This is a genomic window from Deinococcus grandis (genome assembly GCF_001485435.1).
Lineage (GTDB): Bacteria > Deinococcota > Deinococci > Deinococcales > Deinococcaceae > Deinococcus > Deinococcus grandis.
Genome location: NZ_BCMS01000001.1, coordinates 1 through 47,500, shown reverse-complemented (window position 1 = coordinate 47,500; position 47,500 = coordinate 1). Strand labels below are relative to the sequence as shown.

The following is a 47,500-nucleotide window of genomic DNA, read 5'->3' as shown; positions in this document are numbered from 1 at the left end:
CGTTACGCAGCACCGGCAGCAGCGCGTACAGCGTCATGGCGGTCAGGGCCGGGGCCACGCCGATCCCGCTGACCCCGGCCTCGCGCAGGGCAGGCACGGCGTTCGCCAGGGCCGACAGCGGCGCGATCAGCAGGCCCAGCAGGGCGAGGCTGGGCAGGGTCTGCACGGCGTTCGCCACGCCCAGCACGGCGTCCGCGACCCGCGCGTGACCCGCCGCCCACACCGCCAGCGGCACCCCGATCAGCACCGACAGGCCCAGCGCGCTCCCCACCAGCCGCAGGTGCTGCGCCAGCTCCTGCACCCAGCGCGGCCCCTCGCTCCGGCCCTCGACGAGCACCGACCAGTCCGCCAGGTGCCCGCCCAGCAGCAGCGCCAGCGCGGGCGGCAGCCACAGCCACGCCACCCAGCGGCGCTCCGGCAGGGCCAGCCCCGCCGCGTAGGTCGCCACGCCCGCCCCCAGCAGGTACAGCCACACGCCGCTGGCCGCACTCGCCCGCGCGAAGTCCGCCTGATCGGTCAGCGCCGCGGCCGTGCGCCCGCCCAGCAGCCACACGCCCAGCAGCAGCGCCAGCGTGGCGGGCAGCCACACCAGCCCGCGCCGCACCTGACCCGTCAGTGCAGGCAGCAGCGCCAGCACGGCCGCCAGCGCCACCCACGCGGGCGGCAGCCGCAGGTATTCCCCGGGCGCCAGTCGGTTCGGGCGCAGCAGCACCCACGGCAGCCACGCCCCCGCCAGCATCGGCAGGGCCGCCAGCCACAGCACCAGCCGCACGTCCCGCCGCGCAGCAGCAGGGGCAGGAGCCTGCGCCCCTGCCCCGCCGTCACGCCGCGCCGTCCTCACCACCGGGCCCAGCGCGGCGGCCGCATCACTTGATCAGCCCCTTGCCCTTCAGGTACTCGCGCGCCACGTCCTGCGCCGTGCGGCCCTCCAGCGCCACCTTAGCGTTCAGGCCCTGCAGGGTGCTCTGGCTGAGCGTGGCGAACGTCTTGTTCAGGATGGCCTCGACCTGAGGGTTCGCCTTCAGGGTCGCCGTGCGGATGATCGGCGCGGGCTGGTACACCGCCTGCGCGCCCTTGGGATCCTTCAGCGCGACCAGCTTCAGGGCCGCCAGCGTGCCGTCGGTGCCGTAGGCCATGGCGGCGTTCACGCCGTTCGTGCCGCTGGCCGCCGCCTGCTGCGTCTGGGGCGGCGTCGCCCCGGCCAGCACCAGCTTCTGCTCGGCCTTCAGCTTGAAGCCGTACGTCTCCTCGAAGGCGGGCATGGTGTCCGGGCGGTTGAAGAACTCCGGGCTGCCCGCCATCTTCAGCTTCCCGCCGCCATTGACGTACCTGGCGAGGTCCGCGACGCTACTCAGCTTGGCGCTCTGGGCCAGCGCCTGCGGCACCGCGATCACCCAGGTGTTGTTCACGTTCGCGGGCCTGAGCCACGTCACGCCGTTCTTGCTGTCGAGCTGCCGCGCCAGGCCGTAGATCGTGCCGGGGTTCCCGGCCTGCTTGGCGCTGATCTTCGCCTTGGGGAAGAGGTACACGGCGTTCCCGGTGTACTCGGGGTACACGTCGATCTCGCCGGCCAGGATCGCCTTGCGGTTCACGCCGGTATCACCCAGGTTCGTCTTGTCGGTCACGTCCAGCCCGGCGTTCCGCAGGGTCAGGACGATCATCTGCCCCAGGATCTGCGCCTCGGGGTCGAGCTTGCTGCCCACCACGATGGCCTTCGCGGACGCCGAACCCAGCGCACCCGCCGTCAGGAGGGCCGCGCCCAGCAGGGCCACGCGATTCAGTTGACGATGTCTCATGGGTGCAACGTACCCGCCCGCCCCTGGCCCCCCGGTGGGGCAGGTCACAAAACCGCCCCGCACCGGCAGGGCGTAAAGGTTTCTTAAACCAGCCCGGGGGCGCCCCTCAGCGCTGCTGCGACTCGTCCAGCCCCACCCCGAACCCCTGGTCCAGCAGCGAGTCGTTGTACGTGCGGAACGCCAGCATCGTCTGCGTGCGCGTGATGCCCTCGACCTTGCGCAGGTGCCCGGTCACCACGTCGTCCAGATCCTCGTAGCGCGTCAGTTTCAGGATCGCCACGATGTCCCACTCGCCCGTCACCGAGTACACCTCGCGGACACTCGGGACGCCCGCCAGCGCCTCGGCCGTCTCCTGCACGCGCTGCCGCTCGGCCTGCACCATCACGATCGCTGTCACCATGCCCGCCATTGTGCGCCGCGCGCCCGCTGCGGCACAACAGAAAGGCCGCGCCCCTTCCCGTGGTGGGAGGGGCGCGGCCGACAGCGCGAGGGTTACAGCACCAGCAGGATCGGCTGTTCCAGCGTCCCGGCCACCTGCGCCAGGAACTGCGCCGCGCGCGCCGCGTCCACGTCGCCGTTCAGCGTCAGGGCCGCGCGGCCCTCCTGCACGCGACCCACGCTGAGCGTCGTCGTGTGCGGGAAGTGCAGGTCGTCCAGATCCATCGCCCCGGCGTCCACCACCAGCAGGTCCGGCGTGCCGGTGAACGCCCCGGCGTCCAGCGCGTCGCGCAGGCTGCCACTGCCCGCGGCCAGGGCGCCGCCGTCGGCGTGGACCGCCACGCTGCCCAGCCCCAGGGTGTCCGCGTGACGCTGCGCCGCGCGCGCCACCAGCAGCGCCAGCGGCAGGTCACGCGAGAGCGCCGCCGTCACCTGACCACGCAGGTCATGCAGGGCCGCCACGTCCGCGTCGCGGCGCAGGTACGCGCCGAACCACACGCCGTTTGACGGCATCGCCGCTGCGGGCGCCGCTACCGCGGCCACAGGAGCGACCTCGGGCTCGCTGACGGCAGGCGTCTCGACCTCGGGCTGCGTGTCCTGCGGTGCCGTGACGTCCGCCTGGGCCGCGACCGGCTCGGGTTCGGCCACAACAGGTTCGGATGCAACGGGTTCGGCAGAGACCGGTTCGGCGGCAGGGAGTTCCGCGGCAACGGGGTCAGCGGTGAGGGGTTCAGCCGCTTCCGGTTCGGCCTCGACAGCTGCGGCCGCCACGTCCGGCGTCCCGGTGCCCATATCGTCCGTGCCCGTATCTTCAGTGCTCGTATCTTCAGCGCTCGTGTCCTCGGCGCGCTCCTCTGCGCTCTCCTGGGCCTGCGCGGCGACCGGTTCGGGCTCGGCGACCGGCGCTTCGGCGGGCGTCCCGGTGGGCAGGGCGGGTTCAGTGGCCTCGTCGGCCGGCTGCGCCCAGGCCGCGTCGGCAGCCTGACGGCCATCCGTCCAGGCGGCGGCGGGCGCCTCCACCTCGGGCATGTCGGGCGTGGCGGGCGCCTGGTTGACCGGGGCAGGAGTGGCCGGGGTGGGGGTGGGCTCGGGCTCGGGCGCCGGGGCGGGCGCGTCGGCCGGCTTCTGGTACAGGCGCGAGAGCAGGCTGCCCAGACCGGCGGCCAGGCCACCGGCCGCCGCCGGAGCGGCCACCGCCGCGGCCGGCATCTCGGGCTGGACCGACGCCGCGACCGGCTGTTCGGCCGCCGCAACGGGCTCTGGCTCGACCGGTTCGGGCTCGGGCATCTCGGCCATGAGGGGCGCGGGCGCCTCGAAGCTCGGGGCGGGCGTCACCTCGGGGGCGGGCATGCTGAAGGCAGGCGCGGCCACCTCGGGCGTGTGGACGGGGGCCACGTGGGCGGGTTCCTCGTCCTCCAGTTCGAACTCCAGCGCGTCCTCCTCGAGACTCTCGCTGCTGGGGCTCTCGCTGCTGCTCACTTCGGCCTGGGCGGGCGCCGCCGCGCGGGTCTGCTCCACGAACGCGGTCAGGTCGGTGTCCACCCCGGCGCGGCTGAGCATGTCCGCGCTCATGCCCGCGCGGCCCAGCATGTCGGCCGTGGGGACTTCCTCGCCGTTCCAGTCGGGCGGGGGCAGATCGACGGGCGTGTCGGGCGGATCTTCCTCACCGCTCATGACGCGCGACAGGTAGTTCAGGATGTCCTGTTCGACAATCTGACCCCCGGCGCCCGAACCCTGCATTTTCTGCCAGTCAATCCCGTTCGCTTCTGCCAGAATCTTGGCGAGCGGAGCAATCCGATCCATTCATTTCCCCCTTTGTGCGCCACATTGTAAGCGACTTCCTGATGGTGTGACGCGGGTTTTTCCCCACTGCCGGGCCCGGCAGGAGGCATGCGAACGCAACCACGCGCATGCAGGCATGCTTCAGCCTGCCGCGGCGCGTCTGACAGCGTTCTTTCAGGGGGGGCACCTGCCCCGCGCGGCGGGTGCTACGCTGCGGGGCGACCCGCGCCCGGGAGCAGGGAGGCGCACAGGAGGCGCCCGCCGCCCCGGGCGCCACAACAGGAGTGATATGCAGATACTTGAGGAGATGCAGTCGCGCGGCCACGAGGCCCTGACGCTGCTTCATCACGCGCCCAGCGGCCTGCGCGCCGCCCTGGCCGTGCATTCCACCGTGCTGGGCCCCGCCATTGCCGGCGTGCGCCTGCGCGAACAGGACGAGGAACTCGCCATCCGCGGCGCGCTGGCCCTGTCCGAGAGCCTGACCCTGAAAGCCGCGCTGGCCGGCCTGAACTACGGCGGGGGCGCCTGCGTCCTGATGACCCCCGAGTGTGGCATGGACGACCCGCACGCCAGAGAGGCGCTGTTCCGCGCGCTGGGGCGGCAGGTGCGGCCCATGGAGGCCCGCGTGGTCCTCACCGAGGACATCGGCGTGAGCCCCGCCGACATCGCCTTCGTGGCGCAGGAGACCCGCTCCACGCTGGGCATGCACACCGACACCAGCGCCGTCACCGGGTACGGCGTGTACCGCGGCATGAAGGCCGCCGCGCGCTTCGCGCTGGGCAGCGAAAGCATGCGTGGCGTGCGCGTCGCCATCCTGGGCGTCGGCGCCGTGGGGCGCGCCCTGGCCGCGCACCTGCACCGCGAGGGCGCCCGCCTGACGGTCGCCGACGACCGCCCGGAACGCGCCGAGGCGCTCGCCGAGGACCTCGACGGGGTGACCGTCGTGGGCTGCGACCAGATCCTCGACGTGCCCTGCGACATCCTCGCCCCGTGCGGGTACGGGCACTCGATCCGCAGCGTGGACGTCCCCCGCCTGCAGTGCCGCCTGATCGCGGGCGGCGAACACCACCCCCTGACCCGCCGCGGCGAGGACGCCGTGAAGGAAGCGGGCATCGTGTACATGCCGGACTTCGCGATCAACTCGGCGGGCCTGATCGCCGCCGCGACCGACCTCGACATGAACCAGGCGGCCGAACGCGTCTACCAGACCGTCGGGCGCATCACGGCCGCCGCCGAGCAGTACGGCAAGGCCCCCCACGTCGTCGCGCGGAAGATGGCCGAGCGGCGCATCGCCCTGATCGGCAGCCTCGGCGGGGCCGGCACCTGGAGGCAGGCATGAGTCTTCCCTTCGTGATCGGCGTGGCCGGCGGCTCCGGCAGCGGCAAGACCACCGTCACCCGCCGCGTCGTGGACACCGTCGGGCAGGGCGGCGTGGCGGTCCTGAACCAGGACAACTACTACCGCAACCAGGACGACATCCCCTTCGAGGCTCGCCTGAAGACGAACTACGACCACCCGGCCGCGTTCGACTGGACGCTGCTGCGGGAGCACATCGACGCGCTGCTCTCGGGCGTGCCCATCGACATGCCCGAGTACGACTTCACGCGCCACACCCGCGCCCCGCACACCACCACCGTGCTGCCCGCCCCGGTCGTGGTCCTGGAGGGCTTCTTCGCGCTGTACGACGAGGCGCTGCGCGAGCGGATGCACCTGAAGGTCTTCGTGGACGCCGACGCGGACGTGCGCTTCATCCGCCGCCTGCTGCGCGACACGCAGGAACGCGGCCGCACGCCCGAGAGCGTCATCGAGCAGTACCTGGAGTACGTGCGCCCCATGCACCTGAGCTTCGTGGAACCCACCAAACGCTACGCGGACGTGATCATCCCGCACGGCGGCATGAACGAACCCGCGCTGGACATGCTCGCCGCGCGCATCCGCACCACCATCTGACCCGCCCCTCCTGCGCCCCCCGCTGCCCGCCAGCGGCGGGGCGCACTTTCGGGGGATGACGCCCACCCCGGCCGCGCGTCACGCTGAGCGGCAGCCGCGCCCGCGCGACCAGACCCTGACCTTAGGATGTGCCCTGTGACCCAGCCCGCCCACCCCACCCCGCCTGCCCCGCCCACCGGGCCGGGCCTGACCGTCCCGCCCGCCTCCCGGCACCGCCTGACGCCGCTGCTGCTGGGCCTGATCCTCCTGAGCGCCATTCCCGCGCTGATCCTCGCCGTTCAGCGCGTCCAGCACGAGCAGGCGCAGAAGACGGCCGCGCTCGTCATGGACTACCCGGCGGTCGTCACGCAGGCCCGCCGCTTCGGCCGTGACCCGCTGGACCTCCTGGCCGAGTACCAGCGCCAGGGGATCAACGGCGTCGGCATCTACGAGGACGTCATCGGGAACCTCGCGCAGCGCGGCGAGGTGTACCTGAAAAGCGGCGCCGACCTGCGCGCCGAGACCGGCGACGCCGCCGTCAGTCCCCGCAACTTCTACCTGCGCTCCCTGAAACCCGGCGTGGCCGAGGCCCTCCCGGCGCGCTACACCATCCCCACCCGCACCGTGCAGGTGGACGGGCAGACCTGGACCGAGTGGCCCACCGACCCCACCTTCCTGCCGGTCGGGCCGGACGAGGCCCTGATCGGGACCCTGAAGGCGCGCGGCTTCATGCTCGTGTACCGCCCCTACGCGGACGACGCCGTGCGCGAGCCCGGCGCGGACTGGCCCGACGTGCCCTTCGTGATCTTCAACGGCGAGGAAGTCATCGGCGCGCGCACCCCCGAACTCCTGGCGAAGATCAACGAGCGCCTGGGCGACCGCGTGCCCGCCCTGATCGAGGCCACCCCGCAGCGCGGCCTGGACACCCTGATCGCCACGCACGGCGCGGTGCGCACCTTCAGCGTGAACCCCGCCTGGCAGCAGCGGCTGGACCCCATCACGCTGGCCAGCAAGTACAACCTCGCCGCGCGTGAACGCAGCATGCGCCTGCTGTATGTCCGCCCCTACCCGACGATCAACGAGACCAGCGACCTGCTGAGCCGCACGAGCGACCTGCTCAGGAAATCCGGCGTGACGGTCACGCAGCCCGTCATCGAACCCTTCCGCGAGAACACCCTGCTGCGCACCCTGAGCCTGATCGGGCCCGTCGCGGCGCTGCTGCTGCTGGGCCTGAGCTACCCCCTGGTGCGCCTGGGCCTGCTGATCGCCGCCGCGAGCGGCGCCCTGGCCCTGGTCATGAACAGGTTCGACCCCTACGCCGGGGTGGCCCTGATCGCCGCCGTGACCTTTCCCGCGCTGGGCCTCGTGCTGCGCCGCGCCCGCGTCAGCGACTGGTTCGTCGCCACCGGCCTGAGCCTGACCGGCGTGCTGTTCGTCTCCGCGCTGGGCGCCACGAAGGACAGCGTGCTGGGCCTGGACCCCTTCCGCGGCGTGGGCCTGACCCTGCTGCTCCCGCTGCTGCTGGTCGCCGCGAGCTTCCTGCCCCGCCAGGACCTGCGCAAGACCATCCAGGACGTCTACAACGCCCCGATCAAGCTGGGCGACATCCTGATCATGGTCATCGCCGCCGGGGTGTTCGCGCTGGTGTTCCTGCGCCGCGGCAACGCCACCGGCGCCAGCGTCAGCGACACCGAGGCGAAGATCCGCCAGGACCTGCAGGACACCCTGGTCCGCCCCCGCTTCAAGGAGATGGCCGGGCACCCCCTGGGCCTCGTGGGCCTGAGCGGCGTCCTCCCCGGGTACTTCGGCGCGCTGCTGATCCTGGGCGGCGTCGTCGGGCAGTCCAGCATCCTGAACACCTTCAGCCACTTCCACACGCCGCTGCTGATCAGCGCCCAGCGCTGCTTCCTGGGCCTGGGCGTGGGACTCATCGCCGGTCTGATCGCCATTCAGGTCGTGCGCGCCGCGCTGCACCTGTGGCGCACGCACGGCAAGGCCCCCGCCGAGGTGCAGGCATGAAGGTCACCGTCAGCGGCTACTACGGCTTCGGCAACACCGGCGACGAGGCCATCGCGCTGGCCATCACCCGCGAACTGCGCAAGTACGGCGCGGCGCCCCTGCTGCTCTCCAACACCCCCGAGGACACCGCCCGCACCTACGACTGCGACAGCGAGGCCCGCATGCAGCCCGCCGCACTCCTCGGCGCGCTGCTGCGCTCGCAGGTCGTGCTGTCCGGCGGGGGCGGGCTGCTGCAGGACCGGACCAGCGCCCGCAACCTCACGTACTACCTGGGTGTCATCCGCCTGGCGAAACTGCTGCGCCGCCGCGTGGTCGTGTTCAACCAGAGCATCGGCCCCCTGACCCCCGAGGGCGGCCGCCGCGTCGCCCGCGCCCTGCGGGGCGTGCCGGTCATCGTGCGTGACCGCGGCAGCCTCGACACGCTGGAAGCCCTGGGCATCCGCGCCGAACTGGGCGGTGACCCCGCCCTGCTGCTGGCCCCCACGCCCGGCCTGACCCGCGACCCCCGCCGCGTGATCGTCGCGCCACGCGGCGACGTGATCGACGCCACCGAGGCCCTGAAGGACGTCGTGCGCCGCCTGCGCGCCGAGGAGCGCCACGTCACCGCCCTGAGCTTCATGCCCGACCACGACGATCAGGCCGCCCACAGCCTCGGCGCGGACGAGGTGCTCAGCACCCGCGACCCGCAGGTCGCCCTGGACGCCATCGCGCAGAGCGGGTACGTGATCGGGGTGCGCCTGCACGCCGTGATCCTGGCCGCCGCCAGCAGCACGCCCTTCAGCGGCGTCGCGTACGACCCCAAGGTGCAGGGCTTCTGCGACGACGCGGGCGCCCCCGCCCACCCCACCCGCCTGGACGCCGCGCAGCTGACCGACGAGGTCCTCACGCGCCGCCTGCCCGACTGGACGGCCATCGAGGACATGCGCCTGCGCGCCGCGCAGAGCTTCAGCCGCGCCCTGAACCGCTGACCCCCACACACGAGAAGGGCCCCCGGCGTTGCTCTCCGGGGGCCCTTCCCGTGCGCGCTCACAGCGGTTTCCAGTTTCATTGAGGGGCCAAAGGCACGCCCCTCAACTCCACCTCCAACCGCTGTCCTTCTCAGGTGCTCGCTCCGCTCGATTCATCGGGATTGAGAAAGACCTTCAATCCCTCTGAATTCTGCTGTCAGGCGCCGGTGGCGATCACGTTGCAGGTGCAGCGCGCCATGCTCGTCACGCGGCCCCGCCCGTCGCGAATCTCGATACTCCAGACGAGCACCGTCCGGCCCCGGTACGCCAGCGTCCCCTCGCCCGTCACCCAGCCGTCCGTCACGCCGCGCACGTGCGTGCCGCTCAGGTCCACGCCCACCGCCACCTGCCGCGCCGGGTCCAGGTTCATCCACGAGCCCACACTGGCCAGTTCCTCCGCCAGCGCCAGGTTCGCCCCGCCATGCAGCCGCCCCGCGGGCTGCCGGTTGCCGTCCACCGGCATGCGCGCGACGACCCGGTCGCGGGACACGGCCGTGAACTCGATGCCCAGCCGCGCGCCCAGCGTGCCGGACAGGGCGTTCATGCGCCCCGCCAGTTCCTCCGGGCTCAGGGTATCCAGTTCGTGCGCGGTCGGGAACTTCAGGTCCGGGTGCAGCGTCATGCCCACATGCTAGCGCCCCCGCCACCGGCGGGTACCCGCCCGGCCACGCCCCGAACCTCCCGTGGCCGGGTCATACGGACTCCGGTTGAAAGGTTTGCACAATCTTTCAACCCGAGCGGACGCGAGAAGGAGTGAAGCGGATTCCGGACGTGGAGTTGGCAGATCGGTGATCTTCCGATCTGTGAACGAAACAGACGGAATCCGTATCAGGACAGCGCGCAGCGGTACGTGACGTTCTCCCAGCTGAACTTCAACCCGAACAGCTTCCAGGTGCCCAGCAGCGCCGCGAACGTCACGCGGCCCACCGGCTGTCCCTGCGCCACGTACCGCCGGTAGTGCGGCGCGATCTGCGGCAGCGTGCGCCCGGCCTCCAGCACCGCCGCGCCCGCCTCGTTCGTGGCGAGCTGCGTGACCTGCCACCGCAGCGGCCCCGCCTCCTCCAGCGTCAGCGCCGCCGCGAGTTCCGGCCGGTCCGGCGCGAGACACGCCACGCGCTGCACCGTCACCGGCCGCCCATCCGCGGCGCGCACCTGCTGCACATGCGTCAGGGCCGGGAAATCCCCCGCCACCGCCAGCGACCCCAGCCCGATCAGCGCCCACACCCGCAGGTGACCCATACACCAGGGTACGCCCACACCGGACCACCCGCGCGACACATCCCCCTGACCGGGTGCGCGCTACCCTGACCCGCATGACTCCGCAGCGCCCCCGCGTGCTCGTCGCGAACGACGACGGCATCTTCAGCCCCGGCATCAAGGCCCTCGCGCAGGCCATGAGCACCTTCGCGGACGTGATCGTCAGCGCCCCCGACGTGGAGCAGAGCGCCGTCGGGCACGGCATCACCATCCGCCGCCCACTGCGCTTCAAGCACACCGCCAGCGCGGGCTTCGGCGACATCCCCGCCTACCGCGTGGACGGCACGCCCGCCGACTGCGTCGTGCTGGGCCTCCACCTGACCGGGAAGCCCGACCTGGTCGTCAGCGGCATCAACCTCGGCCCGAACCTCGGCGACGACCTGACCCACAGCGGCACCGTCGCCGCCGCCATCGAAGGTATGAGCTTCGGCGTGCCCGCCATCGCCTTCAGTCAGCGCGCCACGCCCGCCGGGGAGTACGACTTCGCGCCCGGCGCCGCGTACGCCGCCCGCCTCGCCCGGACCGTCCTGGCACGCGGCCTGCCCCCACGCACGCTGCTGAACGTCAACTTCCCCGCCCACACCCCCACGGGCGTGCGCGTCACCCGCGTCGGCGAGCACCGCTGGGAGGACCGCCTGATCACCCGCCACGACCCCGAAGGCCGCGAGTACCACTGGGTGTCCGGCACGAGCACCGCCCCCGACGCGCACGACCCCGCCACCGACTACGGCGCCGTCGAGGCCGGCCTGATCAGCGTCACGCCCGTCCGCATCGACCTGACCGCCCGCGACCTGATGACCGACCTGGAAGCGGCGCTGCCCGGCCTGTAATCACGGCGCGGCCAGGACGCCCGGCAGGCGCGCGAACGTCGCCTCGTGCGCCGCGCGCGCCTGCCCCACCGCGAACCCCAGCGTCACCCGGGGCGCGGTCACGGTCGTCACCTCGGTCAACCGCGACCCGCCGCCCGGCCGGTCCGCCACCTGCCAGTGCACGGTCAGGCGCGTGCCCAGCGCCGCGCGCACCTCCGACCACACCTTCCCGTTCCCTGCCGTCAGGCGCGCCGGATACCGCAGCGGCACGCGCCACGGCCCCAGCGGCAGCGTGTCCGTGACCACCCAGTCCGTCCACGGGCGGCCCCGCCCGTCCACGCCCGACCCCACCGGCTGCGCCGACACCATCAGCGCGTGCAGCCCCACATGCCGCCGCAGATCCAGCAGGAACGCCAGCACCTCCGCCCCCGGCACGGGCAGGTCCACACTCAGCTCGAACGAACGGGACGGCACGTCCGCTACCGGCTCGCCTGCACCTGGAACACCCAGGCGCGCACGCCGTCGGGCAGCGGCACGGGCGGCACCTCGTCCGCCCAGCGGCTCGCCACCAGCGTCAACTCCAGCTGGGCGGGGGAGAGAAGCAGCTCCGCCCCCAGGAATCCCGGGTACTCGGGCAGGGCGTTCAGGAAGGCGTGCAGGGCCGCGCGGGCCGCCTCCCCCTTCCCCTCGGCGTACTGCACCTGCATCAGGTCTGCCCGGGCATCAGTACAGGCTCAGCGGGTCGCGCGGATCCCAGCGGAGGTACGTGCCGAAGTGCAGGTGCGTGCCCGTGCTGCGGCCCGTGTTCCCCACCCGCCCGACCGGCTGCCCCTGCACGACCAGCTCCCCGGGTTTCACGAGCGTGGCGCTCAGGTGCGCGTACCGGGTGATCCAGCCGTCCGGGTGTTCCAGCACGACCGTCCAGCCCCAGCCCCGCTCGAAGTCCGCGCGGGATTCCAGCACCCGGCCCGAACGCGCCGCGCGGACCGGCGTGCCGTGCGGCGCGACGATATCCACCCCGTAGTGCATCTCGGGACCCTCGTCCAGCACGCGCTCGCCGTAATCGCTGCTGATCGCGTGGTAGCCGGGCAGCGGCCACGCCCAGCGGCCCGGTCGGCTGCCGGTCACCCGGACGGTCACCGCGCGCGAGGCCGTCGCGGTGCGCGGCGGAATGATCAGTTTCGCCCCGGCCCACATGGCCTTCCCGCCCCGGTACTGCGGGTTGGCGTTCACGAGCTGCGTGACGCTCAGCCCGAAACGGCGCGCGATCACCGTGAGGTTCTCGCCGTCCCGGACGGTGTACGTGCCCGCCTTCACGGGCGCAGCGGCCCGCGGGGCGGAGGAGATGGGCACCGTCAGCACCCACCCGGCCTGCACGGCGTCCGCGGTCTTCAGGCGTGGATTCGCGGCCCGCAGGCTCGCCACGCTGACCCCCGTCCGCACGGCGATCCCGCTCAGGGTGTCCCCGGCCCGCACGGTGTACGTCCCGGCCTTCACGGGCGCAGCAGCGGCACGGGGGGCAGAGGAGGTGGGGACCGTCAGCACCCACCCGGCCTGCACGGCGTCCGAGGACTTCAGGCGTGGATTCGCGGCCCGCAGGGCCGCCACGCTGACCCCCGTCCGCACGGCGATCCCGCTCAGGGTGTCCCCGGCCTTCACGCGGTACGACCCGGCGCCCGCCACGCCCGTCAGTCCTGCCGTCAGCACCGCGCCCAGCAGCGCCGCCCGGCCCCAGCTCGCCCCGCCCCGCATCCGCACGCCCATTGCCGCGCAGCATACCCGCCCGCCCCCGCCCGGGCCGTGAGAAAGCCTGCGCTACCCTGTGGGGGCATGACCGAGCCTGCCGACCCGCGACCGGACTACCAGCCGCCCGCCGGGCACCGCCGCCTCCACCTGACCGCCGCGTGGGACGGCGCGCCCTTCGCCGGGTGGCAGTCCCAGCCGGGCGTGCCGAGCGTGCAGGACACCCTCCACGCCGCGTTCGCGGCGCTGGGCGCGGCGGCGTTCCGCCCGGTCGCGGCAGGCCGCACCGACGCCGGGGTGCACGCCGAGGCCATGCCCGCCCACGTGGACGTCCCCGACACCTTCCGGGTGCCCACCGCGAAACTCGCCCGCGCGCTGAACGCTCACCTGCCCCCCACGGTGGCCGTCCTGCACGCCGCCGAGGCACCCGCCGGGTTCCACGCGCGCTTCTCCTGCACCGAACGGCAGTACGTGTACCGCCTGCTGGCCCACCCGCAACGGCACCCGCTGTGGCACGGGCGCGCCCTGCACGTCCCCCACCCGCTGGACGCGGCCGCCATGAACGCCGCCGCCGCCGCGCTGACCGGCACGCACGACTTCGCCGCGTTCGCCACGCAGGAGGACCGCCAGACGGTGCGCGAACTGCGAGTGCTGTGCGTGCAGCCCGGCCCCTTGATCTGGGAGATCCACGTGCACGGCGAGAGCTTCCTGCGGCACATGGTGCGCGGACTGGTCGGCACCCTGCTGCTGGCCGGACAGGGCCGCCTGAGTCCCGATCAGGCCGCCGAGATCCTGCACTCGCGGCAGCGGTCCCAGGCGGGCGCGAACGTCCCCGCGCACGGGCTGTCCTTCACTGGGGCGCGCTATGACCGCTTTGAGGCCAGCACCACGTAGCGTTCCTCGCGGTAGGGGAGGCCGTCCGGCCCGGCGTGCGCGTCCCATTCGGGCACCCGCTCCGGCTCGGTCATCCACTCGCAGCGCGTCACCCAGTCCTGCCGCGTGGGCACGCGCGCCCGCACGCTGACCCGCCACTCGCCCCGCACCTCCCAGCCCACCGCCGCCAGCCGATCGGGTACCTGCGGGACGTCCAGGCGCGGCCCGACGTACAGGAACTCCGCGCCCGGCGCCGCGAGTTCCGGCAGGCGCAGGATCACCGACGTCGGCCCCCGGCGCGACACGATCAGGTCGAACGGACCACGCAGTCCGGAGGGCACCTCGCCCTTCGCGGTCCACTCGTGAACGTCCGCGTGCGGGGCGTTCCCGCGGGCCTGCGCCACCAGTTCCGGCACCGCGTCGAACGCCGCCCAGCGCCCCACCCTTGACGCGAATCGCGCCGCGTCCGGTCCGTGCCCGCACCCGGCCTCCAGTACCCTGACCGCTGGCACCCGCACACCCGGCCCCAGCCGTTCCATGAGCAGCGCGTCGAAGGTCAACTCCGGGTCCGGGCCTTCCAGCACCCGCGCCCACGGGTGACGGTACCCGCCCAGCTCCCGCGCCAGACGCGCGTACCACTCCCGGGAATGCGGCTTCAGCGGTTCGGTGGTCATCCGCCCAGCGTGACACGGATTCCGTCTGTTTCGTTCACAACCCGGAACCACACCGGGTTGCCAACTCCACGCCCGGAACCCGTTTCGCTCCTGCTCGCTCCGCTCGGGTTGAAAGATTTTGCAAACCTTTCAACCGGAGTCCGTATGACACGAGCCTCAAGACTTCACCTGCGCCAACTGGCCTGCCCACCCGCTACCCTGACCCCATGCCCCCCGACTGGCGCGCGTTCCCCGGTCCCCTCCCGCAGCGGGACGGGAATCAGGCCGTGTGGCGCGGCGGACTGGTCGGCTGCGGCGCCCTGAGTGCCGCGTGCCTGCTGCGCCACCACGCCGCGCCCCTGGGCGTGCCCCTGCCCGACCGGGACGCCCTGGCTGAGCAGCTCGCCGCCGCGCAGGGCGCGTTCCGCCTGCCGCTCCCGCAGGGACCGCGCGCCACCTGGCCGTGGGCGTGGCTGAGCGGCCTGAACACCTCCCTGAACGACCGGAACCTGCCCCTGCGCGCCCGTGGACGCTGGGGCCTGCACCTGCGCGACCCCCTGACCGCGCACCTGGACCGCCTGTTCAGCGCGGGGCTGCCCGTCATCGGCTTCGAATTCAGCGCCCGCGAACAGCACTACGGGCTGCTCAGCGCCTACGCGCCCGGCCCGGAGCTGCCCGCGCGACTGCACGTGGACGGCAGCACCATGCACCTCGCGTCCCGCACCGGGCTGGGTGGCGTGTTCTGGATCGAACCGGTCAGCCTCTCCTGACACCCGCCGCCAGCAGGTGCGGGCTGATGCCCAGCAGCGCCGGGTCGCGTTCAGTCAGGCGCAGGGCGCGCAGGATGCCCTCGCGCCGCTGCGGGTCGCGCATGGCGGCGTCCGGGTCGCGCAGCAGCGCGGCCGGGCCCTCGACGGCGTACACGCTCACGTCCCGGAAGCCCGCGCCGCTCAGTTCGCCTTCCAGTTCGTGGGGGTGGTGGAAGTACGCGTCCGTGAAGTGCCCGCGCCGCTGTTCGGGGTTGCGGTGCACGCCGGTGCGGTAGGTGTGCTCGCGGATGGGCCGGGCGTACGCCTCGTCCAGCGCGTCCTCGTCTTTCGTGAAGTCCCCGGCGATGTCGGCGGCGCGGGTGATCGCGGCGGCCAGCACCACCCCGCCGGGCCGCAGGACGCGCGCCGCTTCCGCCAGCGCGCGGGCCCGGTCGCGCGGGTCGGTCAGGTGGTACAGCGGCCCCAGCAGCAGCGCCGCGTCCACACTGCCGTCCGCGTAGGGCAGCGTGCGGGCGTCCCCCAGCGTCACGGACCTCAGGCGGTCCAGGGTGGGGTCCACCCGCAGGCGCGCCACGTGCCCCGGCGTGGCGTCCAGCGCGTGCACCTCGTACCCGGCAGTCAGCAGTTCCCGCGCATACACGCCGGTCCCCGCGCCGATGTCCGCGATCACGGCGGGGCAGGGGGGGAGCAGCAGGCTCAGCAGTTCCAGGGTCCGGGTGAACTCGATCAGGCCCAGCCCGCGCGTCAGGCGGTCATGCTCGCGGTCCTGCGCGTAGTACATGCTGACACCCGCGTGCGCGCCGCCCTGACCGCTGCCGTTCCCTGCGTCCGTCATGCCCCAGCGTACGGACACGCCGTCAGGGGAACATCCGCCGGATGGCTCAGTCCCGAGCCGTGGGGGGTACGCTGCGCCGCATGACCCGAACCCACGTGATCTCCACGCCGACCGGAGCGGTGCAGACGCACGCCCTGGCGACGCGCGCTGCCGGGCGGCCCACGCTGGTGCTCCTGAGCGGTATGGGCGTCCCCGCCTCCTCGTGGTTCACGGCGCAGGACGATCCCCACCTGGCCGGCATGATGCGCGAGCCCGTCTTCCTGGGGCCGGGCGTGAACGACCTGACCGGCGTGCTCGCCTATGACCGGGCGGGGCAGGGCAGCAGCGCGCCTCCGGCTGGCCCCCGGGGTCTGGACGACGCCGTGGCGGAACTGGAGGCGGTGCTCGGCACCTGCGCGTCCGGCCCGGTCGTGCTGCTGGGGCACTCGCTGGGCGGGCTCGTCGCGTTCGAGTTCGCGCGGCGCGACCCGGCGCGGGTGGCGGGACTGGTCCTGCTCGACAGTTCCCACCCCGCTCAGGCGCGGCGGCTGGACGCGGTCCGCACGCCGGGCCAGCGGGCGGCGCAACGTGAACTGGAGCAGGAGATCCGCGAGGGACACCCGGAACGCTGGGACTTCGCACAGGTGTTCACCGGGGAACGCGAGGTGGTGGGGGCCCTGGCGGAGCTGCCGCTGCTGGTCGTCTCGCGCGGGCAGCCGTTCCTCCCGGAGTACCTCACCCTCGACGAGCGTGACCCGTTCACGCCCACGCAGGCCGGGGCATTCACGCGCGGGTGGGCGGCCCTGCAGGCGGAACTGGCCGCCGCCTCCACCCGCAGCCGTCACGTGGTGGCGGCCGGGAGCGGGCACTACCCGCACTTTGATGAGCCCCGGCTGGTCCTGCGGGAACTGCGGGCGTTCCTCGCGCCGCTGTAAGGGACCGCGTCAGCCCAGCTGCACGCGCAGTTCTTTCGGGCCGCGCAGGACGAGGTTCGCCTTGAACGGGGGCTGCGGGTCGGTGACGCGCAGGGCGGGGAAGCGGGTGGCGAGGGCCGCGAAGACCTCCGCGATTTCCAGGCGGGCGAGGGGCGCGCCCAGGCAGTAGTGCGCGCCCGCCGCGAACGCGAGGTGCCGGGCGCTGTTCGGGCGGTCCCAGTCGATGCGGTCGGGGTGGGGGAAGACGTCGGGGTCGCGATTCGCGGCGGCGAGCATGGTCTGCACGTGTGTGCCCGCGCTCAGCGTGACCGTCTGGCCTCCGCTCGTGGGGAGCGTGACGGTGCCTTCCAGGGTGCGCCCGTCGAGCTGCACGGGGGACACGACGCGCAGGAGTTCGTCGGGGACGTTCGGGTGGTCCGGGCGGGCGACCAGCGCCGCCCAGGCGTCCGGCTGGCGGTGCAGTTCGAGCAGCGCGCCGGGGATCAGGTTGCTGGTCGTCTCGTGCCCCGCCGCGAGCAGCAGGACGGCGTTCGCGAGGAGTTCGTCGCTGCTGAGGCGTTCCCCGCCGTCCTCAGCGGCGGCCAGGGCGCTCAGGAGGCCCGGCTGCGGGTGGGCGCGCAGGTCGTCCGCCAGCGTGCGGAAGTACGCGCGCATCTCGGTGGCGTCCGCTTCCAGGCGGGCCATCAGTTCGGGGCTGCTCGTCTCCCCGGCGAGCAGGTCGGCGACGCTCTGGGTCCAGCGGATGAATTTCGCCTCGTCCTCGCCGCGCAGGCCCAGCATGTGCATGATCACGCGCGCGGGCAGCGGCGCGGCCAGCCCGGCCACCAGATCCACCTCCCGGTCCGTGGGCAGGGCGTCCAGCAGGGCGTGCACCTGCGCGCGGATCAGGTCGCGCTGCTCGGCCACGACGCGCGGCGTGAACGCGGCCTGCACCAGGCCCCGCAGCCGCGCGTGCGACGGGCCGTTGTGGAACAGCATCATGGGTTGCAGCAGCCGGATGCTGGCCGTGTCGGCCGGGACCTGTGAGATGAGCGCCCCGCTGCGCGCCGCCGGGGAGCGCAGCACCGCGCTGTTCAGGGCGTGCGACGTGGCGAACGCCGCGCCCCACCCGGCCGGGCTGACCACGCCCAGGGGGTCGAGTGCGCGGACGGCCTCGTACGCCGGGTACGGGTCGCGGGCGATGTCCGGGTGCCACAGAGCCTGCACGGTCGCCTGCACACGCTGCTGCTCGGGGCTGAGGGCTGCCAGGGGGCTGGTCATGCTTCAGGGTGCTCACGGCTCTCCTCGACCTGCAAGAGAAAACGTCGAGTAGAGGTGGCGCGGGCGCGGTACGCTGCGCGCATGCCGCGAACCTGGATGCGCCTGGACGACCCGCATGCCACCCGGCTCGTCCTGAATCCCGACTACGCGCACCTGCTGGGTCTGCTGATGACCCGCGAGTGGACCGCCGCGGGGCTCGCCCGGCACCTGCACCGCCCGCTGAACGCCACGCATCACCGCCTCACGCGGTTGCGGGACGCCGGGCTGGCCGTCACGCGCGCCGAGCCCCGCCGGGGCCGCCCCGTGCAGCACTACCGCGCGGTGTCCGACGCGTTCCTGATCCCCTATCACCGCACCACGCTGGGCAGCCTGGAGGACCTGATCGGCCTGCACGAGGACACCTTCAATGCGGTCTTCCACCGCGCGGTCGTGCAGGCGGGCCTGCCGCTCGTGCAGCGCGAGGAGGACATCGCCGTGCGGCTGTACACCACGCCCGGCGGCACCCGCATGGACATCACCCCCCGCGCCGGGAGCTTCGACCTGCTGGACCTGCTGCGCGACGACGCCCCGGCCCTGACCGCCAACTGGGGCACCCTCCACCTGACCCGCGAGGACGCCAAGGCCCTGCAACGCGACCTGCAGGCGCTGCTGAACCACTACGGCGCGCGCGGCGGTCCCGACGCGTACCTGTACCGCCTGAATCTCGCCCCGGCAGATTGAGGGTGTGGGAAGTAGGCAGTGGGTTGTAGGGATGTTCTCACAGCCCACAACCCACTTCCCACAACCCCCTTACCCGCGCCGGGTGACGCCGTCGGTCGTCAGGAGGGGGCCATACAGTTCGGGGCGGCGGTCGCGGAAGAAGCCCATGCCCGCGCGGAACTTGCGGGCTTCACGCAGGTTCAGGGTGTGCAGGAGGGGGCCTTCCTCGGTGTCGCCGAATTCCGCGACCATCTCGCCGGTGTAGTCGCTGATGAACGTGTGCCCGTAGTACGTCTGCTCCAGGTCCCCGACCCGTTCGGTGCCGATACGGTTCGCGGCGGCCACGTACGTGCTGTTGCTGACGGCGTGCCCGATCATGGCCCGCTGCCACATGTGATGGCTGTTGGGCGTCTCGACCTCGGCGGGTTCGCTGCCGATCGCGGTGGGGTACAGCAGGAAATCCGCGCCCTGCAGCATCATCACGCGGGCCGTTTCGGGGTACCACTGGTCCCAGCAGATGCCCACGCCCACGCGCCCGAAGCGGGTGTCCCACACCCGGAAGCCGGTGTCGCCGGGGTTGAAGTAGTACTTCTCCTCGTAGCCGGGCCCGTCGGGGATGTGCGTCTTGCGGTAGTTGCCCAGCAGCGTGCCGTCCGCGTCGATGCACACGAGGCTGTTGTAGTGCGCCTGCCCGGCCTTCTCGAAGTACGACAGGGGCAGCACCACACCCAGTTCGCGCGCCAGCTCCTGAAAGCGGCCCACGAACGGGTGCCCGTCCAGCGAGTGGGCGAGATCGAAGTACTCCTCGCGTTCCACCTGGCAGAAGTACAGGTTCTCGAACAGTTCGGGCAGCAGGATCACCTGCGCGCCCTGCGCGGCCGCGTCACGCACGTGGGCGATGGCGCGGCTGACGTTGTCTTCCATCTGATCGGTGACGTGCATCTGCACGACGGCCAACTTCACGGTCTCGGGGCTCATGGCCCACACGCTACCGGATGCACCGGCGCGTAATGGTGCGCGCGGACTTCAGGGCGGCTTGCAGAACCGGCCCTGCCGCGCGGGTGCGGGTGGGGCCGTCCGGCGGGGGCGGGTCAGTTCAGGCGGCTGAATTCGATGATCAGGATGCCGTCCGCGTCGGATTCCCCGCGCCGCCGGATCTCGCGGCGGACGGTGGTGCGGCCCGGGTCGGCGCGGAACTCGGCGGCGACGGCGTTCAGGTCGATCAGGTCGTTGAAGTTCCCCACCACGTCATTCGCGCTGGTCTTGTCGTAGTCCATGACGCTGCCGCTGATGCGGGCGCTGCGCGGCTCGTCGTAGTTCAGGGTCAGCGGGAGGGGCTGGGCGGTCACGGTGAAGGTCTGGCCCTTGTACAGGTCGAAGTGGCTGCCGGAGCCCACGTTCCACAGGGCCTGCCCGTCCCAGCTGAGGCTGCCGTAGATGTCGTCGTACTTGCTGTCCTGGGGTTCGATGGACTGGTAGTACATCCGCATGCTGACCTTCACGCTGGCGGGGTTGCACACCGTCGCGGCGTACCGGCCGGTCGTGTTGAACGCCGCGTACAGGCCGCTGTCCACGTCGCGGGCGGTGTAGCTGATCGGGACGAGCGTGGTGGGCGTCGCGGGCCGCTGGAAGTACGAGCCGAGTTTCTGCGTGCGGATCAGGTCCACGACCGCCTGCTCGTCGCCGCCGCTGGCGTACACCTTGAACGAGCTGCCCTGGATGACCTTCTTCACGTCCACGTTCAGGCTGCCGCTCGCGCCGTACGCGACGCCCTCGTACGCGGCCTGCAGGGCCAGTTTCATCTCCTGACTGCTGTAATTGCTCGTCATGGTGACCATCAGCAGGCGGCCGTAAGTGAGGCTGTCGATGTACGCCGCGCCGCTGACGGCCGTCAGGTCCTCGGGCGTGGGGTTCAGCAGGAACGCGTCGCGCGCCGGGCGGCCCCCCAGGTCGGCGTTCACGGTGAAGGCGTTCTGCACGAACGCCGCCGTGACCGTGTTGTTCAGGCTGCTGCTGGCGCTCGACAGGTTCATGGACACCTTGCCGGTCAGGTAGCGGGCGTTCAGCCCTAGGTTCAGGGCGCTCGTCTCGGCGGTGCTCTGCTCGGTCACCTCGTAGCGGGTGCTCGACCCGTACGGCGTGCCGCTCAGTGCCTGCCGGATGCCGGCCAGGGCGCCGTTGTACGCGCTGAGGTTCGGCTGGATGGTCGCGCTGCCGTTCGCGATGGGCAGCGCCGTCGTGACCCGGTACGGCGCGCGGCGGGATTCGGGCACGTTGACGGCCCTCAGGGACCCCAGGCCGTTCTGGAGGGTGCTGGCGTCCACGAGCGACCCCACCCACATCTTGTCGCCGTCGAGGTTGTACGTGGCGTACTCGATGGGGGCCGTCGCCACGTTGAAGGTCTCGCGCGAACACACCAGCGGCCCCGCGCTGCCAGCCGCGGCGTACGAGTCCTTCGTGACGCTGCTCTTCTTCAGCGGCTGCGTGCCCGGCACGAGCAGGGGCCGCAGCCCCAGGCCCGGCACCGGTACGGGCAGGGGACGCGGCACCACGGTGGGGGCCCGCACGGGCAGCGGGAACGCACCCTGCGCGGCGGCGGGCGCGGCACTGGGCGCGAGCAGGGCAGTCAGCAGCAGCGCGTGAACGGGACGGACGGGACTGGATCGGCGCATGGGGAACTCCTGGGAACCACCGGGATGTTCAGGCGCGCACTCGCGGCCCGGGGGGGTGGTGACGCCCGCAGCATGCGCGGCCACCCATGATCAACCCGTGATCGGGCCCCCGCGTCACAGCCAGCCCTTCTCCCGGGCGGCGCGGGCTGCCTCCACGCGGGTCTCGGCGCCCAGCTTTCCGATCGCCTCGGACAGGTAGTTGCGCACCGTGCCCTCCGACAGGCCCAGCGCGGCGGCAATCGCGGCGGTGCTCGCCCCCCCCTCGGCCTCGCGCAGCACCTGCCGTTCCCGCTCGGTCAGCGGATCACGCTCTCCCCAGGCTTCCGCGGCCAGCTGCGGGTCCACGGCGCGGCCCCCGGCGTGCACCTGCCGGATCGCGGCGGCCAGTTCGGCGGCCGGGGCGTCCTTGAGGAGGTACCCGCGCGCGCCCACGTCCAGCGCGCGGCGCAGGTACCCGCCGCGCGCGAACGTCGTGACGATCACCACCCGCGTGCCCGGCGCGTCGCGCGCCACCCGCGCCGCGAGGTCCAGCCCGCTCAGGCGCGGCATCTCGATGTCCGTGACGAGCACGTCCGGCCGCAGGCTCAGCACGCCCGCCCAGGCGGCCTCGCCGTCGGCGGCGGCCCCCACCACGTCCAGGTCCCCCTCCAGCGACAGCAGTGCGGACAGGGCGCCGCGCACCAGCGCCTGGTCCTCGGCCAGCAGCACGCGGATCACGCGCGCCCCCGCGCCCCGGCCGGGACCGGACGGGCCGCGCGCTCGTCCTCGCCGGGCAGCGTGGCGGTCAGGGTGGTGCCGCCCCGCCCGTCGCGCGCCAGCGTCCCGCCGATGGCCCGCAGCCGCTCGCGCATGCCGGTCAGGCCGCTCCCCTCGGGGCCCAGGCCGCCCACGCCGTCGTCGCGGACGGTCAGCTGCCAGCCGCGCCCGTGCGGGGTCAGCGTCACGTCCACCGTGCGGGCGCGGGCGTGCCGGACCACGTTCGTGACCGCCTCACGCAGCAGCATCGCGGCGGCCGCCTCGGTCGCGGGCGGCAGGGCGCACAGGGCGCTGCCCACCGTCAGGCGCACCCCGGCGGCGTCCAGCGCCACCTTGGCGCGGGCCAGTTCGGCACTGAGGCCGCTGCCGCGGTAGCCGCTCACGGCGGCGCGTACCTCGCCCAGCGCCTCGCGGCTGATGCGCTCCACCTCGCGGATCTCCTCGGCGGCCCGCGCCGGGTCGCGCCCGGCGAGCTTCCCGGCCAGCTCGCTTTTCAGCACGATCACGCTCAGGGTGTGGCCCAGCAGGTCGTGCAGGTCCCGCGCGATCCGCTCCCGCTCAGCCTCGGCCGCCAGCCGCTCCTGCTCGGCATGCGCGGCGGCCAGTTGCGCGTCCGCCACGCGCCGCCGGTAGGAGGCGTGGTTGCCGTACGCGGCCACCAGCGTGAACAGCATGTTCGGGGCCAGCCACGCCAGGTCCCCCGGCGCGTACGTGCCGTTCCAGAAGGGCAGCAGCATCAGCGCGACGTTCAGGATCGCCAGCCACGCCGCCAGCCCCGTACTGGCCTGGAAGCCGATCATGCTGCCGCCGTAGATCAGGTACGCGCTCGCCCCGCCCGGCGCGAGCGGCAGCAGCAGCGCGTACGTCACGACGCTCAGCGCCCAGCCGCCCACGCTCCAGCGCGGGTCGGGGCGGCCCCAGAAGCTGCGCAGGAACACCCCCACGAACACGGTGTTCAGGCCCCAGAACAGCGCCGCCGCGCCCGGCCCGTGCGGCGCGTCCAGAAACGCCCGCACCGGGTAGAACAGGAACGCCAGCCACAGCAGCGGAAACACGTGCCAGAACAGCAGCGTCCGCCCTGATCGGCGTATCTCGTGCGGTACCTGCTGCGCGAAGGGAATGCGGTTCATGAAGCCTCCAGAAGCGGCCGGGTGAGGAGTCAGGGGACAGCGGGATGAGGCCGGTCGCCCCCCAGGATGCCTGAAACGGGGGGTGCGGTCACCGCTCCTGGCGGCCCGCCTCCCCCCGGTGATCAGCCCTCGCGGCTCTCGTCGCGTTTCAGGCCCCATGCGGCCAGCGCGCCGAACAGGGCGGCGAAGCCCAGCAGCGCCAGCCAGTGCCCGGCCTCGCCCGCCGTCTGCCCGGCCACCGTGCCGCGCGCCACGGCCCCCAGGTGGTACGCGGGCAGGTACGGCGCGACCTTCTGCACGAACGCCGGCATCTGGTCCAGCGGGGTGAACAGGCCCGACGCGAAGGACATCAGGACACTCACGAGGTTCGCAGTGATCTGCGCGCCGGTCGGCGTGACCAGGAAACCGATGCTCAGGCCCAGCGCGATCAGCGGCACCATGCCCAGCAGCAGCTTCGCCAGCAGCAGCAGCGCCGTGCCCGCCGGGATGCTCACGCCGCCCGCCACGTGCGCGAAGGTGTACAGCACGCCCAGGCTCAGCGCGCTGAACAGCAGCGCCGCGCCCACCTTCGCCGCGAAGTACACGCCCGCCGGCAGCGGCGACGCCCGCAGCAGCCGCAGCCACCCGCCGGTGCGTTCCAGCGCTACCGCCGACCCGAACGAGAACATGGCCAGGGACAGCAGCGAGTACGCCCCGAAATTCACCAGGATCAGCGGCCCCACCTTCAGGCCCGACGCCGTGGTCTCGTTCACGGCGCTCAGGCCGAACAGCGCGAAGAACATCACCGGGAAGCCGATGGTGCCCACCGCGAACATCGGGTTGCGCAGCATGCGGCGCAGCTCGGCCAGCACCAGCTCCCCCAGGGCGCGCAGGCGCGGCGCGCGGCGCGTGTCGGTCGCCGGGGCGGGCAGGTCGGTGGGCCGGGCAGAGGTCAGGTGGGTCATGCGGTCACGTCCTTCCCGGCGGGTCCGGCCGGGGCGGTCAGCGAGAGGAAGGCGTCTTCGAGGCTGGCGCGCGTGACCTCCAGGTTCGAGAAGGGCACGTCCCGCGCGATCAGGGCGCGCAGCAGCGCCTCGGGGGCGCCCGTGCGCAGCTGCGCGTGCCCCTGGGCGTCCACGCGGACGTCCTCGGCCCCCGGCAGGCAGCGCAGCTCGGCCAGCACCAGATCCGACGTGAAGCTCACGCGCGTCCCGCCCGCCTGCGAACGCAGCGCCTCCGGGCTGCCGTCGGCCAGCACCGCCCCGGCGTTCATGACGACCACGCGGTCCGCGGCCCGCTCGGCTTCCTCCAGGTAGTGCGTGGTGAGCAGGACCGTGCGGCCCGCCGCCTTCAGGGCGGTCACGGCGTCCCAGAACGCCAGTCGGCTCTGGGCGTCCATGCCGGTGGTGGGCTCGTCGATCAGCAGTACCTCGGGGTTCCCCACGGCAGCCAGCGCGAACGCCAGGCGCCGCTTCTGCCCACCAGACAGTGCGCCCGAACGGCGGTGCGCCACGCCCTCCAGGTCAGCCAGGGCCAGCGCCTGCGCCACCGGTAGCGGCGCCGGGTAGAAGGACGCCAGCAGCGTGACCGCCTCGCGCACGGTCAGCGCGGGCGGCAGCGCACTCTCCTGCGGCATCGATCCGATCCGGGCGCGCACCACGTCATCGCGTGGGTTGCCGCCCAGCACGCGCACCTGACCCGCGCTGGGCGCCGCCAGCCCCAGCATCAGGTTGATGGCGGTGGTCTTGCCCGCCCCGTTCGGGCCCAACAGCGCCGTGAGTTCCCCGGCGCGCACGCTCAGGTTCAGGTCCCGCAGCGCCGTCACCCGCCCGAAGGTCTTGTTCACGCCGCTCAGTTCGATCGCGTTCATGCCCCCAGCGTGCCAGGACCGCGCGGCGCGCCCCAGTGCCGCCTGTCAGGCGTGCCGGGTGACAGGTGTCATGTGGGCGCGCAGGCGGCACACCCCGTCCACTCCGGATCCGCCGGTCTGGCTAGTCCCCGGCGCCGCCCCGGGCAGGGTGGTGGGTAGAGTGACCGTATGAAGTACGTCTCCACGCGTGGCGCGACCCTCGGTTCCTTCTCGGACGTGCTGCTCTCGGGTCTCGCCCCGGACGGCGGTCTGGCGATGCCGGAGGTCATTCCCACGGTCACGCCTGAGCAGCTGGAGGCGTGGCGCGCCCTGAGCTACGCCGACCTCGCCTACGAGGTCATGCGGCCCTTCATCACGGACATCCCCGAGGGGGACCTGCGCCGCCTGCTGCGCGACACGTACACGGAAGAGGCCTTCCACAGCCCCGAGATCACGCCCCTGACCCCACTGGGCGACAGTGGTCTGCACCTGCTGGAACTGTCGAACGGGCCGTCCCTGGCGTTCAAGGACATGGCCATGCAGTTCCTCGGGCAGGTGTTCGAGTACGTCCTGGAGGCCCGGGGCGAGCGGCTGAACATCCTGGGCGCCACCAGCGGCGACACCGGCAGCGCGGCCGAGTACGCGATGCTCGGCAAGGCCCGCGTGAACGTCGTGATGCTCTCCCCGCACGGCCGCATGAGCGCCTTCCAGCAGGCGCAGATGTTCAGCCTGCACGAGCCGAACATCTTCAACCTGGCCGTGGAAGGCGTCTTCGACGACTGCCAGGACCTCGTGAAGGCCGTGAACGCCGACGCGGACTTCAAGGCCCGCTACGACATCGGAGCCGTGAACTCCATCAACTGGGCGCGGGTGCTGGCGCAGGCCGTGTACTACTTCCGGGCGTACCTCGCCCTGAACCTCCCCGCCGGGGCGGAGGCGGACTTCAGCGTCCCGTCCGGGAACTTCGGGAACGTGTTCGCCGGGTACCTCGCCAGGTCCATGGGTCTGCCCGTGGGGCAGCTGATCGTCGCCAGCAACGAGAACGACGTCCTGCACGACTTCTTCAGCGGCGGCACCTACCACGTCCGCCCCGCCGACCGGGTCGCGGTCACCAGCAGCCCCAGCATGGACATCGGCAAGGCCAGCAACTTCGAACGCTACCTGTACCTGATCGCCGGCGCGGACGCCGCGCAGACCCGCGGCTGGTGGGATGAGGTCGGCCAGAGCCGCCCCGTCGCTCTGAGCGGCACGGCCCACTGGGACGCCGTGCAGGCCAGCGGCTTCCGCAGCGGCCGCAGCACGCACGCCGACCGCCTGCGCACCATCCGCGCCGTGTTCGACACGCACGGTCGCCTGATCGACCCGCACACCGCCGACGGCGTCCTCGTCGGGCAGGCCTACCGGCGGCCCGGCGTGCCCATGATCTGCCTGGAAACCGCCCTCCCCGCCAAGTTCGGGGAGACCGTGCAGGCGGCCGTGGGGCAGACCCCGGGGCGCCCCGCCCGCTTCGACGGCATCGAACAGGCGCCCAGACGCTTCCAGGTCATTCCCAACGACGTGCAGACCCTCAAGGACTTCATCGCGGCGCACCTCACCGCCAGAGAGCCCGCCTGACGGGAACCCCACGCACCGTACCGCGTACCCTGAAGCGTGCCGCGATTTCTGCTGCGTGACCTGAAGGGTCTGGGCTTCTGAGCGGACCGCTGCGCGCCTACACTTGAGGCATGAACCGCCGTCCCGCCGTGCTGCTGGCCCTGATCGCGGGGCTGGTGGTGTTCGGCACGGTCGGGTACCGGCTGCTGGAGGGCTGGTCGTGGCTGGACTGCCTGTTCATGACGGCCATGACCCTGACGACCGTGGGGTACGGCGCGCCGGGCGAGCTGCACACGGACGGCAAGGTGTTCAGCGTGGTGCTGATGCTGGTCGGCATCGGGCTGATGCTGTACCTGCTGACGCTGCTGGCCGAGACGATGCTGCGGACTGTGACCGACCCGGGCGCGGCGCGGCGGCGGCGGGAGAGGAGAATCATGAGCCTGAAAGGTCACACGATCGTGTGCGGGTACGGGCAGGTGGGCGAGGCGGTCAGTGTGGCGCTGCGGGGCGCGCGGCGCGAGGTGGTCGTGGTCGATCACCGCCCGGAGCATCTGGAGTGGGCGCAGACGCAGGGGCTGCACACCCTGGTCGGGGACGCGACGGACGAGGACGTGCTGCGCCGCGCGGGCATCGAGCGGGCGGCGTCGCTGGTCACGGTGATCAACAGTGACCCCAGCAACCTGTACGTGGTGCTGTCCGCCAAGGGCCTGAATCCGGGCGTGCGGGTGATCGCGCGGGCGAGTGACGAGGCGGCGGCCCGCAAGATGCGCCGTGCCGGGGCGGACGAGGTCGTGAATCCGTACCAGCTGAGCGGGAACCGGATCGCGGCGATGATGCTCGCGCCGCGCCTGAGCCGCCTGCTGAGCGGGGACGTGGTCAGCGAGCACTTCACGATCCGGGAGCTGAGCGTGCCGCCGGGGCTGGTGGGCCGCACGGTGGCGGACCTGGGCCGCGAGACGGGCGCACTGGTCGTGGCGATCTGGCGCGACGGGCAGCCGCTGCGCAGCCGCGCCGAGGACGTCCTGCGGGCCGGGGACGCCGTGCTGGTCGCGGGCGCGGCGGCCGAGGTGGAGGCGGTGGAGGCCGCCCCGGCGGGCGGAGTGCAGCCCGCGTGACGTTCCGCCGCGCCGCGCAGGGTGTACGGTGCCCCGCATGACCCGAGCGACCGAGCTGTACTTCGATTTCCTGTGCCCCTACGCGTGGCGCGGCGTGGAACTCGCCGCCGTCCTGAAAACGGAGGGCGAGGCGTTCACCCTGCGGCACTACTCGCTGGTGGAGGGCAACCATGCCCAGAACGCGAAGGAACTGACGTGGCGCGTCACGGATCAGAGCCTGAACGCCCCGGACGGCGAGGGATACATGAAGTACCTCAAGCCCGGCCTGCGCGCGTTCCTGGCGTCCCACGCGGCGGCCCGGCAGGGCGACTCGGCGCACTGGGCGTTCACGCTGGCCCTCTTCCGCGCCCACCACGAGCGCAAGGAGCCCCTGACGGACGAGGCCATCCACGCGGCGGCGCAGGAGGCCGGGCTGGACCTGGACGTCTTCGCGCAGGCCCTGGCCGACGATCAGGCCCGCCGCGCCGAGCTGCGCGCCGAACTGGACGCCGCGCGCGAGGTCGGGGTGTTCGGCACGCCCACGTTCGTCCTCCCGACCGGCGAGGCCGCGTACTACCGCTTCGAGACCCTCACCCGCGAGCCCACCCAGGCGCGCCAGTGGTGGGACCTGTACCGCGCCGTCCTGACCAGCGGGGCGGGCATCGGCACGATCAAACGCGCCAGGAACCGTCCGCCCCGCCGCGCCTGACGTTCAGCGGGTCAGGCCGCTGCGGCGGTCCATGTACGCCGCGTACGCCGGGTCGAAACTGCGCAGCAGCACTGCCATGACGCCGTGCTCGTCGACCTGCACGCCCTGAAAGCGGAAGCCCGCGCGGAGCTTCGGGACGATCACGGCGTTGTTCGTCAGGTGGTGATGACTGCGCACCAGCGGGTAACCTTCGCCGTGCAGGGCGTCCAGCACCACGGGCAGCAGGCGGGTGTACACGCCCCGCCCCCGGTGCGCGGGCAGCAGCGCGGTGTTCACCATGTACGCCGTGCGGGTGTCCCACGCGCGGCTGGCCTGCCACCCGGCCACCCGCCCCGCGTGGCTGATCAGCCAGCTCCACAGCGGACCGCGCGGCGCGGGCGCGGGCTCACGGTCGCCCCAGTCGAACGAGTCCGTCTCGTACGCGCTGGCTTCCAGCTGCGCGTACACCTCCCGGTACGTGGCGGTCGGCACGCGGTGCAGGGCGTACCCGCCGCCCAGATCCACGCCCGCCTCGGCGTCCGCCGGGAGGGGGAGGCCGGGCGCGTCGGCCAGACCGGGCAGCCCTTCGTCCGGGACGCCCAGTCGCCGCGCCGCCTCCCCTGAGGGCGCACGGAAGCCGCTGCGGACGTGCATCGCCTGCATGTACGCCCCGTCCAGGCTGAGGGTCAGCGCGGCATTCACCCCGCCCTCGTAGGCGCTGAGGCCCTGCAGGTGAAACCCGGCCCGGAGCTTCGGGAGGATCACGGCGTTGTTCGTCGCGCGGTGGTGACTCTGCACCAGCGTGAATCCCGCCGCGCGGAACGCGTCCAGCAGGTGCGGCAGCAACCGCGAGTACACCCCGCGCCCCTGATGCTCCGGCAGCAGCCCGGTATCCGCCATGTACACCGTCCGCTCGTCGCGCGCGTGCGCGTGATGCCAGCCGATCAGGTCCGCGCCGTGGAACACGCCCCAGTTCCACGACTCGCCCAGCGGCGGGGCCGCCCGCACCGGCGGATCGAACGCGAACAGCGAATTCCCGCCGAAGATCCGGTCCTCCAGACGCGCGCACGCCGCCCGGTACGCCTCCAGCGAGATCGGGCGGGCCGAGTACCCGCCGCCCAGGTCAAGGTCGGTCATACGGACTCCGATTGAATGGGTTGCAAAGCCCGCTGGATCCGAGCGGATGCGACTCGTAGAGCTGCCCCGCAGAGGAGGAGAAAAACGGGTTTCGGGCGTGAAGCTGGCAGATCGGTGGGGTTCCGATCGGTCAGCGAAACAGACGGAATCCGTATCACGCCGACACTCTGGCACACATCCTCAGCGGGTGCGGCTCATGTGGAGGTTGTACACCCGACCCTGCCACCCGGCGTTCCCCTGCAGGGCGTAATGGATGTCCTCCAGCGGCACCTCGCGCCCCTGGGCGTCCGCGAAGCGTTCGGCGTCCAGCGGGCGCAGCCCCAGCGTCTGCTCGATCAGGTGCAGCAGGCGCGGCTCATCCAGCAGGTCGCGGAAACTCCCGAACGACACCTGCCGCCCGCTGCCCGGCGCGACACTGCCCATGTACCGGGGGCGGGCCGCGTCGCAGGCCGGACAGGGCCCCAGCAGGCCCAGCTGCTGCTCATACACCAGCCAGCGGTGTCCGCACGCGGGGCACGCCACGGTGCAGCTCGGCTGATCGTCGGGCAGCGGCTGGAACGGCATGGGTCAGGCCTCCTGCATCCAGGGCGTCCCGGCGGGCTGCTGCTGCGTCACGCAGTGGAAGCTGCCGCCGCCCTCGATGATCGCGCGGCTGCTCAGGCCGATCACCTCGCGCCCGGGGAACAGGGGTGTCAGGACTTCCAGGGCGCGGGCGTCGTTCGGATCGCCGTACTGCGGGACGACCACGAACCCGTTCCCGATGTAGAAGTTCGCGTACGTGGGCGGCAGGCGACCCTCCGCGCCCTCCAGGTAGGTGGCGGGCAGGGGCAGCTCCACGATGCGGAACGGCTGCCCGTCCTGGTCGGTCATGGCCTTGAGGTCCGCGAGGTTCTTCGCCATGACCGCGTGATTGGGGTCCTCCGGGTTCGGCTCGACGCTGGTGACGATGGTCCGCTCGTCGGTGAAGCGGGTGATGGTGTCGATGTGCCCGTCGGTGTGGTCGTTCTCCAGCCCGCCGTCCAGCCACAGGAGTTTGCGCACGCCCAGCGTGTCGGCCAGCAGGAACGCGTAGCCTTCCTCGGTCAGGCCGGGGTTGCGGGTGTCGGTCAGGAAGCACGACCGGGTGGTCAGGCCCACGCCCAGGCCGTTCACCTCCAGCCCGCCGCCTTCGAGCACGAACGGCTGCGCCCAGCGGTGCGTGCCCAGCTGATCGGCGACGTACTCGGGCACGCGGTCGTCGCTCTCCCACTTGAACTTCCCGCCCCAGGAGTTGAACCTCCAGTCCACCAGCGCCAGGTCAGCGCCACGCTTCACGAAGATGGGGCCGTTGTCGCGCATCCACACGTCGTCCAGCGGCACGTCGTGGAACGTCACGTCCGCGCCGCCCAGCCGCGCGCGGGCGTCGGCGCTGCTCTCCTCGTCCCGCACGAGCAGATGCACCGGCTCGAAACGGGCGATGGTCCGCACCAGCTCGGCGAACTCGGCGCGGACGCCCTCCAGGTGCCCGAACCACAGGTCGTCGTCGGCGGGCCAGCTCATCCAGGTGGCGGCGTGCTCGGCCCACTCGGCAGGTATGGCGAAGCCCAGGTCGCGGGGCAGGTCGGCGGGGTTCACGTCAGACATGGGGGTCATTAAAACAGACATGGCCTCCGGTTGAATGGTTCGGTAGAACCGTTCGGCCCGAGCGGAGCGACTCGCAGAGCTGCCCCGCAGAGTGGGAGCAAGGCGGGTGCCGGGCGTGGAGTCACCCCCCGGTGGTGTTCCGGGGGGTGACGAAGCAGACGGTATCCGCCTGGGGGGTGCGCGTCAGCCGTTCAGTGCGGCCTGGAGGGCGGCGTTCAGCGTGGCGGGGTCGGCCTTGCCTCCGGTGGCGCGCATGACCTGCCCGGTGAAGAAGCCCAGCAGCGCGGTCTTCCCGGCGCGGTAGGCATCCACCTTGTCGGCGTGGTCGGCCATGACCTGCGCGATGGCGGCGTTCAGGGCGTCCTCGCTGAGGCCCCCGGCGAGGTTCTCGCGTTCGACCATCGCGGCGGGGGCCTCGCCGGTCTGCGCGGCGCGGGTCAGGACGTCGCGGGCGACGCGGGTGGTGACCTTCTTGTCACTCAGCAGTGCGGCCAGCGGGGCGAGGTCGGCGGCGGCCACGCGGACTTCCCCGGCGCGCAGGCCCGGCGCGAGGTCGTTCGCGGTCCAGCTGGCGACCTGCGCGAAGGTGCCGTCCTGCGCGGCCCCACCGAGGAAGGTCAGCAGCGTGGCGTCACGTGCGAGGGTGCGGGCCTCGGCGTCCGGGACGCCCAGGCCGGTCAGGCGGGTCACCTCGGCCTCCTGCTCGGGGGTCAGGGTGGCGGGCGCGGCCTTCTCGGTCGGCTCGGTCTTCGGGGCCTGCACTTTGGCGGGTTTGGGGGCCTTGGCGGGCGTTTCGGCCTTCTGCGTGGCTTTCGCCCAGGCGTCCTTCAGGGTGATGATCCGCCCGAACACCAGCGCGTCCTCGCGGCTGTCCACCGGGTCGCGCCAGAAGTAGCCCTGCCGTTCGAACTGGTAGCGGGTGCCCGCGGGGTCGCGCGTGACGCTGGGTTCCACCAGTCCGCACGTCACGCGCAGGCTGTCGGGGTTCAGGAACGCCATGAAGCCCGCGTCAAGGGGTTTGGTCTCGTCCTCGTGCCCGATCTCCTCGGGGTCGAAGTCCGGGGCGATCGGTTCGGCTTGGGCGTCCTCGGGGGTTGCCGCCTCGGGGTTGGGCACGCGGAACAGGCGGTCGTACAGGCGGAACTCGGCGGGCACGCCCTGCTCGGCGCTGACCCAGTGGATCACGCCCCCGGCTTTGGCGTCCTCGCCCAGCAGCGTGGCGTACACGCGCGTCACCTGCCCGCTGTCGTCCACGTCGAAGCGGTCGGCGCGGATGATCCCCGCCCCGCGCAGGCGCACCGTGCCGCCCGGCGTCAGGCGCTTGAACCCCTTGGGCGGCTCGGGGTTGAAGTCCTCGCGTTCGATCACCAGTTCGCGGGTCAGCGGTACGTCGCGCACCGCAGCCTCGGGGGCCACGCGCTCCCCGGTGGGCAGGGCGACCAGTCCGTCGGGCGAGTCGCGCACCACGTCGAACGGCCAGTAGGGGAGACTCAGCATCTGCGGCGTCTCCAGGTTCTCCAGGGTGACGGGCAGCGGGTCCAGCACCGCCATCACACGCGGCGCGCGGTGGTTCAGGTCGCTGCGCACGGCGTTCTCGTACACGCTGAGGTCCACGGTGCGGTTCGTGCGGCTCACGCCGATCTGCGCCGCGAAGGCCCGCACGGCCTCCGGCGTGACGCCCAGGCGACGCTGCGCGCGCAGGGTGGGCATGCGCGGGTCGTCCCAGCCGTGCACCGCCCCGGCCTCCACGAGTTTGCGCAGCTTGCGCTTGCTGGTGATCGTGTACTCCAGGCCGCGCCGACCGAACTCGTACTGGTGCGGGCGCGGGCTGAAGCCCAGGCGCTCCATCAGCCAGTCGTAGATGGCGCGGTTGTCCACGAACTCCAGGCTGCACATCGAGTGCGTCACGCCCTCCAGCGCGTCCTGCAGGGGGTGCTGGAAGTCGTACATGGGGTAGATGCACCACGCGTCACCCGCGCGGTAGTGATGCCCGCGCAGGATGCGGTACAGCACCGGGTCGCGCAGCTTCATGTTCGGGCTGCCCAGGTCGATCTTCGCGCGCAGCACGTGCGCGCCGTCCGCGAACTCACCGGCGCGCATGCGGCGCAGCAGGTCCAGGTTCTCCTCCGGCGTGCGGTCCCGGTAGGGGCTGGGCGTGCCGGGCGTGCGGGCGTCGCCGCGCAGGCGGGCCATCTCGTCGCCCGTCACCGAGTCCACGTACGCGTCCCCCTGATTGACCAGCTGCTCGGCGTACGCGTAGTACTGCTCGAAGTGGTCGCTGGCGTAGTACAGGTGCTCGCCCCAGTCCCAGCCCAGCCAGCGCAGGTCGTCCGCGATGGCGTCCGCGTACTCCTGCGTCGCGAGTTCCGGGTTGGTGTCGTCCATGCGCAGGTGGTAGCGCCCGCCGTACTGCGCGGCCGTCTGGAAATCCAGGAACGACGCGAAGATGTGCCCCAGGTGCGCGTACCCGCTCGGTTCCGGCGGGAAGCGCGTCACGACCTGCGGGTACTTCCCGCCCTGCAGGTCGCGTTCGATGATCTCGGTGATGAAGTTCGGGGCCACGCGCGGCGCGCTATCACCGGCGGCGGGAGGAGTGGAGTCGGGGGCCGTCATGCCGCCCAGCATAGCGGTGCGCGGCACCGGGCCGCCCGAGCCCGAGAACAGTTCACGCCCCCGGAATCGTGTCTCCGGGGGCGTGGGCAGTGCTGGGTTTACAGCGTGACGTGGTACGTGACGACCGCGGGCACCAGGAACAGCGCGCCCATGATGAACGACAGCGCCAGGTTGTGCTCCTCGCGCATCTCGCGGCGGATGTAGCGCAGCACCCCCTCACCCTGGCGGCGGGCCAGCGTGCCGAACACCGCCAGGACGCCCAGCGTGAACAGCAGCAGCGTCACGATCACGGCCACGGCCAGCCACGTGAACGCCTCCGTCCACGTGCCGTCCGCCGGGACGGGAGTCGCGATGGTGCGGCTCAGCAGCAGGCTGAAGCCCAGCGACACCCAGAAGAACACCGCGCCGATCGCGGCCGTCTGGTGCTCCTCGATCTCGGTGATCAGGTCCCGCACCCGCACGCCCAGCACCGCGCGGATGAACAGCAGGCTGATCAGCAGCGTCGGCAGCCACACGGCGAGGTTCCAGCCCAGCTCGGTGGCCAGGGTCGTCAGCAGGTCGGTGGGGGTCATGACCTCCAGTTATACAGGGCGCGCCCCTACAGGCCGTGGCGGAATGCCGCGCTGGCTCGCAGTGCCCCGCGCGCCGCCCCGGTACCCTGCGCGGCATGACCCCACCCACCTTCACGCTGCGGCACGTGACCGACCCCCGTGACCCGGCCATTCCCGCGTTCGGCCGCGTGCAGGAGGCCAGCTACTACGCGCCGGACATGCTGATCCCCCCGGAGGTCTTCGCGCACCTCATCACCCACCGCAGCCCGGGGCGCGAGGACCGCCTGCTGGTCGCCCAGACCCCGGAAGGCGAGGTGCTGGGCGGCACCCTGTACGCCCTGCTGCCCCTGCCCGGCGAACTGCGCGGGGCGGGCTTCAACTCGTTCATGGCCGTCACGCGCGCCGCGCGCGGCCTGGGCGTGGGCCGCGCCCTGCACGACGAGACCCTGCGCGTCATCCGCGACGCCGGACTGACGGGCATGTTCGCCGACAGCGTCCACCCCACCCGCCAGAACGAGGAGGACCGCGCGGCCGAGGCCGCGACCGGCGTGGACCCCGCCGGGCGCCGGGCCGCGCTGCACGCCCTGGGCCTGCGCACCGTGGACGTCCCCTACTGGCAGCCCGTCGGCGGCCCCGACGGCGGTCCCCTCACCGACCTGGACCTGCTGTACCAGCCCGCCCACCCGGCTCAGACCGTCCCGCTGGCCCTCGTGACCGGCACCCTGCGCGCCTACTGGACCGGCTGGCTCGGCGCGGACCGCGCCCAGACCGAAGCGTGGGCGCTGGCTGACCGCGCCGGACACACGCAGGACGTGCCCCTGCTCCCCGGCACGAGCACGGCGACGTGGTGGAGTGAAGGGCGGGAGGTCTGAGGGTCAAAGGGTCTGAGGGTCGAAGAGTCTGAGGGGCGGCGGGGTGTGGGGGAGGTGGGGTTGCCTTGGACCCTTCGACCTTCGACCCTCAGACTCTCTTCACGGCTTCAGTCCGTCCAGCACGCGTTTCGCCTGGGCCTGCAGATCGCGTTCCAGGGGGGTGTCGGTGTTCAGGGTGACGGCGCGGGTCAGGGTGGCGCGGGCCTGGGGGTCTTTGATGAGGCTCAGGGCGATGCCCGCGTGGGCCTGGACGAACAGGGTGTCGGGGGCGCGGCGGGCGGCGGCGGTGGCCAGGGTGCGGGCGCGGTCCTGGTTGCCGCCGCTGAAGATCCCGGCTTTCGCCCAGGCTCCGGCGTGCCATTCGGCCAGGACGGCCTGGATGTCGGCGCGGTCCGGCGCGAGGTTCAGGGCGCGGTCCAGCGCGGCGCGGGCCTGCTGCGCGGTGTTCAGGGCGCCCAGCGTGTACCCCCCGGCGCGGGCCTGGAGGCCCAGGGCGCTGCCGAGGGCCAGCTGCGCGTCGGGGTCGCCGGGGCGGGTGGCGGTGGCCTGCCGGGCGGCCTGGACGGCGCGGGTGGTCCAGTCGCGGCCTCCGGCGCGGTATTCGGTCATGGCGGCGGCGGCGCGGCTGGCGGTCACGGCGTCCCCGGCCGCCTGGGCGCGGGCGTATACCTGCGCGTAGTCGCCGCCATCCAGCGGGTCCGGGGTGGGCTGGGCGGCGCCCGTGCCGAGCAGGAGCAGGAGGGTGGTGGGGAACAGGAGGCCGCGCTTCACGGGGTCCAGGCTAGCGGCTGGGCGTGAAGCGCGGCTGATGAGGAGCCTCGGGTGGAACGGTCAACAGCCACCGTTCCACCCGAGCGGATGCGCGTGGGAGTGAAACGGAGGCCGGAAGTGGAGTTCGGACTGCGGTGGTGTTCCGGAGTCTGAACGGAACGGACGGCATCCGTTCTTTCAGGCGGCGGGTTGTTCGGTGGGGGTTTCGGTGTCGGGGGTGCGGCGGGTGCGGGCGGGGCGCTCGGTGTCGCTGGGGGCGCTGATGCGGGTGAGGGTGGCGTCGAAGGCGCGCAGGGCGTCGCTGCCTTCGAGTTCGGTGACGGCGCGGGCGTTCAGCGCGGCGAGTTCCTCGCGGGTGACGGCGTACTCGGGCGCCTCGTGGCCCTTGAGGTTGTGCAGGACGCGGTAGGCGGTGGGGGCCTGGATGGTGGCGCCCTTGCTGGTGGTGATGACGGGGTCGGTATGCATGTCGGTGCCGATCAGGGTGATGCTCTCGGGGCTGATGAGGGTGACGCGGTCGCCACGTTCCTCCATATGCGCGGCGAGTTGCAGCAGGCCGCGCAGGTCGAGCATCTGGTGGAAGAGGTCGAGGTGGGCGAGCATCGCACCGGCTTTTTTCAGGGTGTCCATAGCTCGCATTATTCTGTTTTAAGCAGAATTGTCAAGACCTATTACGACAATATGAAGACCGGGGCGTGATGCATTCGCGCCTCAGTTGCTCAGCTTGCTCCGCCCCACCAGCGTCACCTTGACCTCCAGCGGCTTCCCGTCGCGCAGGACGCTCAGGGTCACCGTGTCGCCCGGCTGGTAGGCGCGCACCGCGTACTGGAACTCCGCGAAGTTCACGATCCGCTTCCCGTTCACGGCAGTCACGATGTCCCCGGACACGCGTTTGGCGTCGCCGTTCAGCACCAGCGGTTTCAGTCCGGCCTGCGCGGCGGGACTGCCGCGCGACACGCTCGTGAAGAACGCGCCGGGCGTGTCGCCCAGGTCCAGCAGTTTCGTCAGTTCCTGAAAGCCCGCGCTGGGCAGGAAGAACAGCTCCGAGAACACGCCGCCCAGCCCGATGCCGATCACGGGTGCGTCGCGCTTCTCGCCGCGTTTCAGGGCGGCCACGCGCGCGTCCGTGGTGCTCACAGGCACCGCGTACGAGCGGGGCTGGCCGTTCTGCGTGACTCGGATGTAACTCACGATGCCCGTCACCTCGCCCCTGACGTTCACGACCGGGCCGCCGCTGTCGCCGGGAATCAGCGGGGCGTTCATCTCCAGCGTGCCGGGCGGGAAGTCCGCGCGGCCCGGGTCGCTGTCCAGGCCCAGCAGGCGCCCGGTCTTGGGCGTCAGGAACGCGCCGCCGCCGTTGCCGATCGCCAGCGCGGTGTCGCCCACGGCGGGGCGCGCGGCGGCCAGCGGCAGGAACGGCGTCCCCTTTGGCACGTTCACGCGCAGCAGGGCGAGGTCGTCCTGGTCGTTGTACCCGATCACCTGGGCGGGGTAGCGGGTCTTGTTCAGCAGCTGCACGCTCAGGTCCGGCGCACCCTGGATGACGTGGTACGCGGTCAGCACTAGGCCGTCCTCGCTGATCAGCACGCCGGAGCCCAGGCCGTCCGGGTCGTCGCACTGCGTGGCGCGGCACTGCTCGACGCGCACGGTGGCGGGCCGCACCCGGCTGACCAGCGCCTGCAGCCGGGCCTGTTCGGCCGCGCTCAGGGGCGCGCCGCTGCGCACCCGGCGTTCCTGTGGCGTGGTGGGGGTGCCGGGTGTGGCGGGGGCGGTCTGGCTGCCCGCGTGGGGCAGCGCGACCAGCAGCGCGGTGAGCAGCGGGGCCAACAGGGCAGGGCGGGCGTGGACGCCCGGCGCGCGCTTGAGGTTCATGCGCCATTGTCGTGGAGGAGTCTGGGGTCGGCTGTGGCGGAACTCTCCATCTGAACTGACGGTCAATTCTGCCGGTCAATCGTGCGGGCGTCCGGTGGGCGCGGCGGGGTCGCGCAGGCCCAGCTGCCGCTCGACGAGGCCGCCCAGGCGGGCGAGGATGCCGGGGCCGCTCCAGCCGGTCACGCAGGCCAGGGCGAGCAGCAGCGCCGGGTCGGGGTGGGGGAGGGCCGCGCGGGTCAGCGCGGCGACGGTCAGGGCGGCGATCCCGGCGGCGGCGGCCAGGGCCAGGGTGGGCCGCAGCCGGGGTGGGCCGGGCCGGGCGAGCAGGCGGGTCAGCTGGGTCAGGCTGCCCGCGCTGAAGCTCAGCAGCAGCAGGGGCAGCAGGTCGCGCAGCGTGGGGGCGAGGGGGGACGGGTCGGGCATGACGGACCTCCAGCAGCAGAATTGATACGGACTCCGGTTGAAAGGTTTGCAAAAACTTTCAACCCGAGCGGAGCGAGCAGGAGAGAAACGGGTTCCGGACGTGGAGTTGGCAGATCGGTGGTCTTCCGATCTGTCAACGAAACAAACGGAATCCGTATGAGATGCGAATCGGGGCGGCCCCGATCTGCCTACAGCGTAATATGTCTGTGGGCATAAAGCAAGTCACGAATCCTCAATCCAGGCATCACGCGCCGGGTACACTCGCCGCATGGCCCGCCCCACTTCCCCCTTCCCAGACGACCTCGCCGGGTGGCTGCGCCAGCGTCGGCAGGCCCTCGGCCTCGGTCAGCACGACCTCAGCCAGCGCACCGGGGACCTCGGCGGCCCCGCCGGGCGCGTCACCCAGCCGTACCTCAGCCGCCTCGAACGCGGCGAACGCGCCCTGGGTGCCCTGACCGCCCAGCGGCAGGACGCGCTGCGCCGCGCGCTGGACGTCACCCTCAGCGAGTGGACCGCCCGCACCGGCCTGCGCCCCCTGGCGCCCGAACCGCGTGAGGACCTGCTCGGCAGCCTGGAACTCATCCGCGTGCCGGTCCGCGCGCTGGCCAGCGCCGGACTGCCCCTCACCGAGGACCACGCCAGCGTCATCGACCACGAACTCGTGCCGCTGCGCGACCACCGCCCCGGCATGCTCGTGCTGCAGGTGCAGGGGGACTCCATGACCACCGACTCCGGCGGGCTGCGCCCCGGCGACCGCGTGTACGTCGACCCCGGCGACCTCGACCTGCGCGAGGGCCGCGTGTACGTCCTGCACGTGCCGGGCCTGGGCCTGACCGTCAAACGCCTGCGCCGCTACGGCGAGGCGCTGTGGCTGTCCAGCGACAACCCCGACCACCCGCCCGTCCGCCCGGAGGAAGCCACCGTGATCGGCCGCGTGTACTACCACCAGCCGCAGGGCCAGCGCCTCTAGAACGGCCCGGTGCCCCGGCGGTTCCTGGCGGTACAGTCCGGGCATGACCGACCCCGGCCCCCCCCGCGTGTTCGTGTACGGCACCCTGCTGCCCGGCGAACGCAACGCCCACGTCGCCGCGCGGGGCTTCACGGCGCGGCCCGCCACGCTGCGCGGCTTCACGCTGCACCACCTCCACCCCGAGGGGTACCCGGCCCTCACGCCCGGCCCGGCGGACGCGGCGGTGCGCGGCGCGGTCCTGACCTACGACCCGCCCGCCTGGGAGGCGGCCCTGCCCGGCCTGGACGACCTGGAGGGCCTGCACGACACGCCGCCCCTGTACACCCGGCAGATCGCGTCCCTGCAGGTGGACGGGGGAGAGGACCTCACCGCCTGGGTGTACGTGTACGCCCGCGCGGACCGCCTGCGGGCGCCGGGCGCGAGCGTGGTGCCCAGCGGCGACTGGCGGGACGTACCGGACCGCGACCAGCCCGGCGCCGACGGCCGGTAACAGAACACCGCCGCCCATCCTTGCGGGGGCGGCGGCGTGCGGGGCGCGGTCCGGTACGGATTCCGTCTGTTTCGTTGACAACCCGGAACATCACCGGGTTGCCAACTCCACGCCCGGAACCCGTTTTGCTCCTGCTCGCATCCGCTCGGATTGAATGGTTCGCCAGAACCGTTCAATCCGAGTCGGTCTTAGCGGACGATGCGCTGGCCGCGGCGGATCTTCAGCTGGTCCGTCAGGGCGATGTACTCGTCGTAGCTGGTGCGCTCGAGGTACTTCAGCAGGCGGCGGCGCTGACCGTTCAGGAGCTGCAGGCCGCGCTGGCCGTGCTTGTCCTTCTTGTTGGCGGTCAGGTGAACCGACAGGTTGTTGATGCGCTCGGTCAGGAGGGCGATCTGGACGGCGGTGCTGCCGGTGTCGGTGCCGTGCTTGGCGTGGGTCTCGATGGTCTGCTTCTTGTCGATCATGGTGATACCTCTCTTGTTGTGGTGTCCCGTGCGTGTCAGCCAGGAAAAAACCGGTGCTCACCGGGGCCCGACCGCGTCACGACGGCAAACATGAGCATATCACGTCCGCGCGTCGGTGCAAGCGGGCGTCTTGACACGCGCGCACTTCACCCCTAGTATTGCTTTCGCCTCTCACCCAATGCTCGGGTGGCGGAATTGGTAGACGCGCACGTTTGAGGGGCGTGTAGCTTAGCTGTGTGGGTTCAAGTCCCATCCCGAGCACCAGATAGCGCCGGATCTTCGGATTCCGGCGCTTCTTCTTGATGCACGCCCGGCGGGACTGCACAGCCCCGCCGGGCATGTGCTATGGTCTGGACGCATTGCTGGCGCAGCGCAGCGTGAACGCTCGAACCTGGTCAGGGCCGGAAGGCAGCAGCCATAAGGGATGATTCGCGGGTGCCGCTGCTCACCGGCAATGCTTTTTTCATGCCATCCATCAGGGGCGGCCCCGGACATCGCGTCGGGGCCGCCCCTGCGCTTGCGGCAGGTCAGCGGGTCAGGCGGTCCAGTTCACTCTGCGCGCCGCTCAGGCGGGCCTGCCGGACCTCCCGCTCGGTCCGGACGTGCGCGGCGGCCGTGAAGGCCTCGCCGCCCAGCCACGCGCCCACCCCGGTCCAGATGAACACGTCGCCGGGCAGCTGACGGTGAGCGGGCAGGGCCGGGTCCAGCAGCGGATGCAGGGAGATCAGCGTCATGCGCCCAGCGTGCCCCCGCCCGGTCAGCACCACGTCCCCGGAGGGTCAGCCCCGCGTCACGCCACCCGCACATGTCGGTGCGCCCGGTCAGCGGGTCTTGGGCTGCAACACCAGCGCCTGCGTCTCCTTCACGACCGCCAGGTCCCGCAGGCGCTCGCCGTCCAGATCCCCGGCCTTCACCAGGGCGTCGGCCCGCCTGCGGTCGATCGTGGCGACCTCCAGCGCGGCGGCGTCCCCGAACACCTCCCGGAAGCGGTCCAGGGGGTATTCCACGCGCCGCGAGGCCTTCAGGGTCGCGCGGTACAGGTCCGTCTCGGCGTGCTCGCCGCCCTGCAGCGCCGCCTTGATCTGCGCGCCCAGCTCGTCCCGTTCGGCTTCCAGGCCCAGGATCGTGTCGCGCAGGGTCGCGTAACGTTCGAGCAGGTCGGTCAGCGTGTCCATCCGCGCAGCATACCGGGGGGCCCGCCCGGCCCGGCGTGACTGGACGGGGTTCAGCGGCCGCGCCGGGCCGGGGCGTAGCATGCCGCGCATGGACGCTTCCGCCCCGCAGATCGCCGCCGACCTCGAGCGCCGCATCCTGGACGCCATCCGCCGCGGCGCGAGCATGGAGGACATCGCGGACATCAAGGAGTCCGACGTCGCCACGCCCGACGCGGCCATCCAGTCCCTCAAGGACGGCAACGCCCGCTTCTTCAGCGGTCAGGCCACCCGCCCGGAGATGAGCGCCAACGAACGCCGCGCGCAGATCATGGGCCAGACGCCGTACGCCGCGATCCTCGCGTGCAGCGACAGCCGCGTGCCGGTCGAACTGGTGTTCGATCAGGGCCTGGGGCAGCTGTTCGTGGTGCGCGTCGCCGGGAACGTCGTCGGCGAGGCCGGACTGGGCACACTGGAGTACGCCATCCGCCACCTGGACGTGCACCTCGTGGTCGTGATGGGCCACGAGGCCTGCGGGGCGGTGGCCGCCGCGCTGCTGCCAGAGGAACGCGTCGCGGAGGAACCCCACCACCTCCAGAACCTGATCCGCCGCATCCAGCCCAGCCTGCAGGCCATGCCCGCCATCCGCGACAAGAAGGCCCGCATGCGCGAGGCGGTCCTGAACAACGTCCGCTACCAGGTGAGCCTCCTGCGCGACGAGCCCGTCATCCGCGAGGCGGAGGCCGCCGGGCAGATCCGCGTGATCGGCGCGTACTACGAGATCGGCAGCGGCGCCGTGGACTTCCTGGTGGACGAGGAAGACCTGCGGCCCTGACCGGGTGCCGATGGCTGAATGCAGATGGCAGATGGCCGGGGCTGCTGAGCCATCGGCCATCTGCCATGAGCCTTCTGCGTTCAGATGACGAATTCGCCCGCGCGCATCACGGCCTCGCGCTGGCCGTCCTTCGTGATGCCGTCCACGTCGATCCGGTCACTGCCGATCATCCAGTCCACGTGCGTGAGGCTGTCGTTGCCGCCCTTCGCGTTGAAGTCCTCCAGGCTCATGTCCACGCCGCCCCTGACGTTGAAGCGGTACGCGCTGCCGATCGCGATGTGCGAGGCGGCGTTCTCGTCGTACAGGGTGTTGAAGAAGAACAGGCCCGAGCGGCTGATGGGGCTGGAGTGCGGCACCAGCGCCACCTCGCCCAGGCGGTGACTGCCCTCGTCCGTCTCGATCATCTTCAGCAGCGCGCCCTCGCCCTGCTCGGCGCTGGCCCCCGTGATCCGGCCGTCCCTGAACTCGATGCGGATGCCGTCGATCAGCGTGCCGTTGTACGACAGCGGCTTGGTGCTGACGACCGTGCCGTCCACGCGCTCGCGGTGCGGGGCGGTCCAGACCTCCTCGGTGGGGATGTTCGCCGTGAACGTGATCCCGCCGGGCGTGTCGGCCGCGCCGCCACCCCACACGTGATCGTCCGCGAGGCCCACCGTCAGGTCCGTGCCGCCGCCCCGGAAGTGCAGCGCGGCGTACTGCTTGCCGGTCAGCAGCTCGCGGCGGCGCTTCAGGTCGCCCAGGTGCGCCTCCCACAGCGCCACCGCGTCGGGCTGATCGGCACGGGTCGCGGCGAAGATCGCGTCCCACTGCTGCTCGACGGCCTGCTCGGCGCTCGCGTCGGGGAACATCAGCTGCGCCCAGCCGCTGACCGGCGCGCTGATCAGGTTCCAGTTCAGGCGGTTCGTCATCACCTGCGCCGTGTACGGACGGCGGTAGGCCGCGACCGTCCGCTGGTGCGTCGCCACGCGCTCGGGGTCCACGCCGCCCAGCAGGTTCGGGTTCGTGGCGCGGATCGCGATCACGGCGCCGCCCGCCTCGGCCGTCTCGATCTCGGCATCTACGCGCCAGCGGCTGATCTGCTCGAACGTGCCGTCCGGGGCCAGCTCGAAGCGCGCCAGCTGCACGTCGTCATCATCCCAGCGGACGTCCACGAAGCTCGCGCCCGCCGCGTACGCCTCGCGCACCACCAGGCGCGCCAGCGGCGCCGTCTCCACCGGGGCCTGCACCAGCACGCGCTGACCGGGCTTCACGCCCAGGCCCACCCGCACCGCCAGCCGCGCGTAGTTGCGCAGTTTCTCGTCAAAAGTCAGGGTCATGCCCGGCAGGATAGCCACGCCACCCCCGCAGATACAAAGCGTGTCCCGCCAGCCCGGCATGCCCTTGACGGATTCCGGAACGCCCCCTATAGTTTTGGGGCTGGATGTCGAGGCGTAGCGCAGCCTGGTAGCGCACTACCTTGGGGTGGTAGGGGTCGTGAGTTCAAATCTCGCCGCCTCGACCAGCACGGAAGCTCCTCCTAGAGGGGCTTCCTTCTTTTTGTTCCGCACAGCTTGTTCCGTACAGCCGAAAGCGCCGCCCCTGTGCATGGGAGCGGCGCTGTCGACTTGGCCGGGCGGTTACGCCCGCTCCACCAGCGTCCCGGCCGCGTCGATGGGGAAGTCCAGCACGCGGCCTTCCAGGCCGTTGCGGGCCATAACGCCGTGCAGGTAGGCGTGCAGGGGGGCGGTGGGTTCGCGGGTGTCGTGAAAGCACAGCACGGTGGGTCCGGCGCCGCTGAGGGCCGCGCCGAGCGCGCCGTGCCTCCAGGCGTCTTCCAGGATGTCGCTCAGGCCCGGCACGAGGGGCGCGCGCCAGATCTGGTGGATGTAGTCCTGCATGGCGTGCCGCAGCAGGTCCAGGCGGCCCTGCGCAAGGGCGGCGGCCAGCAGCGCGGCGTGCGACAGGGCGTGCACGGCGTCCGCGCGGCTGTACTCCTTGGGCAGCACGGCGCGGGCCTTGCTGGTGCTCAGCTCGAAGTCCGGGATCAGGACGGTCACGCCCAGGTGGGCGGGCGGGTCCAGACGGACGTAGTGCGTGCCCAGCTTGTCCAGCGTCGCGACGACGATCCCGCCGAACAGGGCCGGGGCGACGTTGTCCGGGTGGCCTTCCTCGCGCGCGGCGACGTCCAGCACCGCCAGGTCGTCCAGGGGGCGGCCCAGCAGTTCGTTCCCGGCGACGATCCCGGCGACCAGCGCGGCGGCGCTGCTGCCCAGCCCGCGGGCCAGGGGCACGTCGGTCTCTATTTCTATGCGGGCGGGGGGCAGGGGGCGACCGGCACGCCGCGCGGCGAGTTCCATGGCGCGGTACACGTAGTTGCTCTCGTCGGCGGGCGTGCCGTCCAGTTCCGGTCCCAGCGGGATGACCTGGGTGGTGGCCTGTGGCGTGACGTGCAGCGTGGTGTACAGCGGCACGCTCAGGCCCAGGCTGTCGAAACCGGGGCCGAGGTTGGCGCTGCTGGCCGGGGCGCGCACCGTGAACGGTGTGGTCTGGGGTGGGGGTGGGGTTCCGGGCATGGGATGGGGCCTCCGTGTGCCCGCCATGCTACCCAGCCGCCCGCCGCGCAGGGGGAGCCGGGATAGGGCAGTGGGGTCCGCGCGGGCCTAACTGTCTTACGGGTCAGGTCAGAAATGAGCGTCAGGCAGGGCATGGAGACCCCCAGTCCTTAACCCAGGTTGGCGGGACATCCATCCCACCTTCAACCCCTCTTGAGAAAGTACGGGTCTCCACAATTGGGGGTCTGGGCGGGTCGCATGCTGCTCTCACAACGAAACGGTTCACAGCGAACGCAGGAATCGTTGAATCCCATCACAAGTAACTAGTAAACGGAGGTAGGAATCATGGGTTGGATCATTACTATTCTGGTTGGTGCACTGTGCGGCTGGCTCGCGAGCCTCATCATGAAGACGGACGCCCAGCAGGGCGCGATCGCCAACATCCTGATCGGGATTGTCGGCAGCCTCCTGGCCCAGGCGATCTTCGGCAGCTGGCTGAACATCGGTGGTGCAGGCGTCGCCGGCGCCGGCTTCAGCTTCTGGAGCATCGTGTGGGGCGTGGTGGGCAGCGTGGTGCTGATCGCCATCCTCAAGGCCCTGCGCGTCCTGCGCTAACCCACAGACAGCTTCACGTCCGGACAGGCCTCGCGCCTGTCCGGCTTTTCTGTGGGGCCCGCGGTGGGGGCGTGCGGACGGACAGGGACTGGACCTCACCCCCCTTTGCCTGCTGGCCTCCCGGTGTGCTACATTCGGACGGCTTGTCTGATTTGGGCTGGCGCGGCACGGCACCCAGAACGGGTACCCCCCCGGCCCAGAAGGAAAAATCAGGCTCAAGAAGGAGAGTCATCATGGCGAAAGTGTGCGAAGTGTGCGGTAAGGGGCCGATCGTGGTGAACTCGGTCGTCCGCCGCGGTAAGGCCCGCGCTGCGGGCGGCGTGGGTCGTAAGGTCACGGGCGTCACCAAGCGTGTTCAGAAGCCCAACCTGCAGCCCCTCACGGTTACCCGCGGCGGCGTCAGCCTGCGTCTGCGCGTGTGCAGCAAGTGCCGTAAGGCCGTTGCCTGATCCCCAACCGGGATTCGCTGTCGCCCCCTGCCCTCGTGGTACGGGGGCGACACGCGTTCACCCCTGACTGCCGGTCCTCTGGCCCGAAGACAGGCCCAGCCGGGACGGGCGTCGCCGGACAACCTGAGCGGCGGTGACGTCACCCCTCACACATCAGACAGACCGCCGCCCGGTGATGGGGCGGCGGTCTGGTGATGGAACAACGCTCAGATGCTGGGTTTGCGGCGGTCCCCGACGAAGCTCGCGACGAGCAGGAGCAGGGTGCCCAGCACCACGCACGAGTCCGCGATGTTGAAGATCGGGAAGTTCCCGGCGTTCAGGGCGTTCGTGACGCTGCTCAGGAGCGGCGAGTGGATCATGTCCGTCACCTTGCCCTGCCGCAGCCCGTCGATCGCGTTCCCGATGGCCCCGGCGGCGATCATGCTCAGCGTGACGCTCAGCAGGCGCGGCTGCGGACGCACCAGCAGGTACACCAGGATGCCCAGGCCGATCGCGAGGCGGCCCAGGGCCAGCGGCGCGGCGCTGCCGCTGAACATGCTCCAGGCAGCGCCGGTGTTGAAGGTCAGTACCCAGTCGATCAGGCCCGGAATGAACGGGCGGGCCGGGAGGCCCTCCTGCAGGTTCGCGAGCGCCCAGGCTTTCAGCGCCTGATCGGCGGCGATCAGCAGCGCGGCAAGGACGAGGGGCAGCCACGCGGGCGCGCGGCGCGGGTGATCGAGCAGGGTGGGCACGACGCGCAGTATATGAAGGCGCCTTGCGGCGCGCGAGGGTGCCGTGTCTTCACCGTCCGGCCCGTCTATCTATAGGAGTGCGCGGCGAGTCCCGTTTGCCCGGCGCGCAAAGCGGCACAATCAGGCGTATGGCGAACGTCGAATCCTTCGATCTGGATCACACGAAAGTGCAGGCTCCCTACGTCCGGCTGGCGGGCGTGAAGACCACCCCGCACGGCGACTCCATCAGCAAGTACGACCTGCGACTCCTCCAGCCCAATCAGGCGGAGATCGACCCGGCGGCCCTGCACACGCTGGAGCACCTGCTCGCCGGGTACCTGCGCGATCACCTGAATGACGTCGTGGATGTCTCCCCGATGGGCTGCCGCACCGGGATGTACATGGCCGTGATCGGCGAGCCCGACGAGCAGGGCGTCCTGCGGGCCTTCGAGGCGGCGCTGCGTGACACGGCGGCCCATGACCGCCCGATTCCCGGCGTGAGTGAACTGGAGTGCGGCAACTACCGCAACCATGACCTCGCGGGGGCGCGGCAGCACGCCGCCGACGCGCTGGCCCAGGGGCTGAAGGTTCAGGAGACCATCCTCCTACCGCGCTGAGGCGCTACGTGCGAAGAGGGGAGAGGAGATGCCTCTCCCTTTTCTGCTGTCTGGGACGTGTCTGTAGTTGCGGACGTTGGTGCCTCAAGCAACGCTCTGGGGCAGGGTGTTGACAGATTCACGCATGACCTGTATCTTTTCTGAGCCTCAAGCGAGGCGGGAAGCATGACAACGAGCGTGAAACGAGCGAGAGAACGCATATACCAGCGTCTCACCGCCGACTGCCGCCCCTCGGGGTGACGGGCGGAGGACGCGAAGAAC

Annotated in this window: 52 protein-coding genes, 2 tRNA genes and 1 other RNA gene (1 of these 55 cut by a window edge); 22 read left to right on the top strand and 33 right to left on the bottom strand. The window is 71.9% G+C overall.

The window, feature by feature from the left end:
- From DEIGR_RS00265 to DEIGR_RS00250, 4 genes are all read right to left on the bottom strand, one after another.
- Positions 1 to 772, bottom strand: partial view of an ABC transporter permease gene (locus DEIGR_RS00265; protein WP_236704609.1) — the 5' portion only. 344 nt of this gene lie to the left of the window's left edge; the window shows 772 of its 1,116 coding nt (coding positions 1-772); its start codon is at positions 770 to 772; the stop codon falls past the left edge of the window.
- Between the two features lie 94 nt (positions 773 to 866).
- The gene (locus DEIGR_RS00260; RefSeq protein ID WP_083523865.1) at positions 867 to 1,796 is read right to left on the bottom strand and encodes an ABC transporter substrate-binding protein; all 930 of its coding nucleotides are present in this window, start codon (positions 1,794 to 1,796) and stop codon (positions 867 to 869) included.
- Between the two features lie 106 nt (positions 1,797 to 1,902).
- The gene (locus DEIGR_RS00255; RefSeq protein ID WP_046843758.1) at positions 1,903 to 2,196 is read right to left on the bottom strand and encodes an Lrp/AsnC family transcriptional regulator; all 294 of its coding nucleotides are present in this window, start codon (positions 2,194 to 2,196) and stop codon (positions 1,903 to 1,905) included.
- 92 nt (positions 2,197 to 2,288) lie between these two features.
- The gene (locus tag DEIGR_RS00250; RefSeq protein ID WP_058974285.1) at positions 2,289 to 4,037 is read right to left on the bottom strand and encodes an E3 binding domain-containing protein; all 1,749 of its coding nucleotides are present in this window, start codon (positions 4,035 to 4,037) and stop codon (positions 2,289 to 2,291) included.
- A gap of 268 nt (positions 4,038 to 4,305) precedes the next feature.
- On the opposite strand from DEIGR_RS00250, the gene DEIGR_RS00245 reads away from it, so the two are divergent.
- The 4 genes from DEIGR_RS00245 (at position 4,306) to csaB (ending at position 8,932) form a co-directional block, all read left to right on the top strand.
- Entirely contained in the window at positions 4,306 to 5,355 is a 1,050-nt protein-coding gene (locus DEIGR_RS00245; protein ID WP_058974284.1) for a Glu/Leu/Phe/Val dehydrogenase family protein, read from the top strand.
- Positions 5,352 to 5,966, top strand: coding sequence for a uridine kinase (udk, locus tag DEIGR_RS00240; protein ID WP_058974283.1), 615 nt, complete (start codon positions 5,352 to 5,354; stop codon positions 5,964 to 5,966). Before DEIGR_RS00245 ends, udk begins: the two co-directional genes overlap by 4 nt.
- A 126-nt stretch (positions 5,967 to 6,092) precedes the next feature.
- Positions 6,093 to 7,964 (top strand): DUF5693 family protein, encoded by a 1,872-nt coding sequence (locus tag DEIGR_RS00235; protein ID WP_407638296.1) that lies wholly within the window; start codon positions 6,093 to 6,095, stop codon positions 7,962 to 7,964.
- Positions 7,961 to 8,932 carry a polysaccharide pyruvyl transferase CsaB gene (gene csaB / locus DEIGR_RS00230; protein ID WP_058974282.1) on the top strand — a complete coding sequence of 324 codons (972 nt, stop codon included), beginning with the start codon at positions 7,961 to 7,963 and terminating at the stop codon, positions 8,930 to 8,932. The genes DEIGR_RS00235 and csaB overlap by 4 nt, the downstream gene beginning before the upstream one ends.
- Positions 8,933 to 9,128: 196 nt before the next feature.
- On the opposite strand, the gene DEIGR_RS00225 is transcribed toward csaB, so the two are convergent.
- The gene (locus DEIGR_RS00225; protein ID WP_058974281.1) at positions 9,129 to 9,593 is read right to left on the bottom strand and encodes a PaaI family thioesterase; all 465 of its coding nucleotides are present in this window, start codon (positions 9,591 to 9,593) and stop codon (positions 9,129 to 9,131) included.
- Between the two features lie 206 nt (positions 9,594 to 9,799).
- Positions 9,800 to 10,210 (bottom strand): hypothetical protein, encoded by a 411-nt coding sequence (locus DEIGR_RS00220; protein WP_058974280.1) that lies wholly within the window; start codon positions 10,208 to 10,210, stop codon positions 9,800 to 9,802.
- Between the two features lie 74 nt (positions 10,211 to 10,284).
- Here DEIGR_RS00220 and surE point away from each other — a divergent pair, with 74 nt between their 5' ends.
- Positions 10,285 to 11,058 carry a 5'/3'-nucleotidase SurE gene (gene surE / locus DEIGR_RS00215; RefSeq protein ID WP_058974279.1) on the top strand — a complete coding sequence of 258 codons (774 nt, stop codon included), beginning with the start codon at positions 10,285 to 10,287 and terminating at the stop codon, positions 11,056 to 11,058.
- Here surE and DEIGR_RS00210 read toward each other — a convergent pair whose 3' ends face one another.
- From DEIGR_RS00210 to DEIGR_RS00200, 3 genes are read right to left on the bottom strand one after another with little or no spacing between them, the layout of a single operon-like run.
- Entirely contained in the window at positions 11,059 to 11,511 is a 453-nt protein-coding gene (locus tag DEIGR_RS00210) for an SRPBCC family protein (RefSeq protein WP_153013567.1), read from the bottom strand.
- Between the two features lie 5 nt (positions 11,512 to 11,516).
- Entirely contained in the window at positions 11,517 to 11,744 is a 228-nt protein-coding gene (locus tag DEIGR_RS00205; protein WP_058974277.1) for an antibiotic biosynthesis monooxygenase, read from the bottom strand.
- A gap of 16 nt (positions 11,745 to 11,760) precedes the next feature.
- Positions 11,761 to 12,801 carry a LysM peptidoglycan-binding domain-containing protein gene (locus DEIGR_RS00200; protein ID WP_083523864.1) on the bottom strand — a complete coding sequence of 347 codons (1,041 nt, stop codon included), beginning with the start codon at positions 12,799 to 12,801 and terminating at the stop codon, positions 11,761 to 11,763.
- A 66-nt stretch (positions 12,802 to 12,867) separates the two neighbouring features.
- Here DEIGR_RS00200 and truA point away from each other — a divergent pair, with 66 nt between their 5' ends.
- Entirely contained in the window at positions 12,868 to 13,674 is an 807-nt protein-coding gene (truA, locus tag DEIGR_RS00195; protein ID WP_058974276.1) for a tRNA pseudouridine(38-40) synthase TruA, read from the top strand.
- On the opposite strand, the gene DEIGR_RS00190 is transcribed toward truA, so the two are convergent.
- Positions 13,644 to 14,327, bottom strand: a complete 684-nt coding sequence (locus DEIGR_RS00190; RefSeq protein ID WP_058974275.1) for a class I SAM-dependent methyltransferase — start codon at positions 14,325 to 14,327, stop codon at positions 13,644 to 13,646. The two genes, truA and DEIGR_RS00190, sit on opposite strands and share 31 nt — an antisense overlap.
- Before the next feature lie 206 nt (positions 14,328 to 14,533).
- On the opposite strand from DEIGR_RS00190, the gene DEIGR_RS00185 reads away from it, so the two are divergent.
- Positions 14,534 to 15,076, top strand: a complete 543-nt coding sequence (locus DEIGR_RS00185; RefSeq protein WP_058974274.1) for a hypothetical protein — start codon at positions 14,534 to 14,536, stop codon at positions 15,074 to 15,076.
- Here DEIGR_RS00185 and DEIGR_RS00180 read toward each other — a convergent pair.
- Complete coding sequence (locus DEIGR_RS00180) at positions 15,063 to 15,911, bottom strand: class I SAM-dependent methyltransferase (protein WP_058974273.1); 849 nt, start codon at positions 15,909 to 15,911, stop codon at positions 15,063 to 15,065. The genes DEIGR_RS00185 and DEIGR_RS00180 overlap by 14 nt on opposite strands.
- 80 nt (positions 15,912 to 15,991) lie before the next feature.
- Here DEIGR_RS00180 and DEIGR_RS00175 point away from each other — a divergent pair, with 80 nt between their 5' ends.
- Positions 15,992 to 16,825: an alpha/beta fold hydrolase gene (locus DEIGR_RS00175; protein ID WP_058974272.1), complete on the top strand. Its 834-nt coding sequence runs from the start codon at positions 15,992 to 15,994 to the stop codon at positions 16,823 to 16,825.
- Between the two features lie 9 nt (positions 16,826 to 16,834).
- Here DEIGR_RS00175 and DEIGR_RS00170 read toward each other — a convergent pair whose 3' ends face one another.
- Positions 16,835 to 18,085 carry a cytochrome P450 gene (locus DEIGR_RS00170; RefSeq protein WP_058974271.1) on the bottom strand — a complete coding sequence of 417 codons (1,251 nt, stop codon included), beginning with the start codon at positions 18,083 to 18,085 and terminating at the stop codon, positions 16,835 to 16,837.
- Between the two features lie 81 nt (positions 18,086 to 18,166).
- Here DEIGR_RS00170 and DEIGR_RS00165 point away from each other — a divergent pair, with 81 nt between their 5' ends.
- A complete protein-coding gene (locus tag DEIGR_RS00165; RefSeq protein ID WP_058974270.1) occupies positions 18,167 to 18,805 on the top strand; it encodes a helix-turn-helix domain-containing protein in 639 nt (212 codons plus the stop codon).
- Between the two features lie 69 nt (positions 18,806 to 18,874).
- Here the strand turns inward: DEIGR_RS00165 and aguB are convergent, their stop codons facing one another.
- From aguB to DEIGR_RS00135, 6 genes are all read right to left on the bottom strand, one after another.
- Positions 18,875 to 19,762, bottom strand: a complete 888-nt coding sequence (aguB, locus tag DEIGR_RS00160) for an N-carbamoylputrescine amidase (protein ID WP_058974269.1) — start codon at positions 19,760 to 19,762, stop codon at positions 18,875 to 18,877.
- A gap of 113 nt (positions 19,763 to 19,875) precedes the next feature.
- Entirely contained in the window at positions 19,876 to 21,456 is a 1,581-nt protein-coding gene (locus DEIGR_RS00155; RefSeq protein ID WP_058974268.1) for a thiol-activated cytolysin family protein, read from the bottom strand.
- 114 nt (positions 21,457 to 21,570) lie between these two features.
- Entirely contained in the window at positions 21,571 to 22,173 is a 603-nt protein-coding gene (locus DEIGR_RS00150) for a response regulator transcription factor (protein ID WP_058974267.1), read from the bottom strand.
- Positions 22,170 to 23,342 (bottom strand): sensor histidine kinase, encoded by a 1,173-nt coding sequence (locus tag DEIGR_RS00145; RefSeq protein WP_083523862.1) that lies wholly within the window; start codon positions 23,340 to 23,342, stop codon positions 22,170 to 22,172. Before DEIGR_RS00145 ends, DEIGR_RS00150 begins: the two co-directional genes overlap by 4 nt.
- A 122-nt stretch (positions 23,343 to 23,464) precedes the next feature.
- Entirely contained in the window at positions 23,465 to 24,286 is an 822-nt protein-coding gene (locus tag DEIGR_RS00140; protein WP_058974266.1) for an ABC transporter permease, read from the bottom strand.
- Entirely contained in the window at positions 24,283 to 25,191 is a 909-nt protein-coding gene (locus tag DEIGR_RS00135; protein WP_058974265.1) for an ABC transporter ATP-binding protein, read from the bottom strand. Before DEIGR_RS00135 ends, DEIGR_RS00140 begins: the two co-directional genes overlap by 4 nt.
- 168 nt (positions 25,192 to 25,359) lie before the next feature.
- Here DEIGR_RS00135 and thrC point away from each other — a divergent pair, with 168 nt between their 5' ends.
- From thrC to DEIGR_RS00120, 3 genes are all read left to right on the top strand, one after another.
- Complete coding sequence (gene thrC / locus DEIGR_RS00130; protein WP_058974264.1) at positions 25,360 to 26,784, top strand: threonine synthase; 1,425 nt, start codon at positions 25,360 to 25,362, stop codon at positions 26,782 to 26,784.
- Between the two features lie 110 nt (positions 26,785 to 26,894).
- Positions 26,895 to 27,878, top strand: coding sequence for a potassium channel family protein (locus tag DEIGR_RS00125; protein WP_058974263.1), 984 nt, complete (start codon positions 26,895 to 26,897; stop codon positions 27,876 to 27,878).
- 37 nt (positions 27,879 to 27,915) lie between these two features.
- Positions 27,916 to 28,566 (top strand): DsbA family oxidoreductase, encoded by a 651-nt coding sequence (locus DEIGR_RS00120; protein WP_058974262.1) that lies wholly within the window; start codon positions 27,916 to 27,918, stop codon positions 28,564 to 28,566.
- Between the two features lie 3 nt (positions 28,567 to 28,569).
- On the opposite strand, the gene DEIGR_RS00115 is transcribed toward DEIGR_RS00120, so the two are convergent.
- The 5 genes from DEIGR_RS00115 to DEIGR_RS00095 all read right to left on the bottom strand — a co-directional run bounded on the left by DEIGR_RS00115 (position 28,570) and on the right by DEIGR_RS00095 (position 34,490).
- Positions 28,570 to 29,682, bottom strand: a complete 1,113-nt coding sequence (locus tag DEIGR_RS00115) for a GNAT family N-acetyltransferase (RefSeq protein ID WP_058974261.1) — start codon at positions 29,680 to 29,682, stop codon at positions 28,570 to 28,572.
- Positions 29,683 to 29,862: 180 nt separating this feature from the next.
- Positions 29,863 to 30,246 (bottom strand): hypothetical protein, encoded by a 384-nt coding sequence (locus DEIGR_RS00110; RefSeq protein WP_058974260.1) that lies wholly within the window; start codon positions 30,244 to 30,246, stop codon positions 29,863 to 29,865.
- Between the two features lie 3 nt (positions 30,247 to 30,249).
- Complete coding sequence (locus DEIGR_RS00105) at positions 30,250 to 31,305, bottom strand: agmatine deiminase family protein (protein ID WP_058974259.1); 1,056 nt, start codon at positions 31,303 to 31,305, stop codon at positions 30,250 to 30,252.
- A 183-nt stretch (positions 31,306 to 31,488) separates the two neighbouring features.
- Positions 31,489 to 33,918: a glutamine--tRNA ligase/YqeY domain fusion protein gene (locus DEIGR_RS00100; protein ID WP_058974258.1), complete on the bottom strand. Its 2,430-nt coding sequence runs from the start codon at positions 33,916 to 33,918 to the stop codon at positions 31,489 to 31,491.
- Positions 33,919 to 34,016: 98 nt separating this feature from the next.
- Positions 34,017 to 34,490, bottom strand: coding sequence for a DUF350 domain-containing protein (locus tag DEIGR_RS00095; protein WP_058974257.1), 474 nt, complete (start codon positions 34,488 to 34,490; stop codon positions 34,017 to 34,019).
- Positions 34,491 to 34,585: 95 nt separating this feature from the next.
- Here DEIGR_RS00095 and DEIGR_RS00090 point away from each other — a divergent pair, with 95 nt between their 5' ends.
- On the top strand, positions 34,586 to 35,341 hold the full coding sequence (locus DEIGR_RS00090) for a GNAT family N-acetyltransferase (protein WP_058974256.1): 756 nt from the start codon (positions 34,586 to 34,588) through the stop codon (positions 35,339 to 35,341).
- A gap of 99 nt (positions 35,342 to 35,440) precedes the next feature.
- Here DEIGR_RS00090 and DEIGR_RS00085 read toward each other — a convergent pair whose 3' ends face one another.
- From DEIGR_RS00085 to DEIGR_RS00070, 4 genes are all read right to left on the bottom strand, one after another.
- Positions 35,441 to 36,112, bottom strand: coding sequence for a hypothetical protein (locus DEIGR_RS00085; protein WP_058974255.1), 672 nt, complete (start codon positions 36,110 to 36,112; stop codon positions 35,441 to 35,443).
- Positions 36,113 to 36,289: 177 nt separating this feature from the next.
- Positions 36,290 to 36,742 (bottom strand): hypothetical protein, encoded by a 453-nt coding sequence (locus DEIGR_RS00080; RefSeq protein ID WP_058974254.1) that lies wholly within the window; start codon positions 36,740 to 36,742, stop codon positions 36,290 to 36,292.
- Positions 36,743 to 36,823: 81 nt separating this feature from the next.
- Positions 36,824 to 37,984 carry a S1C family serine protease gene (locus DEIGR_RS00075; protein ID WP_058974253.1) on the bottom strand — a complete coding sequence of 387 codons (1,161 nt, stop codon included), beginning with the start codon at positions 37,982 to 37,984 and terminating at the stop codon, positions 36,824 to 36,826.
- Between the two features lie 75 nt (positions 37,985 to 38,059).
- Positions 38,060 to 38,407: a hypothetical protein gene (locus DEIGR_RS00070; protein ID WP_058974252.1), complete on the bottom strand. Its 348-nt coding sequence runs from the start codon at positions 38,405 to 38,407 to the stop codon at positions 38,060 to 38,062.
- Positions 38,408 to 38,675: 268 nt separating this feature from the next.
- Between DEIGR_RS00070 and DEIGR_RS00065 the strand changes: the two genes are divergently transcribed.
- Positions 38,676 to 39,377 (top strand): helix-turn-helix domain-containing protein, encoded by a 702-nt coding sequence (locus DEIGR_RS00065; protein ID WP_058974251.1) that lies wholly within the window; start codon positions 38,676 to 38,678, stop codon positions 39,375 to 39,377.
- Between the two features lie 43 nt (positions 39,378 to 39,420).
- Complete coding sequence (locus DEIGR_RS00060) at positions 39,421 to 39,867, top strand: gamma-glutamylcyclotransferase family protein (protein ID WP_058974250.1); 447 nt, start codon at positions 39,421 to 39,423, stop codon at positions 39,865 to 39,867.
- A 188-nt stretch (positions 39,868 to 40,055) separates the two neighbouring features.
- Here the strand turns inward: DEIGR_RS00060 and rpsO are convergent, their stop codons facing one another.
- Positions 40,056 to 40,331: a 30S ribosomal protein S15 gene (rpsO, locus tag DEIGR_RS00055; protein ID WP_058974249.1), complete on the bottom strand. Its 276-nt coding sequence runs from the start codon at positions 40,329 to 40,331 to the stop codon at positions 40,056 to 40,058.
- A 180-nt stretch (positions 40,332 to 40,511) separates the two neighbouring features.
- On the opposite strand from rpsO, the gene DEIGR_RS00050 reads away from it, so the two are divergent.
- Positions 40,512 to 40,595: transfer RNA gene (locus DEIGR_RS00050), tRNA-Leu, on the top strand.
- Positions 40,596 to 40,690: 95 nt separating this feature from the next.
- Positions 40,691 to 40,789: signal recognition particle sRNA small type (gene ffs, locus DEIGR_RS19515), an RNA gene on the top strand.
- A 69-nt stretch (positions 40,790 to 40,858) separates the two neighbouring features.
- On the opposite strand, the gene DEIGR_RS00045 is transcribed toward ffs, so the two are convergent.
- On the bottom strand, positions 40,859 to 41,065 hold the full coding sequence (locus tag DEIGR_RS00045; RefSeq protein WP_058974248.1) for a hypothetical protein: 207 nt from the start codon (positions 41,063 to 41,065) through the stop codon (positions 40,859 to 40,861).
- An 87-nt stretch (positions 41,066 to 41,152) separates the two neighbouring features.
- Positions 41,153 to 41,506 (bottom strand): hypothetical protein, encoded by a 354-nt coding sequence (locus tag DEIGR_RS00040; RefSeq protein ID WP_058974247.1) that lies wholly within the window; start codon positions 41,504 to 41,506, stop codon positions 41,153 to 41,155.
- Between the two features lie 88 nt (positions 41,507 to 41,594).
- On the opposite strand from DEIGR_RS00040, the gene DEIGR_RS00035 reads away from it, so the two are divergent.
- Complete coding sequence (locus DEIGR_RS00035) at positions 41,595 to 42,317, top strand: carbonic anhydrase (protein ID WP_229782220.1); 723 nt, start codon at positions 41,595 to 41,597, stop codon at positions 42,315 to 42,317.
- A gap of 80 nt (positions 42,318 to 42,397) precedes the next feature.
- Here DEIGR_RS00035 and DEIGR_RS00030 read toward each other — a convergent pair whose 3' ends face one another.
- Positions 42,398 to 43,633 carry an aminopeptidase gene (locus DEIGR_RS00030; RefSeq protein ID WP_058974245.1) on the bottom strand — a complete coding sequence of 412 codons (1,236 nt, stop codon included), beginning with the start codon at positions 43,631 to 43,633 and terminating at the stop codon, positions 42,398 to 42,400.
- Positions 43,634 to 43,741: 108 nt separating this feature from the next.
- Here DEIGR_RS00030 and DEIGR_RS00025 point away from each other — a divergent pair.
- A tRNA-Pro gene (locus tag DEIGR_RS00025) sits at positions 43,742 to 43,818 on the top strand.
- A 115-nt stretch (positions 43,819 to 43,933) separates the two neighbouring features.
- Here the strand turns inward: DEIGR_RS00025 and thrB are convergent.
- Complete coding sequence (thrB, locus tag DEIGR_RS00020; protein ID WP_058974244.1) at positions 43,934 to 44,869, bottom strand: homoserine kinase; 936 nt, start codon at positions 44,867 to 44,869, stop codon at positions 43,934 to 43,936.
- Between the two features lie 324 nt (positions 44,870 to 45,193).
- Here thrB and DEIGR_RS00015 point away from each other — a divergent pair, with 324 nt between their 5' ends.
- Positions 45,194 to 45,463: a GlsB/YeaQ/YmgE family stress response membrane protein gene (locus DEIGR_RS00015; RefSeq protein ID WP_058974243.1), complete on the top strand. Its 270-nt coding sequence runs from the start codon at positions 45,194 to 45,196 to the stop codon at positions 45,461 to 45,463.
- 233 nt (positions 45,464 to 45,696) lie between these two features.
- Positions 45,697 to 45,912: a 50S ribosomal protein L28 gene (gene rpmB / locus DEIGR_RS19510; protein WP_062156900.1), complete on the top strand. Its 216-nt coding sequence runs from the start codon at positions 45,697 to 45,699 to the stop codon at positions 45,910 to 45,912.
- 206 nt (positions 45,913 to 46,118) lie between these two features.
- Here the strand turns inward: rpmB and lspA are convergent, their stop codons facing one another.
- The gene (lspA, locus tag DEIGR_RS00010) at positions 46,119 to 46,712 is read right to left on the bottom strand and encodes a signal peptidase II (RefSeq protein WP_083523861.1); all 594 of its coding nucleotides are present in this window, start codon (positions 46,710 to 46,712) and stop codon (positions 46,119 to 46,121) included.
- 59 nt (positions 46,713 to 46,771) lie between these two features.
- On the opposite strand from lspA, the gene DEIGR_RS00005 reads away from it, so the two are divergent.
- Positions 46,772 to 47,239, top strand: coding sequence for an S-ribosylhomocysteine lyase (locus DEIGR_RS00005; protein ID WP_058974241.1), 468 nt, complete (start codon positions 46,772 to 46,774; stop codon positions 47,237 to 47,239).
- Positions 47,240 to 47,500 lie beyond the last annotated feature (261 nt).

What these genes read in the sequence shown, in the direction of transcription:
- DEIGR_RS00250 (WP_058974285.1), bottom strand. Translation starts at nt 4,037, where the DNA reads ATGGATCGGATTGCTCCGCTCGCCAAGATTCTGGCAGAAGCGAACGGG.
- DEIGR_RS00045 (WP_058974248.1), bottom strand. Translation starts at nt 41,065, where the DNA reads ATGACGCTGATCTCCCTGCATCCGCTGCTGGACCCGGCCCTGCCCGCT.
- DEIGR_RS00180 (WP_058974273.1), bottom strand. Translation starts at nt 15,911, where the DNA reads ATGACGGACGCAGGGAACGGCAGCGGTCAGGGCGGCGCGCACGCGGGT.
- DEIGR_RS00060 (WP_058974250.1), top strand. Translation starts at nt 39,421, where the DNA reads ATGACCGACCCCGGCCCCCCCCGCGTGTTCGTGTACGGCACCCTGCTG.
- surE (WP_058974279.1), top strand. Translation starts at nt 10,285, where the DNA reads ATGACTCCGCAGCGCCCCCGCGTGCTCGTCGCGAACGACGACGGCATC.
- DEIGR_RS00005 (WP_058974241.1), top strand. Translation starts at nt 46,772, where the DNA reads ATGGCGAACGTCGAATCCTTCGATCTGGATCACACGAAAGTGCAGGCT.
- thrC (WP_058974264.1), top strand. Translation starts at nt 25,360, where the DNA reads ATGAAGTACGTCTCCACGCGTGGCGCGACCCTCGGTTCCTTCTCGGAC.
- DEIGR_RS00110 (WP_058974260.1), bottom strand. Translation starts at nt 30,246, where the DNA reads ATGCCGTTCCAGCCGCTGCCCGACGATCAGCCGAGCTGCACCGTGGCG.
- aguB (WP_058974269.1), bottom strand. Translation starts at nt 19,762, where the DNA reads ATGAGCCCCGAGACCGTGAAGTTGGCCGTCGTGCAGATGCACGTCACC.
- DEIGR_RS00235 (WP_407638296.1), top strand. Translation starts at nt 6,093, where the DNA reads ATGTGCCCTGTGACCCAGCCCGCCCACCCCACCCCGCCTGCCCCGCCC.
- csaB (WP_058974282.1), top strand. Translation starts at nt 7,961, where the DNA reads ATGAAGGTCACCGTCAGCGGCTACTACGGCTTCGGCAACACCGGCGAC.
- rpmB (WP_062156900.1), top strand. Translation starts at nt 45,697, where the DNA reads ATGGCGAAAGTGTGCGAAGTGTGCGGTAAGGGGCCGATCGTGGTGAAC.
- DEIGR_RS00140 (WP_058974266.1), bottom strand. Translation starts at nt 24,286, where the DNA reads ATGACCCACCTGACCTCTGCCCGGCCCACCGACCTGCCCGCCCCGGCG.
- DEIGR_RS00170 (WP_058974271.1), bottom strand. Translation starts at nt 18,085, where the DNA reads ATGACCAGCCCCCTGGCAGCCCTCAGCCCCGAGCAGCAGCGTGTGCAG.
- DEIGR_RS00125 (WP_058974263.1), top strand. Translation starts at nt 26,895, where the DNA reads ATGAACCGCCGTCCCGCCGTGCTGCTGGCCCTGATCGCGGGGCTGGTG.
- DEIGR_RS00155 (WP_058974268.1), bottom strand. Translation starts at nt 21,456, where the DNA reads ATGCGCCGATCCAGTCCCGTCCGTCCCGTTCACGCGCTGCTGCTGACT.
- DEIGR_RS00135 (WP_058974265.1), bottom strand. Translation starts at nt 25,191, where the DNA reads ATGAACGCGATCGAACTGAGCGGCGTGAACAAGACCTTCGGGCGGGTG.
- DEIGR_RS00120 (WP_058974262.1), top strand. Translation starts at nt 27,916, where the DNA reads ATGACCCGAGCGACCGAGCTGTACTTCGATTTCCTGTGCCCCTACGCG.
- DEIGR_RS00030 (WP_058974245.1), bottom strand. Translation starts at nt 43,633, where the DNA reads ATGACCCTGACTTTTGACGAGAAACTGCGCAACTACGCGCGGCTGGCG.
- DEIGR_RS00015 (WP_058974243.1), top strand. Translation starts at nt 45,194, where the DNA reads ATGGGTTGGATCATTACTATTCTGGTTGGTGCACTGTGCGGCTGGCTC.
- thrB (WP_058974244.1), bottom strand. Translation starts at nt 44,869, where the DNA reads ATGCCCGGAACCCCACCCCCACCCCAGACCACACCGTTCACGGTGCGC.
- DEIGR_RS00115 (WP_058974261.1), bottom strand. Translation starts at nt 29,682, where the DNA reads ATGACCGACCTTGACCTGGGCGGCGGGTACTCGGCCCGCCCGATCTCG.
- DEIGR_RS00190 (WP_058974275.1), bottom strand. Translation starts at nt 14,327, where the DNA reads ATGACCACCGAACCGCTGAAGCCGCATTCCCGGGAGTGGTACGCGCGT.
- DEIGR_RS00035 (WP_229782220.1), top strand. Translation starts at nt 41,595, where the DNA reads ATGGACGCTTCCGCCCCGCAGATCGCCGCCGACCTCGAGCGCCGCATC.
- DEIGR_RS00205 (WP_058974277.1), bottom strand. Translation starts at nt 11,744, where the DNA reads ATGCAGGTGCAGTACGCCGAGGGGAAGGGGGAGGCGGCCCGCGCGGCC.
- DEIGR_RS00255 (WP_046843758.1), bottom strand. Translation starts at nt 2,196, where the DNA reads ATGGTGACAGCGATCGTGATGGTGCAGGCCGAGCGGCAGCGCGTGCAG.
- DEIGR_RS00070 (WP_058974252.1), bottom strand. Translation starts at nt 38,407, where the DNA reads ATGCCCGACCCGTCCCCCCTCGCCCCCACGCTGCGCGACCTGCTGCCC.
- DEIGR_RS00090 (WP_058974256.1), top strand. Translation starts at nt 34,586, where the DNA reads ATGACCCCACCCACCTTCACGCTGCGGCACGTGACCGACCCCCGTGAC.
- udk (WP_058974283.1), top strand. Translation starts at nt 5,352, where the DNA reads ATGAGTCTTCCCTTCGTGATCGGCGTGGCCGGCGGCTCCGGCAGCGGC.
- DEIGR_RS00080 (WP_058974254.1), bottom strand. Translation starts at nt 36,742, where the DNA reads ATGGACACCCTGAAAAAAGCCGGTGCGATGCTCGCCCACCTCGACCTC.
- DEIGR_RS00165 (WP_058974270.1), top strand. Translation starts at nt 18,167, where the DNA reads ATGCCGCGAACCTGGATGCGCCTGGACGACCCGCATGCCACCCGGCTC.
- DEIGR_RS00220 (WP_058974280.1), bottom strand. Translation starts at nt 10,210, where the DNA reads ATGGGTCACCTGCGGGTGTGGGCGCTGATCGGGCTGGGGTCGCTGGCG.
- DEIGR_RS00100 (WP_058974258.1), bottom strand. Translation starts at nt 33,918, where the DNA reads ATGACGGCCCCCGACTCCACTCCTCCCGCCGCCGGTGATAGCGCGCCG.
- DEIGR_RS00105 (WP_058974259.1), bottom strand. Translation starts at nt 31,305, where the DNA reads ATGTCTGACGTGAACCCCGCCGACCTGCCCCGCGACCTGGGCTTCGCC.
- DEIGR_RS00065 (WP_058974251.1), top strand. Translation starts at nt 38,676, where the DNA reads ATGGCCCGCCCCACTTCCCCCTTCCCAGACGACCTCGCCGGGTGGCTG.
- DEIGR_RS00145 (WP_083523862.1), bottom strand. Translation starts at nt 23,342, where the DNA reads ATGAACCGCATTCCCTTCGCGCAGCAGGTACCGCACGAGATACGCCGA.
- DEIGR_RS00040 (WP_058974247.1), bottom strand. Translation starts at nt 41,506, where the DNA reads ATGGACACGCTGACCGACCTGCTCGAACGTTACGCGACCCTGCGCGAC.
- truA (WP_058974276.1), top strand. Translation starts at nt 12,868, where the DNA reads ATGACCGAGCCTGCCGACCCGCGACCGGACTACCAGCCGCCCGCCGGG.
- DEIGR_RS00200 (WP_083523864.1), bottom strand. Translation starts at nt 12,801, where the DNA reads ATGGGCGTGCGGATGCGGGGCGGGGCGAGCTGGGGCCGGGCGGCGCTG.
- rpsO (WP_058974249.1), bottom strand. Translation starts at nt 40,331, where the DNA reads ATGATCGACAAGAAGCAGACCATCGAGACCCACGCCAAGCACGGCACC.
- DEIGR_RS00260 (WP_083523865.1), bottom strand. Translation starts at nt 1,796, where the DNA reads ATGAGACATCGTCAACTGAATCGCGTGGCCCTGCTGGGCGCGGCCCTC.
- DEIGR_RS00245 (WP_058974284.1), top strand. Translation starts at nt 4,306, where the DNA reads ATGCAGATACTTGAGGAGATGCAGTCGCGCGGCCACGAGGCCCTGACG.
- DEIGR_RS00225 (WP_058974281.1), bottom strand. Translation starts at nt 9,593, where the DNA reads ATGACGCTGCACCCGGACCTGAAGTTCCCGACCGCGCACGAACTGGAT.
- DEIGR_RS00095 (WP_058974257.1), bottom strand. Translation starts at nt 34,490, where the DNA reads ATGACCCCCACCGACCTGCTGACGACCCTGGCCACCGAGCTGGGCTGG.
- DEIGR_RS00185 (WP_058974274.1), top strand. Translation starts at nt 14,534, where the DNA reads ATGCCCCCCGACTGGCGCGCGTTCCCCGGTCCCCTCCCGCAGCGGGAC.
- DEIGR_RS00175 (WP_058974272.1), top strand. Translation starts at nt 15,992, where the DNA reads ATGACCCGAACCCACGTGATCTCCACGCCGACCGGAGCGGTGCAGACG.
- DEIGR_RS00075 (WP_058974253.1), bottom strand. Translation starts at nt 37,984, where the DNA reads ATGAACCTCAAGCGCGCGCCGGGCGTCCACGCCCGCCCTGCCCTGTTG.